This window comes from Nonomuraea glycinis (genome assembly GCF_014646515.1).
GTDB lineage: Bacteria > Actinomycetota > Actinomycetes > Streptosporangiales > Streptosporangiaceae > Nonomuraea > Nonomuraea glycinis.
In genome coordinates this window covers 56,609-112,342 of record NZ_BMNK01000001.1, presented here as the reverse complement: position 1 = coordinate 112,342, position 55,734 = coordinate 56,609, and the positions used below count along the sequence as shown (strand labels likewise).

Here is a 55,734-nt window from a genome sequence, read left to right as displayed (position 1 = left end):
CAGCTCCAGCAGGTGGCGCCCAGCCTCGACGACCGGCCGCAGCCGCTGACCCAGGAGCAGCAGGTCCAGCTCGACCGCTACATGAAGGCGTTCGAGAGCTATGACGTGCGCGCCATCACCACGCTGCTCACCTGGGACGCGATCTGGGAGATGCCGCCCTTCGACGGCTGGTATCAGGGCGCGGAGGCGATCGCGGCGCTCATCAGGACCAACTGCCCGGCGAGCGGCCCTGGCGATCTGCTGCTGGTGCCCACCCAGGCCAACGGCCAGCCCGCGTTCGGCATGTATCTGCGCGAGGGTGACGGTTATCGGGCGTTCGGGCTGCCCGTGCTCACCTTCACCGGCTCGCTGGTCAGCCACGTGTCCATGTTCTTCGACCTGAGCTTGTTCGACTTCTTCGGCCTGCCCCGCACGCTGGAGCGGGCTTCCGCGTCAAAGTAGAACGAGTTACAGTCACCACCAGAGCATCATTCTGGAGGCGACTGTGGGCACACCGGTGATCGTCGAGGCCATCCGCACCCCCATCGGCAAGCGCGGCGGCCTGCTGGCCGACCTCAAGCCGCAGCAGGTGCTGGCCACCGCGCTGAACGGCCTCATCGACCGGGCGGGGATCGACCCCGCGCTGGTCGAGCAGGTGTTCGCCGGCTGTGTCACCCAGGCCGGCGAGCAGGGCGGGCACATCGGGCGGCACGCCTGGCTGTACGCCGGCCTGCCCTACCAGGCGGGGGTCACCACCGTCGACGCGCAGTGCGGGTCCTCGCAGCAGGCGGTGCACCTGGCTGCGGCGCTGATCCGGGCCGGGGTGATCGACGTGGGCGTGGGCTGCGGGGTCGAGGTGATGAGCCGGGCGCCGCTCGGCAGCAACGTGATCCCGGCCAAGCCGCGGCCGGACGACTGGAGCATCGACCTGCCCGACCAGTTCACCGCCGCCGAACGCATCGCGCGGCGGCGCGGGCTCACCCGCGAGCGGCTCGACGCCTTCGGCGCCCGGTCTCAGCAACTCGCCGCCAAGGCCTGGTCGGACGGGCGGTTCGAGCGCGAGATCGTCCCTGTGGGGCAGGTCACCCGCGACCAGGGGCTGCGCGAGACCACCGCCGAGAGCCTCGCCGGGCTCAAGCCCGTCCGGGAGGGCACGCTGCACACCGCCGGCACCTCCTCGCAGATCTCCGACGGCGCCGCCGCCGTGCTGGTCATGAGCGAGGAGGCCGCCGCCAAGCACGGGCTGCGCCCCCGGGCGCGGATCCTGGCCCAGGCGCTCGTCGGCGCGGAGCCGTACTACCACCTGGACGGGCCGGTGGACGCGACGGCGAAGGTGCTCACGGCGACCGGGATGTCGATGAGCGACATCGACCGGTTCGAGGTGAACGAGGCGTTCGCCTCGGTGGTGCTGTCCTGGGCGAGTGTGCACCAGCCGGACTTCGACCGGGTCAACGTCAACGGCGGCGCGATCGCGCTCGGCCACCCGGTCGGCGCCACCGGCGCGCGCCTGCTCACCACGGCACTGCACGAGCTGGAACGGTCGGACTCGGGCACGGCGCTGGTGACGATGTGCGCGGGCGGCGCGCTGGCCACGGCCACGATCATCGAGCGCATCGGCTGAGCCGGGCGGCAGGCTTGCGGGAAGGACAGGTCGGATATTTCGTATCCGATCCGGGTGTCTCTCCCCCACAATCTACGGAAGACGCACGACGGGGGACCCTGGATGAGCAGATCACGGCGCAGGCCGTACACGGAGCAGCGCCCGCAGGACCTCGGTGGTGGGGTGTGCAGCGTGCCGGTGCCGATTCCCGGCAGCCCGCTGGGCTACACACTGGTGTACGCCCTGGAATCGCCTGCGGGGCCCGTACTGGTGGATGCCGGGTGGAATCACCCGGACGCCTGGGCGGCGCTCAGCGGCGGACTGGCCACCCTCGGGATCGACGTGGCCTCGGTCAGGGGCGTGGTCGTCACCCACTTCCACCCCGACCACGCCGGGCTGGCCGGGCAGATACGGCAGGAGTCGGGCGCCTGGATCGCGATGCACGAGGCGGACGCGGCGCTGGTCGAGTACATGCACGGCATGTCCGACGACGCCCACACTGACTTCCAGGCGGAGATGCTGAAACTGGCGGGCGCGGGCGCCGACGAGATCGCGGCGGTGAACGCGGGTCCGAGCGACAGCCCGCGTGCGGCGAAAGCCGATGGGGCAAGCCCGCATGCGGCGCAAGCTGAAGGCCCCAGTGGCGGCTCGCGTGCGGCTAAGGCAGAAGGGGCGGGGTCGCGAGGGCGGCAGGTGCCGGCGATTCCCGATCGGCGGCTGCGGGACGGGGATCTGATCGATCTGCCGGGCAGGAAGCTGCGGGCGGTGCACACGCCCGGACACACCCCCGGACACATCTGCCTGCACCTGGAGGACGCCGACCGGCTGTTCACCGGTGACCATGTGCTCCCCGACATCACCCCACACGTCGGCATCTATCCCTATGACCGGACCGACGTCAATCCCTTGGGTGATTTCCTGGAGTCGCTCGGCCGGGTGGGTGAGCTCGGCATGCTCGACGCCCTCCCCGCCCATGAGTGGATATTTCCCGATGTAGCAGCACGGACGGCAGAGATCCGCCACCATCACGAGGAGAAGCTCGAACGGCTGCACGCCCAACTGTCCGAGTGTGCCGATCCGCCGACCATTTGGGAGACCGCCGCCATGATGACCTGGAACAGGCCTTGGGCAGATCTGCCGCCCGCGCTGCGCGGCATGGCGGCCGGCGAGGCCGCGGCCCATCTGCGCGCGCTGGAGGCTCGCGGCGCGGTCCGCCGCCTGTCAGACACCGGCCCGGTGCGCTTCCAGGCCATAGAATCCTAGACGTCCGATGTCTAGGGAGAAGAGCGTGGCGGTCACCGACGCGGCCATCGACAAGATCAAGCAGATGATCCTCTCCGGCGAGCTGGCCCCCGGCGACAGGCTGCCGAAGGAGTCCGACCTCGCCGAGCGGCTCGGCCTGTCACGCAACTCACTGCGCGAGGCCGTACGCGCCCTCGCCCTGATCAATGTGCTCGACGTACGCCAGGGCGACGGCACGTACGTCACCAGCCTGGAGCCGCGACTGCTGCTCGACACCATGTCGTTCGTGCTGGACCTGCACCGCGACGACACCGTTCTGCAGTTCTTCGAGGTGCGCCGCATCCTTGAGCCCGCCGCTACCGCGATGGCCGCCGAGCAGATGACCGAGCCGGAGATCGAGGAGCTACGCGCGATCCTGGAGGCGCTGCCCCCCAACCCCACGATCGAGCAGCTCGTCGCCAACGACCTGGAGTTCCACCGGCGGATCGCGGTGGGGTCGGGCAACAGCGTGCTCTGCTCGTTCATCGAGAGCCTGTCCGGCCCGACCACCCGGGCCCGCATCTGGCGCGGCCTGACCCAGGCGGGCGCGATGGACAAGACCCGGGAGCAGCACGCCGCGATCTACGAGGCCATCGCCACCCGTCAGTCCGACGTGGCCCGGTCCTGGGCCACGGTGCACATCGCGGGCGTGGAGTCGTGGCTGCGCAAGGTGCTGCCCTAGGGCGTGCCGAGGTCGATGGCGTTCGGGTCGGGCAGGTCGCGGGGCAGCTTCTTGGCGTCGGCGTAGTCGATGACCTCGCCGGCGGCCGGCGGCGCGATGATCTGCCAGCGCCCCCAGTCGGAGTAGCGGGTGTCGACCCGTTCGAGCACCTTGCCCGTGGTCGAGAGCGTCTTGGTCGACAGGCGCTGGATCAGGCCGTCGCCGTCGGTCCAGAGCCGCCATTCGATCTTGGTCTTGGCGTTGGCCTTGCGGGTCACGCCCTCCGGGTCGAGGACGTAGTAATTCTTGTTCACCTTGCTCAGCTCGGCGTAGGTCACGTCACCCTGGTAGAAGTATCCGCCGGAGACGGGCTTGGCCTTCGCGCCCTTCAGCGTGACCTTCAGAACCGCCGGGTCGAACACGTTGATCGTCTGGTCGGTGGTGAAGTAGGCGGGCTCGGCCTTGAGCTTGGCGCCGTACTTCAGCCCCACCCAGTTCTTGTCCTTGACCAGCGTGGAATCGCTCAGATAGAGCGTGTGGCCGGCCACGATGAGCCCTGCCTCGGACTCGAGGTCCTTGTACCGGCTGTCGTCGATGACGCCGCGTCCGATGACGTACGCCGCCACGGGTCCGCCGGGCCCGAACTGCACCTGCGCATGACGCCGCAGTCGCTCCGTGCTGGCGCCCTGCCGGGAGATCTCGGTGAAGTCGACGCCACGCTCGGCGCGGAACTGCTTCTTGAGCGCCTGCACCGGGTCCGGAGCGGCGCTGCTCTGCGCGGCCGCGGCGTTCGGCGCCCACACGAACAGTGCGGCGGTCGCCAGGACCATCCAACGTCTCATGGGAGTCTGCATCCTCATACGGGGCTGGGGGAGAGATCATTTTCGCACGGGGTTACGGGGTAGTACGCCGATATGGCTGACAAACTCTCGAAATATCGGAGCAAGCGGGACGCCAGCCGTACCCCGGAGCCCGTCCCCCAGACGCCCCCGGAGCCGCAGGGCGGCGACGCCTTCGTCATCCAGGAGCACCACGCTCGCTCCCTGCACTGGGACCTGCGCCTGGAGCACGACGGCGTGCTGGCCTCCTGGGCCGTCCCCAAGGGCCTCCCCGACGACCCCGGCGCCAACCACCTGGCCGTGCACACCGAGGACCACCCCATGGAGTACCTCACCTTCCACGGCGAGATCCCCCAGGGCGAGTACGGCGGCGGCACGATGACCATCTGGGACCAAGGCACCTACGAACTGGAGAAATGGTCCGACCGAGAGGTCAAGGTCGTCCTGCACGGCTCCCGGGCCGGCGGCCGTTTCGCGCTGTTCCAGACCGACGGCAAGAACTGGATGATCCACCGCATGGATCCCCCGGCCCACGACCCGCTGCCGGACCTGTCCCCCATGATCCCCACCGAACACGCCCGCCCACCCCGCGACCCGACGGCCTACGCCTACGAGTTCGCCTGGGGCGGACGCCGCCTCCTGGTCCCCATCGAGGGCGGCCGCACCACCGCCGCCCGCGAGCACCCCTGGCTGCGCCCGCTGGCGGAGTCGTTCGGCAGCAGGACCGCCCTGCTGGACGGCGAACTCACCACCCTCTCGGGCGCGGAGGTGCTGGTCTTCTACGACCTGCTGTACGACGACGGCCACTCCCTGGTGAACCGGCCCTACACCGTCCGCCGCGCCGCCCTGGAAGCACTGAACCTGTCGACCGCCCACTGGCAGACGGCCCCCTCCTGGCCCGGCCAAGCCCACCCGGTCCGCCAGGCGGCCAAGGACCAGGGCCTGCCCGGCGTGGTCGCCAAACGCCTCGATTCCCCGTACGAACCAGGCGAGTCAACAGCCTGGCTCTTCATCCCCTCCTGAGCGACCGATCCACCACCGACCCAGCGACCAGACCACCACGCGAGCGGCGACCAGCGCGTCAGCACTAGGGCGACCGTTGTGTCAACCAGATAGCGGCGAGCATGCCACGATTCGTCATGTGACCAAGACGCCGATGGGCAGGGCGCTCCCACGACACGCCAGGCGAATGGTGAATGAGGCGCTCGGCGACACGCGAGTGGTTCTGGTCAACGGCGCTCGCCGGGTCGGAAAGAGCACCTTGGTGAGAATGACGGCCGGCGGACGAGGGCCGACAGAGTGGCGAGATCTCGATGCCGCGATGCACAGGTGTGCAGCCCAGGAAGACCCTGACGGCTTCGTGGCCTTCGCTGAATCCATGGTGATCGACGAGGTACAGCGGGTGCCCGATCTGGTGCTCGCCATCAAATCGCAGGTCGACAACGATCCACGACCAGGTCGCTATCTTCTGACAGGTTCGTCACGGCTGCTTGCCCACCGTGACCTGCCCGACACGTTGCCCGGGCGCATGGAGACCATTGAGTTGTGGCCCCTCTCGCAAGGAGAGATCGAGGGCGCACCGGACGGCTTCGTCGACGCCGTCTTCACCGAAGGACGAGGAGCCGCGCTGCGGCACAGCTCCCAGGTCTCGCGGAACGACTACGCCGAACGACTTGTCCGAGGCGGCTTTCCTGAGGCGATTTCCCGGAAGAGCCCGCGAAGCAAAAGACGTTTCTTCGACTCCTACCTCGGCGACCTGATAGCGCGCGAGGTGCGGCAACTCGCCGAGATCGAGCGAACAGGCGAGCTTCGTGCCCTGATCCAGCTTCTCGCCGCCCGATCCGGACAGCTTCTGGTCGGTGCCGCCCTGAGCCGTGAACTGGGCATATCAGCGAGCACGGTCCACCGCTACCTTGCCCTTCTGGAAGAGGTGTTCCTGATCAAGCGGATTCCAGCCTGGTCGAGAAACCTCAGCAACCGCGCCATCGCAACGCCCAAAGTGGCGTTCGTCGACTCAGGAGTGGCGGCGAATCTCCTCGGCGTGGACGCTCGTGGCCTGATCCGGCCCAACACCGTCTTCGGCCCGCTCCTGGAGGGGTTCGTGCTCATGGAGCTGGCCCGTCAGCTCACTTGGGCCGACGAGCCGGTGGAGCTGTACCACTACAGGACCAAGGACGGGATGAAGGTCGATGCGGTGCTGGAGCACCGGCAGGGGCGGGTCGTCGGCATCGAGGTCAAAGCGTCCTCCACGGTCCGGGCGGACGACTTCAGAGGGCTGCGACATCTCGCCGATCGCCTCGGGGAGGATTTCGTCGCCGGAATCGTGCTCCACACAGGAACACTGACTCTGCCTTTCGGCGACAAGATGCGGGCCATGCCCGTGAGCGCACTGTGGGAGGTCGGGTAGGCGATAATCGGCCGGTGCGAATTACCGAAATATCCCCCGGCCAGGCCGGTCTGCTAGAGATGCAGCACGCGGCGTACGCCGTGGAAGCGGAGATCATCGGCGATGACCGGATCCCGCCCCTGCACGAGACGCTGGACGACCTGCTGGCCCTGCCGCTCGCCTGGCTGGGCGCGTTCGATGACGAGGGGCCGCTGGTCGGCGCGGTGGCCTGGGCGCAGACCTCCGATGAGGTGGACCTGGACCGGCTGATCGTGCACCCCGGCGCGCATCGGCGGGGGATCGGGCGGACGCTGGTCAAGGAGGTCGTGGCCAGGGCGGGGGCGCGCCGGATCGTGGTGTCCACGGGGCGCGACAACGTGCCCGCGCGGGCGCTGTACGAGGGGCTCGGGTTCACGCCGCAGGGTGAGGCGGAGCCGGTGCCCGGACTGTGGATCGTGCACTACGCCTCCTGAAGCAGTCCTTCCGCCCGTAGGTCGTGCCAGAGAGCGTCCGGGACCGGGCGCTGCCGCAGGGCGGCGTTCGTACGGACTTCTTCGGGGGTGCGGGCGCCCAGGACGACGGCGGCGATCGCCGGGTGGCGGAGCGGGAAGGCCATCGCCGCCTGCGGCAGCCGGACGTCGTGCCGTTCGCAGATCGCGGCGAGGCGGCGGGCGCGCTCGATGATCGGCAAGGGAGCGGGGGCGTAGTCGAAGGTGCCCGAAGGCTCCGGGGTGGCCAGCAGGCCGCTGTTGAAGACGCCCGCCGCCAGCACCCGCACGCCCCGCTCGGCGCAGGCGGCCAGCAGAGGCAGGCCCGACTGGTCGAGCAGGGTGTAGCGGCCGGCCAGCATGACCACGTCGAGGTCGGTCTCCTGGACGAACCGCAGCGGCGCCTGCCACTGGTTCATGCCGACCCCGATCGCCTTGACCACACCCTGCGCGCGCAGTTCGGCCAGCGCCGGGTAGGCCTCGGCGATCGCCTGGTCGACGTGCGCGTCCGGGTCGTGGATGAGGACGAGGTCCACCTGGGGCAGGCCGAGCCGCCCCAGTGACTCCTCCAGGGAGCGGCGTACACCGTCGCGCGAGAAGTCCCAGACGCGCTCGTACGTGGCGGGCACGTCGAAGCCCTCGTCGTCGCGGCCGCCCCGTGAGGAGGGCACGAGCAGGCGGCCGACCTTGGTGGACAGCACGTAGCCGGAGCGGCCGGCGAGCGCCGCGCCGAGGCGGCGCTCCGACAGGCCGAGCCCGTAGTGCGGCGCGGTGTCGAACAGCCGTACGCCGCCGTCCCAGGCCGCGTCGATGGTGGCCTTCGCCTGCTCGTCGGTCAGCGCCTGGAAGAGGCCGCCGATCGGCGCGGTGCCGAGCCCGTGACGGGGCAGTTGGATCACATCAGCTCCCGGAGTGGTACGCATTGCCGCGAACCGCCGCTGCGGCGCCCCGCAGTGAGGCTGGGACCGGGCGCGTCGGCGAGCTCATCCTGGATGTCACCTTCCCGGGGGCCGGAGGCGGAGGCCCTGCATGCCGCCGTCCACGGCCAGCGCGGTCCCGGTGGTGGCGCCGGCTTCCGGGCTCGCCAGATAGGCGATCGCCGCCGCCACCTCGTCGGCGCTCACCAGGCGGCCCATGGGCTGGCGGGCGCTCAGTGCCGCCCGTTCGGCCTCGGGGTCGTCGGCCGCGTCGAGGAGCCGGGCGACCCACGGGGTGTCCGCGGTGCCCGGGTTGACGCAGTTGACCCGGATGCCGTCGCGTACATGATCCGCTGCCATCGCGAGCGTGAGCGACTGCACCGCGCCCTTGGTCGCGCTGTACAGGGCGCGGCCGGGCAGGCCGGCCGTGGCGGCGACCGAGCAGGTGTTGACGATCGCCGCGTGCTCGGACCTCCTGAGGTACGGCAGCGCCGCCCGGCTCACCCGGACCATGCCGAGCACGTTGACGTCGAACACCCGGCGCCACTCGTCGTCGTCGTTGTCCTCGACGGTGCCCTGCGCGCCGATGCCGGCGTTGTTGATCAGGATGTCGAGGCCGCCGAGCCGCTCGGCCGCCTCCGCGACGGCCTGGCGTACCCGCGCGTCGTCCGTCACGTCCACTGTGATGCCGATGAACGGCTCGCCGGGCGGGTGCAGGTCGAGGCAGGCGACCCGTATCCCGCGCCCGGCGAGCAGGGTGGCGGTGGCCAGGCCGATGCCGGAGCCGCCGCCGGTAACGATGGCTTTGAGGCTCATGCCCGGGTCCAGACCTCTCCGCCGGGGTAGGTGTGGGCGGTGATCGACTCGGCGTGCATCTCGGCGCTGAACCCGGGGGCCGTGGGCGCCCGATAGCGGCCGTGCTCGATCACCACCGGGTCGGTGAAGTGCTCGTGCAGGTGGTCCACGTACTCGATCACGCGGTCGTCCATCGAGCCGCTGACGGCCACGTAGTCGAACATCGCCAGGTGCTGCACCAGCTCGCACAGCCCGACCCCGCCCGCGTGCGGGCAGACCGGGACGCCGAACTTGGCGGCGAGCAGCAGGATCGCGATGTTCTCGTTGACGCCGCCGACGCGGGCGGCGTCGAGTTGCAGGTACGACAGCGCGCCGGCCTGCAGGAGCTGCTTGAACACGATCCGGTTCTGGACGTGCTCGCCGGTGGCCACCGGGATGGGCCTGATGCCCTCGGCGATGGCGGCGTGGCCGAGCACGTCGTCGGGGCTGGTGGGCTCCTCGACCCAGTGCGGGCGGAACTCGGCGAGCGCGCTCACCCAGGCGATGGCCGAGCCGACGTCCCAGCGCTGGTTGGCGTCGATCGAGAGCGGGAAGTCGGGGCCGCACACCTCGCGGGCCACGGTGAGGCGGCGGATGTCGTCGGCCAGGTCGGCGCCGACCTTGAGCTTGATCTGGCCGAAGCCCTGATCCAGCGCCTCCTGGCAGAGGCGGCGCAGCTTGTCGTCGTCGTACCCGAGCCAGCCTGGGGAGGTGGCATAGGCGGGATACCCATCGACCATGAGCCGATTTATCCGCGCTTCCTTGCTACTTTCCGCATTTTTCAGGATCTGGAGTGCTTGGTCCGGGGTCAGCGCGTCGCTCAGATACCGGAAGTCGACCAGGCCGACGATCTCCTCCGGAGACATCTCCGCCAGCAGCCGCCACAGCGGCTTGCCCGCCCGCCTGGCCTTCAGGTCCCACAGGGCGTTGACCACGGCGGAGATCGCCATGTGCATGACGCCCTTCTCCGGCCCGAGCCACCGCAACTGCGAGTCGTGCACCAGCTCCTTGTAGAGCCCGCCCAGGTCCTCGACGTCCCGCCCGATCACGTACGGCTCCAGCGCGCCGATCGCCGCCGTCTGCACGTCGTTGCCGCGCCCGATGGTGAACGCGAACCCGTGCCCGTCGAACCCGTCGTCCGTCGTCAGCACCACGTAGGCCGCGGAGTAGTCGGGATCGGGGTTCATCGCGTCGGACCCGTCGAGCTCCCGCGAGGTGGGAAAGCGCACGTCATGCGTCCGCATCCCCACGATCCGGTACGCCCCCGCGCCGGGCGCCGTCATGCCTGGCCCATGGTCTGCCGCTGTCTGCCGAGTCCGCCGATCTCCAGCTCCACCACGTCCCCGGCCCGCAGGTAGGGCTGGCCGGGCATGCCCATGGCCACTCCGGCGGGCGTGCCGGTGTTGATCACGTCGCCCGGCTCCAGCACCATGAACCGGCTCAGATAGCGCACCACCTCGGCCACGTCGAAGATCATGTTCTTGGTGTCGCCGTTCTGGCGCAGCTCACCGTTGACCCACAGGCGCATCGGCAGCGCCTGCGGGTCGCCCACCTCGTCGGCGGTCACCAGCCAGGGGCCCATCGGGTTGAACGTCTCGCACGACTTGCCCTTGTCCCACTGGCCGCCGCGCTCAAGCTGGAATTCCCGCTCGGACACGTCGTTGGCCACCGCGTACCCGGCCACGACGCCGAGCGCCTCTTCCCTGGACTCCAGGTAGCGGGCCCGCTTGCCGATGACGACCGCGAGCTCCACCTCCCAGTCGGTCTTCACGCTGTCGCGCGGCACGAGCACCTCGTCGTACGGCCCGACCAGGGTGTTGCTCGCCTTCATGAACACCACGGGCTCGGCCGGCACGTCGGCGCCGGACTCGGCGGCATGATCGCTGTAGTTGAGCCCGATGCACACGATCTTGCCCGGCCGCGCGATCGGCGCGCCGATCCGCAGCCCCTCGGCGTCGATGACGGGCAGCGCGCCACGGTCGAGCGCCTCGCGCACCCGCGCCACCCCGCCGGAGGCGAGGAACGCCCCGTCGATCTCGGGCTCTCCGATGTCGCGCAGGTCACCGGCGTCGTCCATCACCACCGGTCGCTCCTGACCGACGGCTCCTACTCGCAGCAGCTTCACAGCAACGCATCCTTCGTCAGACATCGGATGTCTCTACCTCCAGATGCTGGTGGTGAGACGGCGGGCATGTCAAGAGGTCGCCATCCCTCCTTGACGGTCGTACAGTGCCGTAATAGAACACGTTGCAGTACCCCAAAACCAAGCGCTTGATCAAGAGGGTGAACCGGGTGCACATCGACCTCGTCGACCAGGACAACTACGCCGCAGCTGGGCCGCCGCACCAGCAACTCGCCTGGCTGCGCGCCAACGACCCCGTCCACCGGCACCCGGGTGAGCCGGACTTCTGGGCGGTCACCCGTTACGAGGACGTCGTGCACGTCTCCCGGCACTCCGAGCTGTTCTCCTCCGCCAGGAAGCTGGCGCTGTTCAACGAGATGCCCGAAGAGCAGATCGCGATGCAGCGGATGATGATGCTCAACCAGGATCCGCCGGAGCACACCCGGCGGCGCTCGCTGGTCAACCGGGGCTTCACCCCGCGCACGATCGGCGCCCTCGAACAGCACATCCGCGACATCACCGACGACCTCCTGGACAAGTGCGGCAGCGAGGCCGACTTCGTCACCGAGGTTGCGGCCCCCCTGCCGCTGTACGTGATCTGCGAGCTCCTCGGCGCCCCCGTGACCGACCGCGACAAGATCTTCGCCTGGTCCAACCGCATGATCGGCGCCCAGGACCCGGACTACGCGGACTCCCCGGAGGAGGGCAGCAACGCCGCCATGGAGGTGTACGCCTACGCCAACGAGCTCGCCGTCCAGCGCAAGGCGAACCCCCGCAACGACATCGTCAGCAAGCTCCTCCAATCCGACGAAGCGGGCCAGAGCCTCGACGAGACCGAGTTCGACCTCTTCGTCCTGCTCCTCGTCGTGGCCGGCAACGAGACCACCCGCAACGCGGCCTCAGGCGGCATGCTCGCCCTCTTCGAGCACCCCGACCAGTGGGCCCGCCTGGCGGCCGACCCCGGACTCGCCGCCACGGCAGCCGACGAGATCGTCCGCTGGGTCTCCCCCGTCAACCTCTTCCGCCGCACCTCCACCGCCGACCAGGTCCTCGGCGGGCAGCAGATCAAGGAGAACGACAAGGTCGTCGTCTTCTACTCCTCCGCCAACCGCGACACCAGCGTCTTCCCCGACGCCGAAGTCTTCGACATCGGCCGCTCCCCCAACCCGCACATCGGCTTCGGCGGCGGCGGCGCCCACTTCTGCCTCGGCAACCACCTGGCCAAGCTCGAACTCCGCGTCCTGTTCGAGCAGCTCGCCCGCCGCTACCCCAACCTCCGCCAGACCGGCGACGCCCGCCGCCTGCGCTCCCACTTCATCAACGGCATCAAGGAACTCCCGGTCAAGCTGACCTAAGACGCGTCTCGGGTGCTGGAGCCGCCGACGCCTCGCACAGCGACTCACGGACGGCTCCGGCGCCTCGCACAGCGACTTGCGGACGGCTCCGGCGCCTCGTCACGGTGACGCCGTCGCGTGGCGGCCGGGGCGATCAGCCCACCGCCCCCTCCATCTGCAACTCGATCAGACGGTTGAGCTCAAGGGCGTACTCCATCGGCAGTTCGCGGGCGATGGGCTCGATGAAGCCACGCACGATCATGGCCATCGCCTCGTCCTCGGACATGCCGCGACTCATGAGGTAGAACAGCTGCTCCTCGCTGACCCGGGACACCTTCGCCTCGTGCCCGATGGACACGTCGTCCTCGCGGATGTCCACGTACGGGTAGGTGTCGCTGCGGCTCACCCGGTCGACCAGCAAGGCGTCGCACTTCACCGTGGCAGCGCTGTGGTGCGCGCCCTTGTTGACCCGGACCAGGCCCCGGTAGGACGTACGGCCGCCGCCCCGCGACACCGACTTCGACACGATGGTCGACGCCGTGTGCGGGGCGAGGTGCAGCATCTTCGCCCCGTTGTCCTGGTGCTGCCCCTCACCGGCGAACGCGATCGAGAGCGTCTCGCCCTTGGCGTGCTCGCCCATGAGGTAGACGGCCGGGTACTTCATCGTCACCTTGGAGCCGATGTTGCCGTCGACCCACTCCATGGTCGCGGCGGCCTCGCACATCGCGCGCTTGGTGACGAGGTTGTAGACGTTGTTCGACCAGTTCTGGATGGTCGTGTACCGGCAACGGGCCCCCTTCTTCAGGATGATCTCCACGACCGCGGAGTGCAGCGAGTCGGAGGAGTAGATCGGCGCGGTGCAGCCTTCGACATAGTGCACGTAGGCGTCCTCGTCGACGACGATCAGGGTGCGCTCGAACTGGCCCATGTTCTCGGTGTTGATGCGGAAGTAGGCCTGCAGCGGAATCTCGACGTGGACCCCCTTGGGCACGTAGATGAACGAGCCGCCCGACCACACCGCGGTGTTGAGTGCCGAGAACTTGTTGTCACCTGCGGGGATCACGGAGCCGAAGTACTTCCTGAACAACTCGGGCTGCTCCCGCAACGCCGAGTCGGTGTCGAGGAACACGACGCCCCGCTCTTCCAGGTCCTCTCGGATCGAGTGGTAGACGACCTCGGACTCGTACTGGGCGGCAACGCCGGCGACGAGGCGTTGCTTCTCCGCTTCGGGGATGCCGAGCCGGTCGTAGGTGTTCTTGATGTCGTCAGGCAGGTCTTCCCAGGTGGCCGCCTGCTTCTCGGTCGACCGGACGAAGTACTTGATGGTGTCGAAGTCGATCCCTGACAGGTCGGCGCCCCAGGAGGGCATCGGCTTCCTGCCGAACAGCCCGAGTCCCTTGAGCCGGGTCTGCAGCATCCAGTCGGGCTCGCCCTTGGCCGCTGAGATGTCCCGTACGACGGCTTCGGACAGACCTCGCTGGGCGGCCTGCCCCGCCACGTCGCTGTCGGACCACCCATAAGCGTAGTGGCCCAGGGCGTCGATCTCCTCTGCCTGGGTGCGGACGTGGTCGGCGGCGGTCGTCATGAGGTGCTTCTTTCCGGTCCCCTGCTTCGGACCCATGCGGTAACGGTGGGAGAGCCCCTGAGCGCGCGTCCGGTGGCGTGGGTGCCACTCTTCGCGGACAAGTCACCAGCATGCGGACCTCACAGTGGCCGCAGCAAAGAAATGGCACGCCTCCGACAGGGGTTGGCCAGATTTCTCGACAACTGCGCCTTATTTCGTATTCCGGCTACGGACTGCCCGTTCAGGTGAACGCGGACCGTATGACCTGCCCGACCATGGGTGCGCGGTCGAGCTCCGCTCTGACGTCCGCGAGGGTCTGGGCGGCCAACGCCTCGTAGTAAGCCTGTTCCGCGCGGCGCATGGCCGTCTTGACGGGACATGGACCGTCAGGTGGCGGAGAGAGCTCGCCGATCTTGCCGCAGCAACGGATCTCGGTGCAGTGAAAGAGGTACGCGTCACCCTCGATGGCTTCGACCACATCGAGCAGAGTGATCTCACCGAGCGACCTGGCCAGGCGGAAGCCACCACGCGGCCCAGGAACAGAGGTCAGGAGTCCCGCCCTGACGAGTTGCTGCAACTGCTTGATCAGGTAAGGGGCCGGCAGCCCGTGAGCCTCGGCGAGCTGACCGCTGCCCACCGGGCCGCCACCGATCATGTCCAGGTTGAGGAGTGTGTGAAGGGCCCACTCGACGCCCTTGGCCATTCTCATGATGTGGACATCATATGTCCGGGACCCAGGTGTCGCCCAGCTGCGGCCTCTAATCTTGACATTTGATATCCAGGATATATAACGTCCAGGATGTACGGCGCGGACCGCGGTCCATGAGCCCGGGAACAGGTCCCGGCGGCGACGTCCGTACTCACGTCAAAGGGGAGAAGGCATGAAGGACATCCTGGTCATCGGTGGCGGTTTCGCCGGCGTGTGGAGCGCGGCAGGAGCTGTTCGCGCCGCGCGCGCGGCCGGAAGCGCCGGGGAGGAGCTGCGCGTGACCCTGGTCAGCGGTGGCGACGACCTGGTCATCCGCCCGCGTCTGTACGAGGACGACCCGGAGACCATGCGCGTGCCGCTGGACCGCGTCCTCGGCCCGATCGGCGTACGCCGCCTCACCGCGACCGCGACCGATATCGACACCGAAGCCCGTACTGTCCGCGCCGTCGGGCGGGAGGGCGCCGGCTTGACCCTGTCCTACGACAAGCTCGTGCTGGCGACCGGCAGTCAGCTGGTACGCCCCACCTTCCCCGGCGCGGGGGACGTCTTCGACATCGACACCCTGCCCGCGGCGGCCGCGCTCGACCACCACCTGCGGCGGCTGCCCCAGCGGGAACCCTCCGACGGTCAGTACACGGCCGTCATCGTGGGCGCCGGCTTCACCGGCCTGGAGATCGCCACCGTCCTGGGTGAGCGGCTGCGGGCGATCGCCGACGAGCAGGGCGCCGGCGAGACAGTGCGGATCGTCCTGGTCGACCGCGCAGAGGTCCTCGGCCCAGAGCTAGGCCCAGGACCTCGCCCGCACATCAACGGCGCGATCGACCAGCTGAAGATCGAACGGCGTCTGGGCTCCACCGTGTCGTCGGCGACCCCCAAGAAGGTCGTTCTCTCGGACGGCGAGATCATCCCCGCGGCGACCGTCATCTGGACGGCCGGCATGGCCGCGAGCCCCCTCACCGCCCAGATCCCGGGCGAACGCGACCAACTGGGCAGGCTGACCGTCGACAGGTACATGCGGGTGATCGGAGTCCCCGACGTGTACGCGGCCGGCGACACCGCCGTGGCCGCCGCCGAAGACGGGCACTACACGATCCAGAGCTGCCAGCACGCCCAGCCGATGGGAAAGTGCGCCGGATACAACGTGGCAGCCGGACTCCTCGGCACCGACCTCCTGCCCTTCACCGCCGACCCCTACAGCAACGCTCTGGACCTGGGGTCCGCCGGCGCCGTCACCACGAACGGCTGGGAGCGTACGGTCACGGCGACCGGCCCCGAGGCCAAGACCATGAAGCAGGACATCAACACGAAGTGGATCTACCCGGCGGTCGACGACCCGGAGCAGATCCTCGCCCAAGCGAGCCGCCTCCTCAACGGTTGACGGCCCGCACCGTCGGCATCCTCCCGGCAGGGTCATCCAGCGCGCTGACGCCCGCCGGGAGTATGCCCGTAGGTGCGGCGGAACACGCTGACGAACGTACTCGCCGCACTCCACCCACAGCGGTGCGCCACCGTACTCACCTGTGCCCCGTCGGCCAGCATGCGCAGAGCGTGGTACAGCCTCAGTTGGGTCCGCCACTGCACGTAGCTCATCCGCATTTCCTCCCGGAACAATCGGGCCAAGGTCCGCGCGCTGGAGCGACAGGCCTGAGCGAGGTCTTCAAGATCGAAGGTCGTGGACAAGTTCTCCTCGACCAGCTTGCAGGCTTCGATCAATCGAGGATCGCGCGGCGCGGGAAGCCGGATCGGTTGCTGTGACGACACGTCCAACTGATCGATGAGCACGGCCAGCAACCGTTCGCTACGCCCAGGCTCTCCCGTGCCGTCCGGTTGTTCGGTGTAGTAGATGATCAGCTCGCGCAACAACGGGCTCACCTCGACCACCGCCGGCACATCCACGTCCAAGGGGTTGCCTGTGGCAGGCAGGCCGACCCCATGGAATTTCGTCGGTCCGTAAACGCGATGTTGGTGGGTCGCTCCTGCGGGAATCCAGATCGCCCGATTCGCAGGGGCGATCCAACTCCCCGCGCTCGTGGTGACTGATATGACCCCGGTGCTGGCGTACACCACTTGATGCTCATCGTGCACGTGGTGGGCGATCACCGCACGCGATGGGAGCTCCAGGACCATGGTCGCGGAATCCCACACTTGGCTCGAATTCTGCATAACGTGGCATTATATCGCCGGAGGAATTCATCGAACTGAGAGAAGAAGCCGAGGCAGCCGGCTTTCTCGGCCTCATAGCAGGCCACTCGTTCCTCCTGGGTCGGAGCGTCATAGCAGGAAGCGGAAGAGCGGACTGGAGGCGTCGATGCGTTCGATCCGGAGCGGGGCGGCCTCCATGCGCTTCAGCAGGCTCGGCAGATCGTCGGGACTGGCCAGCTCGATACCGACCAGGGCGGGGCCGGTCTCGCGGTTATTGTGCTTGACGTACTCGAACAGGGTGATGTCCTCGTTCGGGCCGAGCACCTCGTCGAGGAATCGGCGTAGCGCGCCCGGCTCCTGGGGAAACTCGATCAGGAAATAATGCTTGCGCTCCTCGTGGATCAAGGCACGCTCGACGACCTCGGCATAGCGGCTGACGTCATTGTTCCCGCCGGAAAGCACGCAGACCACTGTGGCGGAGTCCGGGATCTCCACCATTCCGAGAGCGGAGCCGGCGAGCGCACCGGCAGGCTCGGCGATGATGCCGTCATTCTGGTAAAGGGCCAGCATCTCGCTGCACACTCGACCTTCCGGCACCGCGACGAGCTCAACATCGGAGGCGGCGATGATCGGGAAGGTGACGTCTCCGGCTCTGCGCACGGCGGCACCGTCGACGAAGGTGTCGATCTCGCTCAGGGTGACGGGCTCGCCGGCCGCGAGTGCCGCGGCGACGCCGGCCGCTCCCTCCGGCTCAACGCCGATGACGCGCGTCCGTGGGTGCCGCTCCTTCAGCCACGCGAGGGAGCCGGCCAGCAGCCCTCCTCCGCCCACAGGCAGCACCACCACATCCGGGCCGGCACCAAGTTGCTCCACCGCCTCGCGGATGACGGTCCCCTGGCCGGCGATGGTCCGCGCATCGTCGAACGCCGGCACGATCGTCGCGCCGGTGGCACGGGCATCGGCGGCCGCGGCGGCCGCCGCCTCGTCGTAGGTATCGCCGCCCAGGACGGTTTCGATCATGCTGCCGCCCAGCGCCGCGATCCGGTCGCGCTTCTGGCGCGGCGTCGTGCGCGGCAGGTACACCCGCCCGTGTACGCCGAGCGCCGAGCAGGCGTAGGCCACACCCTGGGCATGATTGCCCGCACTGGCGGCGACCACCCCAGCCGCTCGCGCGACATCGTCGAGCTGCGCGATCAGGTTGAACGCGCCACGTACCTTGTAGGAGCGTACGGTCTGTAGATCCTCGCGTTTGAGCCACACTTCGGCGCTCGTCGCATCGGAGAGACGTGTGTTGCGTTCGAGTGGCGTCGTCCGCACCACACCGGCCAAGCGGCCTGCGGCCTCATCCACGGCATCGGCGGCGACCGGAGCGCCGCTCGTCGTCATCGCCCTGTCCGCGGCTCGATCGGCGCGATAGCCCTGCGACAGCGGTAGCGAGCGTCAGGCGGCGGGTCAGAGACGAGCACAGGTTGCGGAATCACCTTCTACCTAATAGCTGATCTGGGCAGACGAGCCAACTTCAGCCCCTCCGATGGCTGGATTCCGACAGAACTTGGCCCGTCAGTCGAAAGCGGTCAAGCCCGTCGTCTTCGAGTGGGCAACGGGCCGAGTTTCCTTTTGGGACTGGTTGGCAGGTCGGGCGTTCCCCATACTTTCCGGTACGACCCGCTCGCTGCCCGGGGAGGCCTCCGTGACGACGCCTGCTACCGGAGTGACCTCCCTGGTCGGGCGTCTCCTGCTGCTGGGCCTGGCCGTCGTGCCGCCGTCAGTGGCGGCGGTCTCACTCTGGGCATGGGTCCGTGGCCATGTCATCGGCGCCGTACTGATCGTCGCCGGCTACGAGGTTCTCCTTCTCGTCGGCGGGTTCGCCGGCAAGGTCTTCGGCGATCTGCAGGACCGCTGGGTGAAAGTCACCGCGGACTGGGCGGACGAGACGCTCCGCCGTACCTCCGCCCGCTTCCAGCGCGACTATCGGCGGCAGGTACGGGAAACCGTCAGATTCGTCGACCAGAAGGGCTTCATCATCCGTGGTGACGCGCCCGAGCTCGAGCACATCTACGTTGATGTCAGTCTGGAGTCACGACCGCCTCGCGAGGACGCCGGTGGCCTGGTGACCGACCTCCCGCAGGTGTCGAACCAGCGCCGCTCCCTGCGCACCTTCATCCAGCGCGAGAACCCGGCCGTGCTGGCCCTCATCGGCGCCCCTGGCACCGGGAAGACGACGCTGCTGCGCCACACGACCCTGCGGATGTGCTCAGACAGATCATCTCGACGCTCCCTGCCTGTCCTGCTCTACCTGCGTGACCATGCGGCAGCCATCGTCGCACGGCCCGACATAGGACTGCCTGAGGTCATCGTCACCCGGCTCGGACACCTGCGTGAGCAGGAGCCGCCTGGCTGGTTCGACAGGCAGCTGAGACGAGGGCGGTTCGTCATCATGCTGGACGGCCTGGACGAAGTGCCCCGTGAGGAGCACCGGCAGCGCGTCATCGACTGGGTGGATCAGCAGATCGCCGAGTATCACCGCAACGACTTCATCATCACCAGCCGGCCCTACGGCTACCGTCAGTATCCGCTGAACAGCGCGGCCGTGCTCCAGGTGCAACGCTTCACGCCCGAACAGACCGTGGAGTTCGTACGGGCCTGGTACCGCGCGGCCGACCGGCTGACCGATCATGCGGCGCGATCGCGTGGGCGTCCCGAGGCGCTGCTGAGCCAACTGCGGCGCAACGCCCACCTTTATGAGCTCGCAGCCAACCCGCTTCTCCTCACCATGATCGTCAACGTGCACCGCATCCGCGGCGAGTTGCCCGGCACCCGGGCGGAGCTGTACGCGGAGATATGCCGGGTCGTGCTCTGGCGGCACGACTACAAGCGGTCGGCGGAGCCCGGCGACGGCTCGCTCGACGGGGAGCGTAAGGAGCGCATTCTGCGCGAGCTGGCCCTCACGATGATGCGGGAAGGGACGCGAGACCTCCCCCGGTCCCAGGCGCTGGACCTGATCGACGCGTTCCTCGCACCGCAGCCGCCGGACGGCTCCGCCGACACCTCGGCCCCGGACATGAGCGCCGGCTCACCGGCCGGTGAGCCGGCCCCGGGCACGTCGGCGAACGAGCTGCTCACGGACATGGGGACCAGTGGGCTCCTGCTCGAACGCGAGGTCGGCACCTATTCGTTCGCACACCAGACCTTCCAGGAGTATCTCGCCGCTGCCTACATACAGGACCATCCGGAGCTGGAGAGCATTCTGACCGGCGCGGTGGACGACCCCTGGTGGCGGGAGACGACCCTGCTCTACGTGACCCGGGCCGACCCCACCGGCATCGTCCAGGCCTGCCTGGCCTCCAGCTCGGTGCCGGCGCTCGCGCTCGCCTTCGACTGCGTGGACGAAGGACGCCCGGTGTCGCCGGACGCTCAGGCAGCGCTGGACCGGCTGCTGGATGACGGGTCGAACGCGAGCGACGAGCGCACCCGCCTGCTCGCCGCGATAACCGTCACGCGCCACCTACGGGAGGCCGTCAGGGTCCAGGAGCGGACGTGGGTGTGTGCCCGGCCGATCACCCCGGAGATGTACGGCAGGACCGGTCTGGCCACGCGCGCCGGAGCCCTCGTCTGGGCCGGGCCGACCGCCCGGAACCGCGGCGACGATGACCCTGTGCCTGGGCCGCTATGGCCTGCGGACGTCGCCGCCCTCATCGACTGGGTGAACGCCCTGGTCCCCGGAGGTCCCACCTATCGGCTGCCCACCGTGGAGCTGACGCGCGAGCCAGGCTTCGCGCTGGTCACCGCTGGGGATGCGCGCCCGGTCTGGGTGGCGTCCGCATCGTCGCTGCCGGACCTCCAGGTGGCCGGCGAAGTCGCGCATCCGTTCGCGGCGACCCCCGAAGAGGTGGACGACCAGGTGCACACGGACCTGCGGGACTCGAAGGTCCGGGATGCGACCCTCATCGCCTGCCTGCTCTACCGAACGCATCTGTGCAACGCGCTCAGCAACGACACGATCCCCTTCGCGGCTCCCTTTGGCGATCTGTACCAGCTCAGTGAGTTCGCCGCCCATCCACGCCGGGCCCTCGAACGCGACCTCGTCAGCCATGACCTCCGCGGCACCGATCACCTGCGCGACCGAGTGGACAGGTTTCTCACTGCTGAAAGTCACCTGCTGGCGTTCAACATCGGCCAGGTCCGGAGCCTGATGCGCCACCTCACCCGTGATCGTGACCTGGCCCGCGCCGGAGAGGTGGACCTGTCGGGCGATCGCCGCAGGTGCCTGATCAGCAGCATGTCGATCTTTCTCTGCTGCTGGCTCGCGGCCGCGACGCCTGACTCGGCCGATGAGGACCGGTCCACGCAGGCATCGATCTTGCAACCTCCCAGCAAGCAGGCGACCCTGTCACAGCTGGTCCGGCCCTTCCGCCCCAAGACCGCCGTACCACCGTCGACGCCGGACGCACTCCTCGTCAGGATCCAGGCAGCCGTCGAGAATCTCGGCCACGTCGTGGACGCTGACAAGGCGAACGCCGATCTGGGCATGGCCTACGAGGTGGCGCAGGCCATGCGGACGATCGCCTGCGACTCGCTCGGCGGATCCGGCCGGTTCGACCCGGACGCGGTGCGCTGCGTCCGGCTCGGTGCGATGGCGGTCGCCACCGCTGCCGCGCGCGTGCTCGGGACGAGCGACATCACCAGAGACTTCCGGGCGATAGCCACGGGGATCACCGCGTTGGAACGACGTGCCACGGATCCGGCACGTTGGCGCGACGCGGTCATCCTCGTCCGCTCCTGACGATCGCCCGCCGCCGCAGCACCGGCCGCGCCGCCGGCAATCGTCCGCTCCTGAGGATCGCGCGCCGCCGCGGCACCGGCCGCGCAGCCGGCACAGATCGAGCTCTGAGAAGCGCACGGGCACGTCCTAGAAGTCGAAGGACCGCAGATGACGTCGTCGTGGCCGGGAGCGGCGACGGGCGGCTCGGATGCGGGTCAGGATGCGGATCATGCCATCCGGCCCCGGCTGCCAGCCGCGCTCCATCAGAGCGTTGGCCACGTGCTCCAGGAAGTCGGCCGTCCGGGCCGGGATGACGTCACGGCCCACCGCGATGACGCGCCAGCCCAGCCGGTTGAGCTCCTGCCTGCGGAGATCGTCACGGCGCTGGTCGGCGGGCCCGGCGTGGTGGGCGCGGCCGTCGTACTCGACAGCCACCTTGTACGGCTCCCATCCCAGGTCAAGATAGGCGTTACGGTCGCCCGGCAACGGGACGCGGATCTGCGCGGTGGGTCTGGGGAGGCCGCCGTCGATGAGGATGACGCGCAGCCAGCTCTCCCGAGGCGAGGCCGCGCGGCGGTCGGCGAGCGCCAGGATGTCACGGACGCGCCGGGAGGTCGTCGGGCGGTGCAGCAGGCCGTCGAGGTCCACGCCGCGACGCAGAAACTGGTCGACCACCGTCACCGCCTCCAGCCGGGGCAGCCAGCGAGCGCAGTCGAAGGCCGTACGATCCAGCGTGGTGAGGCGTACCCCGGCGTGCTCGGTGACGTCACCGCTGGGCACGGACATCACGTGGACGAGACAGCCGGGAATCGCCAGCTCGGCGGGGACCATGATCTCGACAGGCCGGTCAGCGGCGGGGATGGCACTGGCAAGGGGATCCAGCCCCCAGACATGAGCCGCCGTCCGACGACACGCGACGGCCTGAGGAACGCAACGGGTAACGCAGCGGGCACGATCGACCAGCGGCAGAGCAGGGGTGTTCACGCCGCCCAGCATGCGCTCCCCCCGCCACCGTCCAAGCGTCCGAACGAGATTCTGTGGAGAACATCGAGTTATCCACAGAGCAGGGGTAGGAAGAGCCGCTCCGCCCTTGCACAGCGTGGTGATGGGCTGCCAGTCACGCAGGGGGAAGGACCTACCGGACCGGTACGCCGCATCACCACGCTGGTTCAACCGAAGACCACAGCCCTGTCACCTGGCCGCGCCTCCATACCTTTCACCAGGTCCCGCACGCTGTAAGCCAGCATGATGTGCGCCCAGCCGTGCACCTGCGGCTCACGACACGGCTCACCGCAGCGCCGGACCGCGAACCACCCATCGCCCCGCCAGATCTCCCAGCCCTGGCCATAGCGCGCTAGCAGCCCGTCCAGGTCCGCCCTGGCGTCACCACGCACGAACCGCACGCCCTGGCCGGTCACCCCTGACGCCTCTCCCCGCCGACAACAAGCGACACCGCACCGACCCGTACGTCCGCAGCCCATGGACCATCAGCCCACCCCTGCTCGACACGCTCGGCAATACGCCGAACCATCGACGCTGGAAAGCATGAACAAGCGTCCCGCGCCTACCACCTCGGCATCAGCGCAGCGCACGAAGCCGGGGACCGGACTCTTGAATCCAATCTCGTCGGATCATCGGCCTATCAGGTCTCAAACGTCGGGGACCCTTCAGAAGCCATCGCGCTCGCACATGCCGCCGTAGACCTGGCCGGACCTCATGCCCCTCCACGCGCCCGCGCTCTGTGCTGGGATCGGGTGGCATGGGCGCACGCACGAGCCGGAGAAGCACAGATGACAATGCGTGCACTTGGCGAGGCTGAAACAGCACTGACGCACCATGACGATGAAGACGAGCCCGGTTACCTCTATTGGGTGGACGCCGGCGAACTACAGATCATGGAAGCGCGCTCCTACACCGAGCTTCGCCGCCCACTTCGCGCCGTTCCTCTCTTGACTGACGTCCTTGCTCACTACGACGTCACCCATACCCGTGAGCTCGCGCTGTACCTGTCGTGGCTTGCGGTAGCACTTGCCGATGCCAACGAACCGGAGGACGCGGCGCAGGCCGCCACCCGCATGCTCACCATGTCCGCAGATGTGGCCAGCGACCGCACCGCCAAACGGGTGCAGGTGGTCCGCACGCGACTGGCGCCCTACTCCGACATACCGCAAGTACGGGACGTGCTCTCCGACCATCGCTGGAGCGCGTAGCCCACGAGATGACAGCGAACCTGAGTCAAAGAACTCTTTTTCACCGTTCGCATCCGGTTGCGGCCTCAGGGAAATCCTTCCGCTGTGGGTCACCGCTTCACCGCACGGGAAACGTCACCCCGGTGAGCTCCTCGGAGACGGTCCACAGGCGCTGCTGGACGGCCTGGTCGTGGGAGGCGGGGCTGGAAGTGACCAGCTTCGGGTAGCCGCGGATCTCACCCCGGCTGCCGGGGCCGTAGTACTGCCCACCGACGACCGCGGAATCGGTGGCGGCGCGCAGGGTGGGCAGGGCGCCCATCTCGGCCTTCTGGGTGAGCAGCGGCGCGAGCCAGGTGATGGGCACGCGAAGCGCGGCGGGCGCGTTGCGGACGAGCTCGGTGTTGGACACGCCGGGATGGGCGGCCACCGCGACCGTGGTGCCGTGTGACGCGAGCCGGCGCTGCAGTTCGTACGTGAACATCAGGTTGGCGAGTTTGGCCTGGCCGTAGGCGGCGACACGGCTGTACGAGCGCTCCCACTGGAGGTCGTCGAAGTGGATGGCGGCCCGGATGCGGTGACCGGTGCTGCTGACCGTCACGACGCGGGAGCCGGGGACGGGCAGGAGCCGGTCCAGCAGCAGGCCGGTCAGGGCGAAGTGGCCGAGGTGGTTGGTGCCGAACTGCAGCTCGAAGCCGTCGGCGGTGGTCTGCCGCGGGGTGTACATCACGCCGGCGTTGTTGATCAGAAGGTCGATGCGCGGGTGGGCGGCGCGCAGGTCGGCCGCCGCGGCCCGGATCGAGTCCAGGGAGGTCAGGTCGAGGGCCTGGACGGTGACGTCGCCGGTGATGCGGGCGGCCGCCTGCTTGCCCTTCTCGATGTCGCGGACGGCCAGGACCACTGTCGCCCCGCGTGCCGCGAGCATCCGGGCGGTCTCGAAGCCCAGCCCGGTGTTGGCGCCGGTCACGATCGCCACCCGGCCGTGCTGGTCGGGGATGTGCTGCTCGGTCCAGTTGCTGCTCATGGCGTACTCCTAAAAACCTAAAGAACCATCGGTCTGTTAGGAGCAACATAAAAGACCGCCGGTCTCCTGTCAAGAGACCGGCGGTCTCTAAGATAGGCTGAGTACGTGACCTTTCAGCGAGCGCGCAGCGAGGAGCAGCGGGGGATCCGCCGCCGGGCGATCCTGGACACGGCGGCGGCGATGCTCGACGAGATGCCCGTGGCCGACGTGAGCCTCAACGAGCTCAGCCGGCGGGTGGGCCTGGCCAAGTCGAACGTCCTGCGGTATTTCGAGTCACGCGAGGCGGTGCTGCTCGAACTGCTGGACGTCTTCCTGGAGAGCTGGCTCGCCGAGCTGGCGGACGAGCTGGCCGCGGGCATCGAGGCGCACGCCGAGCCGGAAGTGCGGGCGGGCCGGCTGGCCGAGATCCTCAGCCGGTCACTGGCGGACCGCGTGGTGCTGTGCGACCTCTTCGGCGCGCAGGGCGGCGTCCTTGAGCACAACGTCTCGGTCGAGGTGGTCAAGCGGCACAAGCGCTCCTCCCTCGCCAGGCTCGCGGCCATGGCCGAGCTGATGCGCCGCCACGTGCCCGAGCTCGGCGACAGCGCGCAGCTGTTCTGCCTGATGACCCTGGTCTCGGCGGGCGCGCTTTCGGCGTACGTCCCGCCGCCGCCCAGCCTCCTCGCCGCCTACGCGGACGAGCCCGCCCTCAGCGTGCATAACCTGGAGTTGCGTGACGCGCTGCGGATCTCCATCACCTCGACGCTCCTGGGCGTGCTGCCGCGCGCCTGAACCTTTCTCGCGGGCCAGGCGCAGCGGGATCACGTACGGCTACGCCGTGCTCGAAGTCAGACCAGCTTCCGCAGCTCAGGAAGGACCTCCAGGGCCAGCCGCTCGGCCTGCCCACGAGGGTCCGGGCCGGCGGGCATGAAGTTCATCGAGGTGAACCCCAGCGCCGCCAGCGACCCGAGCCGATCCAGCACCGCCTGCGGCGGCCCCGCCACCACCGACGCCGAGTCGGAGTCCGCGCCGATCTGGAACGGCACGTTGTAGACGCACCGCACCGGCCGCCCCTGCGCGGCGTCGAGGACCCGCTCGCGCATGGCGGCGGCCTGCTCCGGCGGCGCGAACCCGAGTGACGGGATCCAGCCGTCCGCCAACTGCCCGGTCGCCGCCAGCGCCCGGTTGCCGTACGTGCCGAGCCAGATCGGGATGGGAGTGTCCGGCTTGGGCTCCATGGCGGCCTGCTCGGTGCGATAGCGGCTCCCCGTATAGGTCAGCTCCGCCTGCGACCACAGCCCGCGCATGATGTGGATGGCGTCCACCATCCCGTCGACCTTCTCCCGAGGCGTCGGCACCCCGAGCCCGAACGCGCGGAACTCCTCGTCGGAGTAGCCGCCGCCGAGCCCCAGGATGAGCCGGCCGCCGGAGAGCCGGTGCAGGCTCTCGGCCATCTTGGCCACCATCGCGGGCGGCCGGTACGGCACTCCCAGCACCCGGGTCGCGATCTTGACGCGGGAGGTGGCGGCGGCCACCCAGGTGAGCATCGTCCAGACCTCGTAGGTCGGCTCGGTGCCCGACGGGTGGTCGGAGGTGGAGACGAAGTCGTACCCGAGCTCTTCTGCGGCCCGCGCGTCACCCACCGGATCGGCCCCCTGAGCGGCCGAAGCCGAGATGCCGAGCCCGAACAGCGGCGTGGTCATGGCAGCCCTCCCTTTGACGGTTTACATGTAAACCTATGGCCGCAGTTGGTTACACGTCAACCAAACCGGACTAGGGTGGGGAGCATGGACGAGCCACGCTGGCTGGACGATGCCGAGTTCCGCGCGTGGATCGGCTACCGCCGGATGAGGTTGCTGCTCGACGCCCAGGTCAACCGCGACCTGCTGCACGACTCGGGACTGTCCGCGCCCGACTACGACGTGCTGACGGCGCTCACCTCGAGCGAGGAGCGGCGCTGGCGGCTGACCGCGCTCGCCGAGTGGATGCTCTGGTCCAAGAGCCGGCTGTCCCGGCACATCTCACGGATGGAGCAGCGCGGGCTGGTCACCCGCGAGGAGTGCGCGTCCGACGCCCGGGGTGCCATGGTCGTGCTGACCGAGGGCGGGCTGCGGGCCATCGAGGCGGCGGCGCCGGACCACGTGGAGTCCGTGCGCCGCCATTTCATCGACCTGTTGACCAGGGAGCAGATCGAGGTGCTCGGCACGGTCGCGGAGACCGTACTCACTCATCTGTCGGAGCCGGTTGAATCTGCGCCGCCGCGTCGTTCTGAGCGGTGACGGCGCGCGGCCGGCCGGGTGAGGGCTATGGCCTGGGACGTTCGGTCAGCAGTTTGAGGCACAGCGCGGCGGCCCAGGTCCAGATGATGCCACCGCCGGCCAGCATCAGACGGTAGTCCTGGGCGGGGAACGCGGCGAACCCCAGGACAAGGTAGGCGGCCGGGGCGAGAACGCTGTAGAGCACCCAGCCGCGCTGACCGTCGCGGGCGAAGCGGCGGGCGAACACCAGACAGGCCACGCTCAACGCGAGCCCCATCCCGAGGGGTGCGAGGTTGTGGAGCAGGCCGTGCCAGCTGACCTGGGCGGGGAGGCCGCCGGGGGTTCCGGGCGGGTACCCGTCGGCGGGGTCGGTGGGAAAGACGCCCGCCCAGATCAGGCTGGCACCGTAGACGCCCAGGAGCCAGGTGCCCCAGGCGCGGCCCGGGGTCTTGGGCTCCAGCGTGCGACGCAGGCCGACGACGGAAGCCAGGATCAACAACCCGCAGACCAGGAAGTTGGCGGTCTGGATCCAGCCGTACTCGCCCAGGCTCAACATGCTGAGGGGGTGGCGGCGGGCGTCGAATCCGTCGCGGCTCATCGCCTGGCCGACGATCAGCAGAAGGAACAGCGGGCCGGCGACCACGCCGCAGAGGAGAAGTGCACGGGCCGGGGCGTTGACCGGCCGGTCCACGCCTCGGGCGACAGGTGCGGGGGTGTGTCGGGGGGCATGGGTGACTCCTGTGTCTGTCATAACGGGACAAGCAGATGCTTGGCCCATGGTGCTCGGCACGGTCGCGAAGGCACCGAGGTCAGCTGAGCCAGATCGGGCTCCAGTCGGCCATCTCGTTGAAGCGGCGCAGCTCGGCCAGTCCGGAGATGCTGCCGAGCCAGCCCGCGTAGGGCGTGCGGTCGAAGCCGCTCTGGACCATGGTCAGCCGGGTCTTGCCGCCGCTCCCCTCCAGCTCCCAGGTGCCGACGCCGTTGTGCCCCCAGTCGATGGAGACCTTGCTGTCGGGCTCCAGCTCCAGGATCCTCGCCGGCTCGCCCTCGGCGTCGAACCCGCCCATGGAGTAGCGCCCGCCGACGCGCGGCTCGATCTCGATCGGGTAGCCGAACCAGCGGCTGACCTTCTCCGAGTCGATCAGGGATGCGTACACCTTCGCCGGCGAGGCGTCGATCAGGACCTCCGCGCGCAGCTCGGCGGAGGTGAAGTCGGGCTTGGGGGTGAGGTCGCGGCCCTCGAAGTGCTCGACCAGGTTGGCCACCGCGAGGTACCAGTAGGTCTGCAGGACACCGCGGATGTTGGTGTCCTCGAGCGCCTCCTGCATGTCGAAGTGGCTCTGCGACACCGAGACGATCGCCGCGTCGGGACCGTCCTCCTCCACGGCGAACTCCGTCGTCGTCTCGACGCCGTCCAGCGTCCAGGCGAAGCGCACCGTACGGTCGTCGGCGTGCAGGAGCCGCTGGTGCGGCGCGTCGCCCTCGGGCGTGGAGCGGCCCCAGAACGCGTAAATCCCGGGCAGCTCCACCTCGGCATGCTCGGCCAGCCACACGCGCAGGGTGTCCGGGTCGGTCAGGGCGTGCCGCACCTGCTTGACGGAGGCGGGGACGCGGGCGCGGATGATCATCGGGTCACTCATGGACTTCTCCCTTGGGATAGCAGGCGACGGCGAGCTTGAAGGCGTCGCCTTCGGCTCCGCCATAGCGGGTGAACAGCTCCCGCATCATGGTCTGCAGGTCGTTCAGGAACTCCTGCCGCTTTTCCGGCCGTACGTGAATCTCGCCGGACAGGCCGATCGACGGCAGCTCCGGCGCGGTCTTGTCCAGCGCCGCGATGTCGGCCTGGACGTCCTCCATCAGGTCGAGCAGGTAGCCGAGGCTGAGCTCGTCACGCGCCTTCGTCAGCCCGATCCGGCCGACCAGCCGCGGCGACAGCCAGTAGGAGCGGGCGGCGGCCTGATAGATGCCCTCGTTGATGCCGCGCACCCGGCGCTCGGACACCAGGTCGACCAGACCGGCGTCCACCAGCCTTTTGACGTGGTAGTAGACCCGCTGCGAGGTCTGGCCGAGCCGGGCCGCGACCTCGCCGCAGGTGGCCGGCTCGGCGAGTTGCCGCAGCACCTCGACGCGCTGCGGCTTGAGCAGCGCCTCGGCCTGCTCGATCTCTTCTAGGTACAGGACGTCTCTCATCGCAAAAATGAGTCTTTACGTAAAAACCATTTTTGTCAATGGCCCATGCGAAAGCCGCGGCGGGGCCGCGGTCAGATCAGGGCCAGGAGCCTTCCTGGTCGGGGTCGCCGCCGTTGGCCAGCAGCTGCAGGTCGGACTCGACCATCATGGCGACCAGCTCCTCGAAGGACACCGAGGGCTCCCAGCCGAGCTGGACGCGGGCCTTCTTCGGGTCGGCGCACAGCAGGTCCACCTCGGCCGGGCGGTGCAGGCTCTGGTCGGTGACGACGTAGCGCTCCCAGTCCAGATCGACCGCCGCGAACGCGGCCTGCACCAGCTCCTTGACCGACTTCATCCGCCCGGTGCCGATGACGTAGTCCTCCGGCGTCCCGGCCTGGAGCATCAGGTGCATGGCGCGGACGTAGTCACCCGCGTAACCCCAGTCACGCCTGGCGTCCAGGTTGCCGAGACGGAGGTCGGCGGCCAGGCCGAGCTTGATGCGCGCCACGCCGAGCGTGACCTTGCGGGTGACGAACTCGGCCCCCCGCCGCGGCGACTCGTGGTTGAACAGGATGCCGGAGACGGCGAACATGCCGTACGACTCGCGGTAGTTCTGGGTGAGAAAGTGGCCGTACGCCTTGGCGACGCCGTAGGGCGAGCGCGGATGGAACCCGGTCGTCTCCGTCTGGGGCGTCTCGCTGACCTGCCCGAACATCTCCGACGACGAAGCCTGATAAAAGCGGATCTGGCCGGAGGGGCGGCCGCCGCGCGACGCGCCCGAGCAGACCCGGATCGCCTCCAGCATCCGCAGCACGCCCATCCCGGTGACCTCGGCGGTCAACTCGGCCTGCTCCCAGGACATCGGCACGAAGGAGATCGCGCCGAGGTTGTAGACCTCGTCGGGCTGAACCCGTTCCACCGCGGAGATCAGCGACCCCTGGTCCAGCAGGTCGCCCCGGATCACCTGGACGTCGGCCAGCAGCCTGCGCATCCGCGACAGCCGCGGGTTGGCCTGACCTCGGGCCAGCCCCCACACCTCATATCCCTGACCGAGCAGGTGCTCCGCCAGATAAGAACCGTCCTGGCCGGTGATGCCGGTGATCAGAGCGCGCCTGGCCAACGGGGTCCTCCAACTATCGCTGCCGCGTCCGTTGCGACGGAAATGTACGCCATGCCCTCGGATCCATCTAGAACACGTTCTACCGAACCACGCTCGGTCACGGCAACGTCGCAGTTCGCACGGCGTGTGGCTGCCGCTGTGAACAATTCCAGATGACCTACCGAATGGTAGCCTTCTCGGACTAAGGTCATCTTTCACGGTACACGCCCTTCTCGGGGCCTACCGGGCGGAGAAAGGGGTGTCCGTGAGTGACACGCTGCGGATCGCGCTGTTGTCCTACCGCAGCAAACCCACCTGCGGCGGCCAGGGCGTCTACCTCCGTCATCTGACCCGCGAGCTGGTCGCCCTCGGGCACCACGTCGAGGTGTTCTCCGGTCAGCCCTACCCTGAGCTCGACGAGGGCGTGATCCTGCGCAAGGTGCCGAGCCTCGACCTCTACCGCGACGAGGACCCCTTCAGGACCCCCAAGCTCGCCGAATACCGCGACTGGATCGACCTGCTCGAAGTCGGCACCATGTGGACCGCCGGCTTTCCCGAGCCGCTGACCTTCACCCTGCGCGCCCGCCGCGAGCTGAGCAAGCGCGCCGGCGACTTCGACGTCGTGCAGGACAACCAGACGCTCGGCTACGGACTGCTCGGCATCCAGAAGCTGTTCCCGGTGGTCGGCACCATCCACCACCCGATCAGCGTGGACCGGCGGATCGAGCTCGAAGCCGCCAAGGGCGTCAAGAAGCTGACCATGCGCCGCTGGTACGGATTCGTCCGGATGCAGGCCAAGGTCGCTCCCCAGCTCAGCCCGATCCTGACGGTCAGCGAGTCGTCGCTGGCCGACATCCACCGCGACTTCAACGTCCCCCAGGCGAACATGCGCCTGATCCCGCTCGGCGTGGACACCCGCTACTTCCACCCACGCCCGGACAAGCCCCGGCGCAAGGGCTCGATCGTGGCCGTGGCCAGCGCCGACTCCCCCATGAAGGGCGTCGCCACGCTGCTGCGCGCCGTCGCCAAGCTCGCCACCGAGCGCGACGTCAACCTCACCGTGGTCAGCAAGCCCACCCCCGGCGGCCCCACCGAGAAGCTGGTACGGGAGCTGTCGCTGGAGGACCGGGTCCGCTTCGTGCACGGCATCTCCGACGACGAGCTGGGCGAGCTCATCGCCACCTCCGAGATCTCGGTGGTGCCGTCCCTGTACGAAGGCTTCTCCCTGCCCGCGGTCGAGCACATGGCCTGCGCCACGCCCCTGGTCGCCAGCCGTACGGGCGCGTTGCCCGAGGTCGTCGGCGACGCCGCCGTCCAGGTCGCGCCCGGCGACCCGGAGGAGCTCGCCGCCGTGCTGCGCCGCCTGCACGACTCGCCCGAGGAGCGCGAGCGGGTGGGCCAGGCCGGATACGACCGGGTCATGGAGCGCTACACCTGGCACGTCGTCGCCAAGAAGACCGTCGAGGCCTATCGCGAGGCCATCGCGGCCCGCCGTACCCGCTGATCAGAGGAGAGCGTCCTGTGCTGACCGTCGACTTCGACCGGCTGCCCGTCGGCCCCGGCACGCGCGTGCTCGACCTGGGGTGCGGCGGCGGCCGGCACGCCTTCGAGGTGCTCCGCCGAGGCGCGGACGTCGTCGCGTTCGACATGGACCAGACCGAGCTCGACAACGTGGCCGCCATGTTCGCCGCGATGGACAAGGCGGGCGAGGTGCCGCCCGGCGGCACCGGGGAGACCGTCCAGGGCACGGCGCTGGACATGCCGTTCGACGAGGGCGGCTTCGACCGCGTCATCGCCGCCGAGGTGCTGGAGCACATCCCCGACGACATGGCGGCGATGGCCGAGATCTTCCGCGTGCTCAGGCCCGGCGGCACGGCCGCGATCACCGTGCCGAGCTTTCTGCCCGAGCGGATCTGCTGGGCGCTCGACGAGGACTACCACACCGCTCCGGGCGGGCATGTGCGCATCTACACGCTGGCCGAGCTGTCGGCCAAGCTGAAGGCCACCGGGTTCGTCGTCGGCCCGCACCACCACGCGCACGGCCTGCACGCGCCGTACTGGTGGATCAAGTGCGCCGTCGGCGTCAACAACGACGACCACCCCATCGCGAAGGCGTACCACGAGCTGCTCGTCTGGGACATCATGAAGCGCCCCGCCGCGACCAGGATCGCCGAGGCCCTGCTCAACCCCGTCATCGGCAAGAGCGTCGTGCTCTACGTCAGGAAGCCCGAGGCGTGATCTCCCGCGAGCAGGTCGTCCGGACGGCCGAGAGCATCGCGGCCATCCAGCGGGAAGACGGCGGAGTGCCCTGGCCGGAAGGGCACGTCGACGCGTGGAACCACATCGAGTGCCTGATGGCCATGACGGTCGCCGGGCTGGACGAGCCGGTACGCAAGGGCTACGACTGGCTCGCCGGGCACCAGCGCGACGACGGCTCGTGGCCGATGAAGCTGCTCGACGGGGTCGCCATCGAGGCGGGCGGCGAGTCCAACCACGCCGCCTACGTCGCCGTCGGGCTCTGGCACCACTTTCTCGTCACCGGTGAGCGGTCCTTCGCCGAGCGGCGGTGGCCGATGGCCAAGGCCGCTCTGGACTACGTGGCCGGGCTGCAGACCGAGCGCGGGGAGATCGTCTGGGAGCGGGACGCGCACGGGCAGGCGGCCGCGTACGCGCTGCTGACCGGCTGCTCCTCCATCCACCAAGGGCTGCGGTGCGGCGTGCTGCTCGCCGACGAGCTCGGCGACCCGCAGCCGCACTGGGAGCTGGCCGCCGACCGGCTGGCGCACGTGCTGGCCGCCCATCCCGAGGCGTTCGCCGACAAGAGCCGCTTCTCGATGGACTGGTACTACCCCGTCCTGGGCGGCGCGGTGCGCGGGGCGCAGGCGTGGGAGTCGCTGGAGCGCGAGTGGGCCACGTTCGTGGTGCCGGGGCTCGGCATCCGGTGCGTGTCGGACCAGCCGTGGGTGACGGGCGCGGAGACGTGCGAGCTGGCGCTGGCGCTGGACGCGCTGGGCGACCGCGGGCGCGCGGCGACGCTCTTCGGCGACATGCAGCACCTGCGGCACGAGGACGGCTCCTACTGGACCGGCTGGCAGTTCGCCAACCGCAAGCACTTCCCGCACGAGCGGTCCGGCTACACCGCGGCCGCCGTGATCCTGGCCGCCGACGCCCTCGACGGCCTGACAGGCGCCTCCGGCATCTTCCGCGACGCCGCCGCCCTGACCGCCGTACAGCCGGAAGGGTGCGGCTGCGCCCCGGCCCACCGCTGAGCAGGTGCGCCCCGGCTCGTCGCTGAGCGGGCGCGCACCGGCTCAGCGCTGACTCCGCAAGGGGTTTTGCCGCTTCTTTGCCGCCAGGAGCGTGGCGGCTCGATGGGTGCCCGCATGGGGGTCACTAGGTTCGACAGTGGCCGTACGAGGCGTCTTCGGGGGAAGCGTGGGCGACACGGGCACAACATCGTTCTTGGAGCAGGTCGGGATCCAGCCGACGCTGGCCCCGGCCCGGGGCTGGCGGAGATTTCTGGTCAAGGATCCTCGCGAGTCCGATCTGAGCAGACGGAGGTTCCGGCTCACCCGAGGACCTTCTCGGGCGGTCATTGAGAATGCGGAAAAGTCGTATCTGTATGGCTTCAACGCAGTGATGTCACGGGAAGTTGTGAGGATCGATGAGATTTCCCGTGAGCAGCAGGCCTTCGCCTTCGAAGGGGCGGGGGCGGCGTGCGCGGTGCTCGACCTGATCACCGCGACTCGGGGCCGGCGCCTTCGCGAGCTACTGACCGGCCCCGGGACACGTCACCAGTTCGCCGTCCATCTCGGCGCCGGCCGGGGTTACGCGATGCTGCGCCTGCGGCCGATCCGGCCGCCCCGGCGGGCCCATCCGCTGCTGCGGTGGCTGGCCCTCGACGGGTTCGGCTTCGGCTGGAGCATGGCGCGGGCGGACCGGATGGTGGGCGAGCGGGCCATGCCCGACCTGCTCACCAGGTCGCACTGCGCGCTCTTCGACCAGGGCCTGGGCCGGCTGCTGTGGTACCACGACTGCGCCTCGCCCGACGACGTGGCCGCCAGGATCGCCGCGTACCCGGTCAGCAGGCGGGCCGCGCTGTGGAGCGGGGTCGGGTTCGCCGCCGCCTACACCGGCGGGGCGGAGGCCGACGAGCTGTGGTGGCTGACCGAGCACGCGGGCGCCGACGGGTTCCGGGCGCATCTGGCCCAGGGCTGCGCATTCGCGGTCGCGGCCAGGACGCAGGCCGGGCCACTGCCCGACCACGTCGCGCAGGCGGTGCCGATCCTCGCGGGCGACACCCCCGCGCAGGCGGCCGGCTGGGCGGACAGCGCGCTCGTCATGCTCGGCCACGACCCGCGCGGCCACGAGGACTTCCAGAGCTGGCAGGCGCACACCCGCAGGCTGTGGGCCCGCCGCCACCAGAACGCCTGAGCCTCCGGCGCCACCCGCTCCAGAACGCCTAGATCCCCGGAGCCACCCGCTCCAGGACGCGCAGCGAGCCCTCGGCGCGCACCTCGGCGAACGCGCCGGACTCCAGCGCGCGCAGGTAGATCCGGTAGGGCGCCTGCCCGCCGTCGGCCGGGTCGGGGTAGATGTCGTGGAAGACCAGTGCCCCGCCCGTCATGACGTGCGGCGCCCAGCCCTCGTAGTCGCGGGTGACCGGCTCGTCGGAGTGGCCGCCGTCGATGAACAGCATGCCGAGCGGAGTGCGCCAGAGCGCGGCCACCCGCTCGGACCTGCCGACGATCGCGATCACCTCGTCCTCCAGGCCCGCCGCGGCGATCGTGGCGCGGAAGACGGGCAGTGAGTCCATCTGGCCGAAGCGCGGGTCGACCAGCTCCGGGTCGTGGTGCTCCCAGCCGGGCTGGATCTCCTCCGAGCCCCGGTGGTGATCGACGGTGACGACCACGGACCCGGTCCGCCTGGCCGCCGCGCCGAGGTAAATGGCGGACTTGCCGCAGTAGGTGCCGATCTCGCAGACGGGCCCGCGCGCGCCGTAGTCGCAGGCCACCTCGAACAGGGCCAGGCCCTCCTTCTGCGGCATGAAACCCTTGGCTTCCTCGGCGGCTCGCAGCAGCTCAGGCGGCATCGTCATAGCCCTGAACCCTAGTAGAACCGAACAACATTCCGGGGTCCCCTTGCCCGCTATAATGGAACCTGTTCTACTAGCAGCGTGAATCAGCGTACTCGGATCGCCATGTCGGAAGACGAGGTCACCGCACTGCTGGAGGGGGCACGCAAGCTGCAGCTCGCGACCATCAACCCCGACGGCACACCGCACCTGGTGACCATGTTCTACGGGCTCGACAAGGGCAGGATCACCTTCTGGACCTACGGCAAGGCTCAGAAGGCCCGCAACCTGGCGCGCGACCCCCGGGTGAGCTGTCTCATCGAGGCCGGCGAGGACTACGCCGAGCTGCGCGGCGTCCTGGTGTACGGCCGCGTCACGCCGATGGACGACGCCGAGTCCGTCCTTGCCGTCGGCATGGCCGTCGCGCGCCGGATGACGCCCGGGGTGGCGGACGAGCTCCTGCGCCCCTACGTCGAACAGACAGGTCGCAAGCGGGTCGCTTACGTGGTCGAGCCCACCAAGATGGTCTCATGGGATCACAGGAGGCTCTCGTGAAGGTCAAGGTGGACGAGCTGGTCTGCGAGGCCAATGCCGTGTGCATGGGGCTCGCGCCCGAGGTGTTCGAGCTGGACGAGGACGACCAACTGCACATCCTCCTCCCCGAGCCACCGCCAGAAATGCTGGATCGCGTCCGCCACGCGGTGCGATCCTGTCCCAAAGCCGCACTTTCCGTAGAGGAATAGCCGGAGAGGATCCCCCATGCGCGCCGCCCTTCTGCACGCCGTAGGCGACGACAAGCTCGACATCCGCGACGACGTCACACTGGCCCCCGTCGGGCCCACCGACGTCCGGGTCCGGATCAAGGCCACCGGCGTCTGCCACTCCGACCTGTCGGCCATGACCGGCGTGCTGCCGCAGCCCGTGCCGCTCATCCCCGGCCACGAGGGCGCGGGCGAGGTGGTGGAGGTCGGCGAGCACGTCTCCACGGTCAAACCCGGCGACCATGTGGTGATCAGCTGGCGCCCGGCCTGCCAGGAGTGCGACCTGTGCCTGGGCGGCCAGCCTTACCTGTGCCTGAAGTACGTGATCGAGTCGTTCACCAAGGGCAATTTCCGCTACGGCGGCGACACCACGGCCTTCGGCATGGCCGGCTGCGGCACCTGGGCCGAGGAGATCGTGGTCCCGTGGCAGGGCGCGATCAAGCTCGACCCCGAGGTGCCGTGGGAGGTCGGTGCGCTGATCGGCTGCGGCATCACCACCGGCGTCGGCGCCGCGATCAACACCGCGAAGGTACGGCCGGGCTCCACGGTCGCGGTCATCGGCTGTGGCGGCGTCGGCCTGTCGGTGATCCAGGGCGCCCGCGTCTCCGGCGCCCGCACGATCCTCGCCGTGGACCCGCTGGAGTCCAAGCACGCGATGGCCAAGAAGGTCGGCGCCACCCACGCGGTCACCCCCGACCAGGTCCCCACCGCACTGAACGAGCTCACCGGCGGCAACGGCTTCGACTACGGCTTCGAGGTCGTCGGCAAGGCGGCCACCATCCAGAACGCCTGGCAGATCACCCGCGCCGGAGGCGACGTCATCGTCGTCGGCGCCGGCGCGGTCGACGACATGGTCTCCTTCCCCGCCTTCAACCTCCTCTTCGAGGGCAAGAACCTGCTGTCCAGCCTGTACGGCGAGTCCGACGTACGGCACGACTTCCCCTACTTCGCCAACCTCTACAAGGCGGGCCAGCTCGACCTGGAGTCGATGATCAGCGCCCGCATCAGGCTGGCCGACCTGAACGACGCGGTGGCCGCCCTGAAGAGCGGCGAGGTCCTGCGCCAGATCGTGGTGATGGACTGACCCGGGCGTGAGAAAGCCCGGGCCGCACGGGCCCGGGCTTCCTGCCCTGCGTCACTCGGCGTCAGTCGGTGGAGAAGGCCGCGTCGAAGGAGGTGGTGGGCGGGGTGATGGAGTTGAGGCCACGGATGTAGGACAGGGCCTCACGGCCGCCGTCCAGGCGGTCCATGCCCGCGTCCTCCCACTCGATGGAGATCGGCCCGGTGTAGCCGATCGAGTTGAGCGCGCGGAAGCAGTCCTCCCACGGCACGTCGCCCCGGCCCGTCGAGACGAAGTCCCAGCCGCGCCGCATGTCGGCCCACGGCAGGTGCGAGGACAGGCGGCCGCGCCGGCCGTCGCCCACCCGCATCCGGGTGTCCTTGCAGTCCACGTGGTAGATCCGGTCGGCGAAGTCCAGGATGAACCCCACCGGGTCCAGGTCCTGCCACACCATGTGGGAGGGGTCCCAGTTGAGTCCGAAGGCGGGGCGGTGGCCGATCGCCTCCAGGGTGCGGACGGTGGTGTGGTAGTCGTAGGCGATCTCGCTGGGGTGCACCTCGTGCGCGAAGCGGACCCCGACCTCGTCGAAGACGTCCAGGATGGGGTTCCAGCGGTCGGCGAAGTCCTGGTAGCCGGCGTCCACCATCGAGGCCGGCACCGGCGGGAACATCGCGACCGTGTGCCAGATGGAGGAGCCGGTGAAGCCCACCACCGTGTCCACGCCCAGCAGCGCCGCCGCCCTGGCGGTGTTCTTCAGGTCCTCGGCGGCGGCCTGCCGTACGGACTCGGGGTCGCCCGAGCCCCAGATCCGGGCCGGCAGGATGGCCTTGTGCCGCGCGTCGATGGGGTGGTCGCAGACGGCCTGGCCGACCAGATGGTTGGAGATGGTCCACACCTTCAGGCCGTGCTTGTCGAGCTGGGCGCGCTTCTGCTCGACGTAGGACGGGTCGGTCACCGCCTGCTCGACGTCGAAGTGGTCGCCCGAGCAGGCGATCTCCAGGCCGTCGTAGCCCCACTCGGCCGCCAGCCTGCAGACCTCTTCGAACGGCAGGTCGGCCCACTGGCCGGTGAACAGCGTGATGGGTCTCATGTGTCCTCCACGGTGGTGAAGCGGCTGCCGTCAGCCGCGCTCTGCTCGACCGCGGCCAGCACACGCTGCACCCGGAGCCCGTCGGCGAACGACGGCGTCGGGTCGGTCCCCTGGCCGATCGCCTCCAGGAAGTCCCTGATCTCGTGGGTGAAGGTGTGCTCGTAGCCCAGGCCGTGTCCCGGTGGCCACCACGCGCCGACGTACGGGTGGTCCGGTTCGGTGACGAGGATGCGCTCGAAGCCCTTGCCGCCCTCGCTGAACCACAGCTCGTTCATCGACTCGAAATCGAAGGCGAGGCTGCCCAGCGAGCCGTTGAGCTCGATCCGCATCGCGTTCTTGCGGCCGGTGGCGAACCTGGTGGCCTCGAACGAGCCGACCGCCCCGCCGGACAGCCGGGCGGTGAACAGCGCGGCGTCGTCGACGGTCACCGTGCCCCGGCCGGAACCGCCCGCGGCGGCCAGGCCGGACGACCCCTCCGACAGCGGGCGTTCCTTGATGAACGTCTCGGTCAGCGCCGAGACGCCGGTGATCAGCTGGCCGCTGATGAACTCGGCGGCGTCGATGATGTGCGCGCCGATGTCGCCGAGCGCGCCGGACCCGGCCTTGTCCTTCTGCAGCCGCCAGACCAGCGGGAACTCCGGATCGACGATCCAGTCCTGCAAATACTGGGCGCGTACGTGCCGGATCTCGCCGAGCCTGCCCTGCGCGACCAGGTCACGGGCGAGCGCCACGGCGGGCACCCGCCGGTAGTTGAAGGCGACCATGCTCCTGCCGGTGGCCGAAGCCGCCGCCTGGACCATGGCTTCAGCCTCGGCGACGGTGTTGGCCAGCGGTTTCTCGCAGATGACGTGCTTGCCGGCGCGCAGGGCGGCGATGGCGATCTCGGCGTGGGTGTCACCGGGCGTACAGATGTCGACGATGTCGACGTCCGGCCGCCCGATCACCTCCCGCCAGTCAGTCACCGCCTCCTCCCAGCCCATCTGTTCGGCCGCGGCCTTCGTGGCCTCCCTCGAGCGTCCGGAGATCACCCGCATCCGCGGGATCACCGGTACGTCGAAGAAGGCGGCGACGCTACGCCAGGCCTGGGAGTGGACGCGTCCCATGAAGGCATAGCCGATCATGCCGACGCCGACGGTTCTGTCTGACATGCAGCCCCCGATCAGGATTCGAAGCCAAGTGGCAGATACTTATCTACGTTCTCCTTGGTGATGGTCTCGGAGGCCAGGGTGATCGACTGCGGAACCTGGTTCTCCAGCAGGTCACTCATTCCCTTGCCCTGGGCGATCAGACGTGCGAGTTTGATCGCCGAGGCGGCCATCGTGGGGCTGTAGGTGACCGTGGCCTTCAGCACCGAGGTGCCCGCCTGGATCTCCTTCATGGCGTTCGCCGAGCCGGCGCCGCCCACCATGATGAACTCGTCGCGGCCGGCCTCCTTGATCGCGGCGAGCACGCCGATGCCCTGGTCGTCGTCGTGGTTCCAGAGCGCGTCGATCTTCTTGTGCGCCTGGAGCAGCGAGGCGGCCACCTCGTTGCCGGTCTCCACGGTGAACTGGGCGTCCTGCTTCGCGGCGACCTTGAACCCGTACGTCTTCAGCGCGTCCTCGAAGCCCTTGCTGCGGTCCTGGGTGAGCGGCAGCGTGGCGATGCCCTGGATCTCCACGATCACCGGGTCGGCGACACCCTTGTCCTTCAGCGACTTGCCGATGAAGTGGCCGGCCGCGACGCCCATGCCGTAGTTGTCGCCGCCGATCCAGGTGCGGTAGGCGAGCTTGTCGGGGAAGACGCGGTCGAGGTTGATCACCGGGATGCCGGCCGCGGTGGCCTGCAGGGCGACCTGGTTGAGCTGCTGGCCGTCGTTCGGCAGGATCACCAGCGCGTTCACCTTGGCCGCGATGAGCGACTCGACGGCGGAGATCTGCTGGTTGATGTCGTTGGTGGGCTCGACCGGCTTGAACTCGACGTCGGTGTACTGCTTGGCGGCGGCTTCGGCGTTCTTGGCGATGGCGGCGATCCAGCCGTGGTCGGCCGCCGGCGCGGAGAAGCCGATGACCACCTTGGTGCCGGGCTCGTCGTTTCCGCTGGCCGCCGGGGCGGGCGCGGGGGCCGCGCTGGAGGCGGGCTCGGCCGGCTCGTTGCTGGTGCAGCCCGCTGCCAGCAGGACGGCGCCACCGACGAGGAATCCTCTGCGCGCGACTTTGTTGCTCATGGTGCTCTCTCCTTCAGATTCCGCCGCTGGAGAAGGACGGCGACGACGATGATCAGGCCCTTGGCGATCAGCTGGTCACTGGTGTTGAGCCCGTTGAGGATGAACAGGTTGGTGATGAGCGTGAAGATCAACAGGCCCAGGATCGAGCCGATGATGGTGCCACGGCCACCGGTCAGCAGGGTGCCGCCGATGATGACGGCCGCGATGGCGTCGAGTTCGTACAGGTCGCCGTGGGTGGACGAGCCTGTGGTCGTCCGGGCCATGATCAGGACGGCGGCGATGCCGCAGGTCAGCCCGGACAGCGCGTACAGCAGCATGGTGTGCCTGCGGACGTCGATGCCGGCCAGCCGGGCCGCCTCCGGGTTGCCGCCGACCGCGTAGGTGCGGCGGCCGAAGGTGGTGCGGTTGAGCAGGATCCAGCCGAGCACCACGACCAGGGCGAAGATGTAGACCAGCAGCGGGATGCCGAGCACCCGCGTGGTCGACAAATCGACGAGGGCCGTGTTGCCGCTCTGGATGAGCTGGGTCTTGCGGTCGGACATGCGCTGGGCCAGGCCGCGCGCCGCCACCAGCATGGCGAGGGTGGCGATGAAGGGCACCAGCCGCCCGTAGGCGATGAGCAGCCCGTTGACCAGCCCCGCGCCGGTGCCGACGAGCAGCGCGCAGATCACCATGACGAACGGCCCGTACTCCTGCGTGGCCAGCGTCGTCGCCCAGACCGAGGCCAGCGCCATGAGGGCGCCGACGGACAGGTCGATGCCACCACCGATGATCACGAACGTCGCGCCGACGGTGATGACGCCGATGGTCGCGGCCAGCGACAGGATGCTGACCAGGTTGGAGGTGGTCGCGAAGTTCTCCGGCCTGGTGACCAGGCCGACGATGATCAGCAGGCCGAGCGCCACCAGCAGGCCGAGGTGGCGGGCCTCGCCCAGTGCGCTCAGCGGGTTGCGTGTCGCCGCGCCCGGCGGCGCGGATCCGCCTGTCTCCGGGACCGCCGCCGGCGGTATCTTGGGCTCGCTCATCAGGCCGCTCTCCCATCCATGATCATGTCGAGCACGCGGTGCTCGTCGAGTTCGCCGGCGTCCGCCTGGTGGATGACCGTGCCCTCGCGCAGCACCAGGACACGGTCGGCGAGGCCGAGCACCTCGGGCACCTCGCTGGAGACCAGCAACACCCCGATGCCCCGGTCGGCGAGGTCGCGGATGACCGCGTAGAGCTCGGCCCTGGCGCCCACGTCCACGCCCCGGGTCGGCTCGTCGAGCAGGAGCAGCTTGCGGCTGCCGAGCAGCCAGCGGGCCAGCACGGCCTTCTGCTGGTTTCCGCCCGACAGGTTCTTGATCGGCCGTTCCGGGTCGGGCGGCCGGATGTCCAGCGCCTTCACCAGCCGGTGCGCCTCGGCCCGCTCGCGGGCGCGGTTCATCCAGCCGAGTTTGGCGAAGCTCGGCAGGCTGCCCAGGGTGATGTTGGCGGTGATGCTCTGGTCCAGCAGGAGCGCCTGGGCCTTGCGCTCTTCGGGGGCCAGGCCCATGCCGCGCCTGACGTTGCCGACGACGCTGTGCCGTACCTGCTTGCCGGCCAGCTCCACCCTGCCGGAGGCGGGGCGGGCGCCGTACACCGCTTCGAGGATCTCCGAGCGGCCGGAGCCGACGAGGCCGGCCAGTCCGACGATCTCGCCGGCGCGTACGGAGAAGGACACGTCGGCGAACGCGCCCGGCGAGGTGAGGCCCTCGACCTTCAGCACCTCCTCGCCGGGCGGGTTCGCCGCCCGGGGCGGGAAGACGTACTCGACGTTCCTGCCGGTCATCAGCGAGACGACGTGCGAGGTGGCGGTCTCACGGGCGGGCAGGCCGACGGCGACGGTACGGCCGTCCTTCAGCACGGTGACCCGGTCGCCGATCTCGCGGATCTCCTCCAGCCGGTGGGAGATGTAGACGACGGCCACGCCCTGCGCGGTGAGCTCGCGGATGATCCGGAAGAGGTTGTCCACCTCGTCGTGGGCCAGCGCGGCCGACGGCTCGTCCATGATGATCAGGCGGGCGTCGTGGGAGAGCGCCCGCGCCATCGACACGACCTGCTTGGCCGCGGCGGGCAGCCGGCCCACCTCGGTGGACGGGCGGATCTCCCCGTGGCCGAGCCGCTCCAGCACCTGGCGGGCGGCGCGGTTGGCGGCCGACATGTTGACGAAGCCGAGCTTGGCGTGCTCGTGACCGAGGAAGATGTTCTCCGCCACGCTGAGCCCGTCCACCAGGTCGAGCTCCTGGTAGATGGTGGCGAAGCCGAGCCTGATGGCGTCGTTGGGGCTCGACGGGCGCACCTGCTCGCCGTTGAACTCGATGGTGCCCTCGTCCGGCTGGTGGACCCCGGCCAGCACCTTGATCAGCGTGGACTTGCCGGCGCCGTTCTGGCCGAGCAGGCAGTGCACCTCGCCCGCTCGCACGTCCAGGTCCACCCCGTCCAGCGCGCGCACGCCAGGGAACTGCTTGACGATCCCTCTCATGACGAGCATCGGATCCCCTCTCAGGCGTTGACGATGCGGTTGACGTTCTCGGGTGACAGGTAGTGCTCGATGGCGAGCATCCCGGCGCCCAGCGCCGCGGCGTTGATCCCCATCCGGCTGGGCACGATCGACAGGTGGTGCGTGGCCAGCGGCAGCGACCTGCGGTAGACCGTCTCCCTGATGCCCGCGAGCAGATGCTCGTGGACGCGGGACAGCGCGCCGCCGATCACGATGACCTCGGGGTTGAAGAAGTTGACCAGGCTCGCCAGCACCTCGCCGATGAGCCGGCCCGCCTCTCTGACCAGCCGCAGCGCCTGGGTGTTGCCCGCCTGTACGAGTGCCACGACGTCGGCTCCGGTCTCGGCGGCGATGCCGAGCTCGGTCAGCCTGCGCGCCACGGCCGCCCCGCCGGCCACGGCCTCCAGGCAGGCGCTGTTGCCGCAGCGGCAGCCGGCGTCGTCGTGGCCGTTGACCCGGATGTGGCCGATGTCGCCGGCCGAGCCCTGCGCGCCCCGGTGCAGCCTGCCCTCGGCCACGATGCCGCAGCCGATGCCGGTGCCGACCTTGACGAAGAGCAGGTGGTGCGTGTCGGCGAAGGCGTTGCGCTGCTCGCCCAGGGCCATCACGTTGACGTCGTTGTCGACCAGGACGGCGGCGCCGTCGAAGTATTCGGGGATCGGGTAGTCGTTCCAGCCGGGCATGATCGGCGGGTTGTTGGGCCGGCCGGTGGCGTACTCGACCGGGCCGGGCACGCCCATCCCGATGGCCCGCAGCGCGGCGCGGGGGCGGCCGGCCTCGGTGAGCAGCCGGTCGAGCCGCCCGTCCACGTGCGCAAGGACCGTCTCCGGGCCGTCGCCGATGAGCAGCTGGTCCTCGCAGGAGGCCAGCACCTCACCGGACATGTCCATCAGCGTGATCCGGCAGTGCGTGGCGCCGAGGTCGACCCCGGCGAAGGCGTGCTGCTCGGTGTGCAGGCGGAGCTGGCGAGGCGGCCGGCCGCCGGTGGACTCGCCGCTCTCGGTCTCCTCGACCAGGCCACGCTCGATCAGCGCGTCGACTCGCTGGGCGATCGTGGACCTGGCGAGGCCGGTGAGGCGGGCGAGGTCGGAGCGAGTCGTCGCGAAGCCTGCGCTGATGAGCGTCAGCACGTCGCCGGGCGAGCCCGGAGCGGAGGTCATGCCGAGACAATAAGATCGCACAACTGGCAATACAAGAGTCCAGGGCGATCAAACTAGGCTGACTTCTGTCGATAATCGAACAAACCCCGATTTGTCAGGATTCTGGGCCTGAAAAAAAGCGGTGGTCCGCAGGGGGACCACCGCCTCATCGGACCGCCGGAGCCCGCAGGACCACCGCCGTCATCCGGCCGCAGGACCACCGCCGTCATCCGGCCGCCGGAGCATCGCCGTCATCCGGCCGCCGGAGCCCGCCGGAGCATCGCGCCGCTAGAGCATCGCCTTCATCGAGTCGGCCGCCGTGAGCACGTAGGGCTGCTCGGCCATGACCGACGCCCAGTTGTCCGCCACCGCCTCCGGCGTGAGGTCGTCGCTCTGCCAGCCCGGCCCCTCGGCCACGAACACCCGCGCCACCCGGCCGCCGCCGACGCTGAACACCTCGCCGGTGACCTCGCACGAGTCGTGCACGAGGTAGGCGACCAGCGCGCTGACCCGCTCGGCCGAGAACTTGGCCTCGAACTCGGCCGGCAGGATCGCCTCGGTCATCCGCGTCCAGGCGATGGGCGCGATGGCGTTGGCCCTGATGCCATTGCGCGCGCCCTCGATGCCGATCGTCTTGGTGAGCCCGACCAGCCCCATCTTGGCGGTGGAGTAGTTGGCCTGGCCGAAGTTGCCGAACAACCCCGCCGGACTGGAGGTGTTGACGACGCGGCCGTAACCGGCCTCCTTCATGTACGGGTAAGCGGCCCGGCTGACCAGGTAGGAGCCGCGGACGTGCACGGCCAGCACGTTGTCGAAGTCCTCGACCGTCATCTTGCCGAACGACTTGTCGCGCAGGATGCCGGCGTTGTTGACGACGATGTCGATCTTGCCGAACGCCTCGACGGCGGCGGCCACGATCGCGGCGGCGCCCTCGGGGGTGGCGACGTTGTCGGTGCTGGCGACGGCCTGGCCGCCGTTCTTGGTGATGAGCTCCACCACGTCGGCGGCCGGTCCCGTCGAGGCCCCGGTGCCGTCGAGCGCGCCGCCGAGGTCGTTGACGACGACCTTGGCGCCCCGGTCGGCCAGCAGCAGCGCGTGCGAGCGGCCGAGACCGTGCCCGGCACCCGTGACGATCGCGACCCTGTCATCGAAGCGAAGCATCGAACCTCCCACCAGGCGAACAACATTCTAGTACGAGCACCATAACCCGGCCGGGCGGCAAGGTGACTGATCGTCGCGGATAGTGATCGATCGGGTCTTCTTCTGCTAGTGTTCTGGGCTCGCACGGGCGGCGTTCCGCACCATCCTGCCGCCCTCCACACCGGGCCAGGAGGCCGGACATGCCCGCACCTCGCCCAGATCGCGGCCCTCTTCGCGTGGTCCAGTGGGCCACCGGCGCCGTCGGGCGCTACGCGCTGCGCAGCGTCATCGGCAGGCCGTCGCTGGAGCTGGCGGGGGTCCTCGTGCACGACCCGGACAAGATCGGCAAGGACGCGGGCGAGGTGGCCGGCCTGTCCCGCACGGGAGTCGTCTGCACCGGCGACACCGGCCGGATCATGGCCATGGACGCCGACTGCGTGCTGCACATGCCGCTGCCCGCCGCCTACTTCAGCTCCGACCACACCGCCGACCTGAAGACCATCTGCGCCCTGCTGGCCTCGGGCAAGAACGTCATCACCACCACCGGCTTCGTCTATCCCAAGTCCTACGGCCCCGCCGTCGTCGCCAGCATCGAGGCCGCCTGCGACCAGGGCGGCACCACCCTGCACGGCACCGGGATCAACCCCGGTTTCATGTGCGACTTCCTGCCGCTGGCGCTCACCGGCCTGTCCGACCGGGTGGACCACATCTACGTACGCGAGTCGTCCGACCTGCGCGGGCACCCCTCCCGCCAGGTCGTCGTGGACCTGATCGGGTTCACCCGCCCGGCCGGGGACTACGCCACCATGGTCCGGCCCTTCCGGGCGTTCCAGCGCATGCTCTTCGCCGAGAGCGTGCACCTGGTCGCCGACGCGCTGGACGTACGGCTGGACGAGGTGGCGGAGACCGACGAGTTCGAGGTCGCCGCCCGCGCGTTCGAGATCGCCGCCGGGCCGGTCCGCGAAGGGACGGTCTGCGCCTCCCGCTGGGTCTTCTCCGGGCTGGTGCGCGGCCGGCCCTTCATGACCGTCGAGGTGGTCTACAAGGCCGACTCCGCCCAGACCGCCCGCTGGCCGGAGCCCGGCTTCGCGCTGCACATCGAGGGCGTGCCGCAGCTGTCGGTGCGGGTGGAGGACGTCAGCCACGGGCTCACCGCCGCGGCGGCGCACGCGGTCAACACCATCCCCGCCGTCTGCGCCGCCCCGCCCGGCATCCGCACCCTGCTGGACCTCCCCCTCCCGACCGGCCGCGGCCTGATCCGCCTGGCCTGAGCCGGCCGGGAATCGGCCGGCCCTGGTCCGCCTGGCCTGAGAACCGGCCGGGGCCGGTGAGGGATCCTCAGGTCAGGGCTCTGTCCCAGGCGGCCAGTTGCGGGCTGACCTGGTCCGCCCACTGGGTGAGGCGCTCACCGCCGGGGAGCTCCGACTCCAGCAGGGCCAGGCCGGGGGTGGGCACGAACGCGCCGAGCTCGACCAGCAGCGGCCGGAAGTGCACCTCCACCGCCAGCGCGTGCCGGGCGTCGCCCATGACCAGGATCGGCAGCGCGGCCGTGGCGGAGAGCGCGCCCGGCGGGAGCCGGTCGAGGAACACCTTCAGCAGCCCCGTGTACGTGGCCTTGTAGGTGGGGCTGGCCAGCACCACCACCCGGGCCGCCGCCAACTGCTCGAACGCGAGCTCCAGCGCCGCGTGCGCGCCGGGGTGCAGGAGCACCGGCGCGAGGGCGGACAGGTCGACGACCTCCCGGGTGCCGGAGTGCCCCAGCCGGGCCGCGACGGCGTCGGTGGCGGCCACGGCCGCGTCCAGGGTGCGCGAGCCCGCGCGCGGGTTGCCCACCACGGTCACGATGCTCACGAGGCCACCGCCAGTCCGAGTCCGTAGCGCTCGCGCAAGGTCCGTTCCCCGTACTCCTTGCGGAACAGCCCGCGCACCTGCAGCTCCGGCACCACCTGCTCGACGAAGTCGGTCAGGCCGCCGGGCAGGTACGGGGGCATCACGTTGAATCCGTCGGCCGCGCCGTTCTCGTACCACTCCTGGAGCTGGTCGGCGATCTGCTCGGGCGTGCCGACGACCACCCAGTGGCCGCGCCCGCCCGCGAGCTTGGCGATCACCTGGCGGATCGTGAGCCCGTCGCGCCCGGCCAGGTCCTTGATCAGCTTGACCCGGCTCTGCTGCCCGTCCGGGTCGGCTTCCACATCGGGCAGCGGCCCGTCCAGCGGGAGTCCGGTGAGGTCCACGCCGAGCATGGTGGACAGCTGTCCCAGCCCGTAGGCGGGCACGATGAGCTCTTCGAGCTCCTTCTCCAGGCGGCGCGCCTCGCGCTCGGTGCCGCCGATGACGGGTGAGATGCCGGGCAGGATCTTCAGCTCGTGCGGCTGCCGCCCGTACGCCGGCAGCCGTCCCTTGAGGTCGGCGTAGAACTCCTGGGCGTCCCCCAGGGTCTGCTGCGCGGTGAACACCGCCTCGGCCCACTTCGCGGCGAACTCCTTGCCGTCCTGCGAGGAGCCCGCCTGGACGAGCAGCGGCCGGCCCTGCGGCGAGCGCTGGATGTTCAACGGCCCCTGGACCCTGAAGTGGTCGCCGACGTGCTCGATGGGCCTGATGTGCGAGGTGTCGGCGTAGACGCCGCTCCCCCGGTCGGTCAGCACCGCGCCGGGCTCCCAGCTGTCCCACAGCGCCGTGGCCACGTGCAGGAACTCCTCCGCCCGCTGGTAGCGCTCGCCGTGCGCGGGGCGCTCCCGGCCGAAGTTGCGCGCCTCGGCCGCGCCCGAGGAGGTCACGATGTTCCAGCCGGCCCGGCCGCCGCTGATGTGGTCCAGCGAGGCGAACTTGCGCGCCACGTGGAAGGGCTCGTTGTACGTCGTGGACACGGTGGCGATCAGCCCGATGTGGTCGGTGACCGCGGCCAGGGCGGCCAGCAGCGTGAGCGGCTCGAACCCGCCGAGCGCGTTGTGCCGGACGTTGCCCAGCAGGGCCAGGCCGTCGGCGAGGAACACCGAGTCGAGCTTGCCGCGCTCGGCGATCGTGGCGAGCTCCTGGAAGTGGCGCAGGTCGGTGACGTGGCGCGGCTCGGTCAGGGGATGCCGCCAGGCCGCCTCGTGGTGGCCGACCCCCATGAGGAAGGCGTTCAGATGCATGGTCACGTGGTCCTCCAGGTGGAGAAGCGCCGCTCCAGGCGCACGAGAAGCAGGTTGAACAGCAGGCCGAGCGCCGAGATCGTGATGATCCCCGCATACATGTCGGGCACCCGGAAGTTGAACTGCGCGTAGTTGATGAGGTAACCGAGCCCCGCCTTGGCCCCCACCATCTCGGCGGCGACGAGGACGAGGATGGAGTAGGCGCCGGCCAGCCTGACGCCGGTGAAGATGGTGGGCACCGCCGCGGGCAGGATCACCTTCTGAAAGAGCCTGTACGGCTTGAGCCCCATGGACGTCGCCGACTTGATCAGCAACGGGTCGACGCCCTTCACCCCCGCGACGGTGTTGAGCAGGATCGGCCAGGCGCAGGCGTACAGGATGATCGACACCTTCGACGTCTCGCCCAGCCCGAGGATGAGCACGAAGACCGGCAGCAGGGCCAGCGCGGCGGTGTTGCGGAAGAGCTCCAGCACCGGGCCGAGGAACTGCGCGACGGGCCGGTACCAGCCGATGAGCAGCCCGAGCGGGACGGCCAGCGCGATGGCCAGCCCGAATCCGGCCAGCGACCTGGCCAGCGAGGCGCCGGCGTGGTCGGCCAGCTCCCCGGACCTGAGCAGCTCGGCCCAGGCGAGGAGCACCTCGCTCAGCGGCGGCAGGAAGGTCGGGTCGACGACTTCGAGCCTGGGCAGGATCTCCCAGACGGCGGCCAGCAGGAGCAGGGCCGCCACCGCCCGGACGGCGCGCCGCCCGGCGAGCAGCGCCCGGCGGCCGCGTCCCGGCCGCTCCGGCGGTCGTGGCCGAGTGACCGATGGGGCGGCCGGTCCGGGTGCCCCGCGCGGCGGGTCGTCGTCGTCCTGCCCCGAGTCGCCCTGTGCCGAGTCGTCCTGCCCCGAGTCGCCCTGTGCCGAGTCGTCCTGTGCCGAGTCGTCCTGCACCCCGTAGTCCGGCACCGAATAGTCCAGCACGGAGTCGTCCAGCGCTGAGAGGGCCAGGCCGCCCGCGCCCTGCGATGGCCTAGGCAACGGGGACCGCCTCCTCGCGCAGCAGCGACCAGATGGCGTGCCGGTACTCGCCGAACCGCGCGGTGCCGCGCAGGTCGCCCTCTCGGGAGTCGAACGACACCTCGACCACCTCACGGATGCGGCCGGGCGCCGGTGTCATGACGGCGACCCGCTGCCCCAGGTAGACGGCCTCGTCGATGCCGTGTGTGATGAAGACGACGGTCTTGCCGGTGGCCTGCCAGATGCGCAGGAGCTCCTCCTGCAGCGACTCCCTCGTCTGGGCGTCCAGCGCGGCGAACGGCTCGTCCATGAGCAGCACGGCCGGGTCGTAGGCGAGGCTCCTGGCGATGGCGACCCGCTGCCGCATGCCGCCCGACAGCTCGTGCGGGTAGCGCTCGGCGAAGCCGGTCAGGCCCACCAGGTCCAGGTAGTGCCCGGCCAGCTCGCGGCGTTCACGCCGGGGGACGGCCTTGGCCTCCAGGCCGAACTCCACGTTCGCCAGCGCGGTACGCCACGGGAACAGGGCGTACTGCTGGAAGACGATGCCCCGGTCGAGTCCGGGACCGGTGACGGGGACGCCGTCCAGCCTGATCTCGCCCCGGGTGGGGGTGGCCAGGCCGGTCAGGAGGTCGAGGAGGGTGGACTTGCCGCAGCCGCTCGGCCCGACGAGGGTGAGGAACTCGCCGCTCGCGACGGAGAGCGAGACGCCGGACAGGGCGGTGAAGGGTGTGCCGGAGTCGCGGACCGGGAACTCCTTCGTGACGTCCAAGAGCTCGATCTTCATCGGGTGCCTTCCTCGGCGAAGGGGTTGTCGGCGTTGGTGTAGACGTCGGCGGCCTTGACCTGGCCGGGCTCGATGTCACCGGCGCGTTCCAGCCAGTCGATCCACCGCTGGAACTCCTCCGGCGCGATCACCCCGCCGGTGCCGGCCACGCCGCCGCTCTTCCAGTAGCCGACCGTCTTGGTGTCCTCGTTCCTGGCGCGCTTGGCGATGATCTGCCGGAACCTGGCCACGACCTCCGCCCGGTCGTGGGTCTGCGCCCAGTGGATGGCCTTGGCGGTGGCCTCGACGAACTTCCTGGCGGTGCCGGGATTGCGCTCGATGAAGCGCTCGGTGAGCACGTACGTGCCCGCGGAGAAGTCGCCGAACAGGTCGACGTCGTTGAACAGCGGCCTGATGCCGCCGCGCTCCACCGCCTTGTCACGCAGCACCCCGCTGAGCACGGCGACGTCGAGCTGCCCCTGGCGGAGGCCCTGCTCCAGGTTGACCGGGGGCACGACGACCGGCTCCACCTGCTGGATCTGCGCGGGGGTCAGGCCGCCGCGGGTGAGGTACTCCTTCAGCACGGCCTCGGCGTGGGCGCCGAGGGTGTTCATGCCGACCTTCTTGCCGATCAGGTCCCGGGGTTCGCGGATCGGGCTGTCGTCCGGCACGTAGAAGCCCTGGTTGACGTCCTTGTCGCTGCCGTAGAAGCTGATCACCGCCTTGATCGGGGCCTTGGCGGCGATCAGCTTGACGACGGCGCCGTTGAAGGCGCCGCCGAAGTCGGTCTGCCCGGTGGCGGCGGCCTGGATGTCCTGGGGTCCGCTGGTGGTGTTGCCGATCCACTTGAGCTTGACGGGAGCGAGGTAGCCGAGATCTTCGGCCAGCTCAGGGAAGGTGACGGCGCCGACGCTGCCCTGGTATCGCAGCTCCTGCGTCTCCGCGGAGCCCTGGGCGGTGCCGCAGGCCGTGACAGCGAGTAGTGAGACGAGGGAAATGGCATGTTTGATCACGAGAATGTCCTCAAACGGTGATGGGACAGGACCGGGTCGTGATCAGTGACACTGTGCGCTGATGACGCGGCAGTTATCGACATGCGCGCGCCGGGTGAGAACCGGGCTCATGCGTTCGACGCTACGCAGCCCGATCCACAAAGTCAACATTTCCTACAGGATTTACATGGAATGCCAGAGCTCCGGATCGCCCGGCTCCCGGCGCACCCGCCCTTGCGCCTCCAGCCACACCAGGTGCGCCAGCGTCTCGTTGTTGGCCGCGCGCCGCATGAACGGCGGGATCGTCTCCCAGGGCCGTGACCACGTCAGCCTGGTGGCCGCCTCCCAGCAGGTCACCCCGTTCGCCTCGGCGACCACCTGCTCGATCTCGCCCAGCCGCTCGCCGTGGTGCGCGATCACGTAGTCGACCCGCCCCCGCAGCTCCAGGAACCGGTACTCGTGCGCGGGCAGCACCTCCTCCACGTCCAGCTCACGTACGGCGGTCAGCGCGTCGAGGTAGTCGGCCAGCGGGTTCGGCGCGGACTGCGGGTGCACCGCCACCATCGGCGTGATCTTCGCCAGGACGTGGTCCCCGGAGAACAGCAGCTTCCTGGAGGGCGAGACGAAGCACAGGTGGCCCGGCGAGTGGCCGGGCGTCCAGATGGCCCGCAGGTCCCAGCCGGACAGGTCGAGCCGGTCGCCGTCCTCGATCAGCCGGTCCGGCTTGGCCATCGACACCATGTGCCGGATCATCATCGACGAGCTCGCCAGCTCCTCCGCGGTCTGCGGCGGCACCCCGCACCGGTCGAGCATCGCCCGCTGCTTGTCCACCATCGACTCGATGGTGCTGTCGTCATAACGCTCGTGCACAAGGCTCGCGTCGGCGGGGTGCAGCCCGATCCACGCGCCGGACATCTCCCGGACCCGCCCGGCGAGGCCGTAATGGTCGGGATGGATGTGGGTGACCAGGACGGCCTGCACGTCGGTGATCGCATAACCGGCCACCGCGAGCCCCGCGACCAGCGCGTCGTAGGCCTCGTCGGTGTTCCACCCGGCGTCCACGATCGCCACGCCGTCGTCCACCTCCAGCGCGTAGACCAGGACGTACCTCAGCGGGTTCACCGGAATCGGCACCGGGATCGACCACAGGCCGGGCCGCACCCGCTCGACCTCCGGCACCTTCCCGCCGATCCAGGCGGCACGCTGGTCTTCATTGGACGGGGTCACCACGAACTTAGCCATGCGGAAGATTCTGCCTGCTGTTCTGGAACGATGTTCTACTGGGGTCGGGCAACGGGCCCGGAAGCCGGGCGTCCGGACCCCTCCTGGACCATGGCAGGTCGCGGGCGCGACGCCACCGGCATCCGGACGAACACCAGCGCGGAGGCGAGGATCATGACCGCGGCCGTCCACCAGGCGGCGGCCGTCCCGGCTCCGGTGGCCAGTGCGCCGAAGACCAGGTTGGACAGGGCCCCGCCCGACTGGATCGCCAGCGAGCCGGTCGAGGTGATCGTGGTGCGCTGGGCGGCGCCGACCGCGTTGTGGGTCATCTCCAGGCAGAGCAGTCCGGCCACCGAGAGCCCGGCGAACAGCACGACGTAGGCCACGCCGGCGCTGACGAGCCCCGCCGAGCCGGTGAGCCCCGCCGTCGCGGCCAGCGCCCCGACCGAGAGCGCGGTCAGAAGGGTCCCCGCGACCGCGCCCCGTACCGAACCGCCCGCCGGACCACCCGCCATGCGGGCCACACCGGGCGCCAGCGCGCTGCCCGCCGCACTGCCCGCGAACCCGAGGGCCGCGACCACGGCATAGGCCGTGCTCCCCTGCTCCGCCGTACCGGCCAGCTCGGCGAGCCGTCCGGGGGTGAGCAGCTCGACGGCGGTCAGCGCGACGCCCGCCCCCGCTGTCGCCAGCATCAGGCGGCGCAGCACCGGACCCGCCACGGCCAGCCGCACGCCCTCGCCGATCGTGGCGGGCACGTCCCGCAGCACCGAGCCGAGCGAGCGGTGCCGATGAGCCGGCTCGGGCAGCGCGACCAGCGCCACGACCAGCAGGACACCGGCGGCGACCGCGCCCATGAGGGGTGGCGCGGACAGCGGCACCAGCACACCTGACGCCACGACGCCGCCCGGCGGGATCAGGAGCGGCGCGAACCCCCCCACCAGCACGCCGGCGGCGAGGGCCACCGACTCCATCACGCCTCCCCTGGCCAGTCCCGGCCTGAGGTCGGCGTCGCGGCCTTCGAGCTCGTGCAGTGTGTCGACGTACCAGGCGGTGGCGGGGCCGCTGGACAACGCCCTGGCCACACCCTTGATCACGCCGGTCACCAGGAACATCCAGAGCGTGGTCGACACCGCCAGGAGGATCAGCGCGGCGAGGGTGAACACGGCGGAGGCGGCCAGCAGCACCCGTCGCCCGAGCACGTCGGCCAGGCCACCCGTGGGCAGCTCCAGGCCGATGGTGACGAGCGAGAACACCGTCACGCACAGGCCGATCTGAGCCAGGCTGAGACCTCGCTCGGTCATGAGCAGGACCATGACGGGCAGCATCAGGCCCATCGGGAGCCAGGTCAGGAAGGTGACGAGCATGTAGCGGCGCACCGCCGACCGGGCGGTCATCGACCGTCCTCCCGACTCTCACCGGACGCGCTTTCCTCGGTCGTACGGCCGCGAGGGAAGCCCGCGACCCAGAGGTGGACCTGCTCGGCGTCCGGCGAGCCGGCGTGGCGGGCCTCGAGGTCGTGGATCAGCTCCTCCAGCCGGTCCATGAGCTCCTTCAGCGCCGAGGCCGGCAGCGTGACCCAGTAGTCGCTCATGCCCGCGGCCTGAAGCCACTCCGCCGACCGGCCCGCGATGTCGTAGGACTGGACCACCTGCTCCAGCACCGCCACCTGGCGCAGCTGCATGATCTTGACGGCCTCTCGCCCCTCGGCCGTCGCCGACATCTCGTCGGTGTCCCAGGAGGTGTAGCGGTGCCGGGCCCGCCAGCGGCGCTCACGGCCGTCGCGACGCTCCGGATCCTCCTCGATGAAACCGAACTTGGCCAGTTCACGCAGGTGATAGCTGGTCGAGCCGGAGCTCTCGCCCACCGTACGGCCGAGCTCACTGGCCGTCGCGGGGCCGTCGGCGCGCAGCAGGCCGAGCAGGCGCACCCGTAGCGGGTGCGCCACCACCTTGAGCACCCGGGGATCACTGATCTTGAAGGCTTCCTCCATACACCTCACGGTAGACCGCAAAGACAATTTTGCAAAGGGAATTCTGCGATTTCTCCGGGCTCCTAAACTGGAGGCATGCTTGACGACATCTGGGTGGACGAAGCCGTCTTCGCGCTCCGTCCCGACTTCGCCGTGCTCGCGATGACCGCGCGCGGCCTGCGTAACGGCCCCACCGACGACTGGTCGCGCGCCCTGCTGACCGAGGCCGCCGAGCGGGCCCCGCAGCCCGAGAAGATCGACGCCTGGAAGGAGGCCTATCGCGCCTTCGGCGCCAAGCCGCAGCGGACCCGGCCGTCCGTCGACGCGCTGACCCGCCGGCTGCCGCTGCCGGAGATCAACCAGGTGGTCGACGCCTACAACGCGGTCAGCGTGAAGCACGCGCTGCCCATCGGTGGCGAGGACCTCGACCGCTACGCGGGCCCGGCGCGGCTGATCAGGGCCGTGGGCGACGAGGCGTCGGAGGAGGCGCTCGGGCAGCCGGAGCCGGGCGAAGTGATCTGGCGCGACGACACGGGCGTCACCTGCCGCAGGTGGAATTGGCGCCAGGTGGCCCGCACCCGGCTCGTCGAGGAGACGACCAACGCCCTGTTCCTCCTGGAGCGGCTGGAGCCGATGTCGCTGGAGGAGCTGAAGGAGGCGGGCGAGGAGCTGGCGGACCTACTGACACGGCTCTCCCCGGAGGCTCGCATCGCCACCAGGCTCGTGGTCAGAGGGAACTAAACCTCCCGCCCTACTGTTGATACCGAACAGTGACCTTGCCGGGCACACCAGCGTTGACTAGGGGGGCGTGACCTCTTTGAACAGTCCTGAGAGGATCAGGCGAGGCGGCATAGCCTCCCGGGCGCGCGCCGCCAATCCATGCGAGTAGCCTTGGACAGGTTCTCTAACATCAAAACCGATCTGCGGAAGAGGGCGATTTCCGCCGTGTCGTCTGAGTCGTCGCGGACAAACCCGCTGGCAAGCTTTGGTCAGAACGAGTGGCTTGTCGACGAGCTGTACCAGAAATACCTCCAGGACCCCGAGTCTGTTGACAAGGCCTGGTGGAATTTCTTCGCTGACTACAACCCCGACTACGGACCGGGCCGCACCCCGGCCAGGGAGGCGGCGAACGGCACGGCAACCGCGCCCGCACCCGCCAAGGCACCGCCCAAGGCGGCGCCTGCTCCCCCTAAGCCTGCGACCGCCAAAGTGCCTGCCGACAAGCCCAAGCAGCCCTCTACACCGGTGCCCAAGGGCGCCGAAGAGATCAAGCTGCGCGGGGCGGCGGCTCGCACAGCCGCCAACATGGACCTCTCGCTGTCGGTTCCGACCG

56 protein-coding genes (2 of these 56 only partly in view) are annotated in these 55,734 nt (G+C 69.6%); 23 read left to right on the top strand and 33 right to left on the bottom strand.

Annotated features, from left to right (window positions below; translation table 11 throughout):
* The 4 genes from IEY87_RS00555 to IEY87_RS00540 all read left to right on the top strand — a co-directional run.
* Window positions 1-441, top strand: the 3' portion of a protein-coding gene (locus IEY87_RS00555) for a sigma-70 family RNA polymerase sigma factor (protein ID WP_189136461.1). The gene continues 552 nt to the left of window position 1, outside the view; the window shows 441 of its 993 coding nt (coding positions 553-993); its start codon lies off the left edge, out of view; its stop codon occupies window positions 439-441.
* A 43-nt stretch (window positions 442-484) separates the two neighbouring features.
* The gene (locus tag IEY87_RS00550; protein WP_189136460.1) at window positions 485-1,600 is read left to right on the top strand and encodes a steroid 3-ketoacyl-CoA thiolase; all 1,116 of its coding nucleotides are present in this window, start codon (window positions 485-487) and stop codon (window positions 1,598-1,600) included.
* Between the two features lie 102 nt (window positions 1,601-1,702).
* Window positions 1,703-2,842, top strand: coding sequence for an MBL fold metallo-hydrolase (locus tag IEY87_RS00545; RefSeq protein WP_189136459.1), 1,140 nt, complete (start codon window positions 1,703-1,705; stop codon window positions 2,840-2,842).
* Window positions 2,843-2,867: 25 nt separating this feature from the next.
* Window positions 2,868-3,542, top strand: a complete 675-nt coding sequence (locus tag IEY87_RS00540) for a FadR/GntR family transcriptional regulator (protein ID WP_189136458.1) — start codon at window positions 2,868-2,870, stop codon at window positions 3,540-3,542.
* Here IEY87_RS00540 and IEY87_RS00535 read toward each other — a convergent pair.
* Window positions 3,539-4,363: a hypothetical protein gene (locus IEY87_RS00535; RefSeq protein WP_189136457.1), complete on the bottom strand. Its 825-nt coding sequence runs from the start codon at window positions 4,361-4,363 to the stop codon at window positions 3,539-3,541. The genes IEY87_RS00540 and IEY87_RS00535 overlap by 4 nt on opposite strands.
* Window positions 4,364-4,435: 72 nt before the next feature.
* On the opposite strand from IEY87_RS00535, the gene IEY87_RS00530 reads away from it, so the two are divergent.
* The 3 genes from IEY87_RS00530 (at window position 4,436) to IEY87_RS00520 (ending at window position 7,219) form a co-directional block, all read left to right on the top strand.
* Window positions 4,436-5,383, top strand: a complete 948-nt coding sequence (locus IEY87_RS00530) for a DNA polymerase ligase N-terminal domain-containing protein (RefSeq protein WP_189136456.1) — start codon at window positions 4,436-4,438, stop codon at window positions 5,381-5,383.
* Between the two features lie 118 nt (window positions 5,384-5,501).
* A complete protein-coding gene (locus IEY87_RS00525; protein WP_225276868.1) occupies window positions 5,502-6,767 on the top strand; it encodes an ATP-binding protein in 1,266 nt (421 codons plus the stop codon).
* A gap of 14 nt (window positions 6,768-6,781) precedes the next feature.
* A complete protein-coding gene (locus IEY87_RS00520) occupies window positions 6,782-7,219 on the top strand; it encodes a GNAT family N-acetyltransferase (RefSeq protein WP_189136455.1) in 438 nt (145 codons plus the stop codon).
* On the opposite strand, the gene IEY87_RS00515 is transcribed toward IEY87_RS00520, so the two are convergent.
* The 4 genes from IEY87_RS00515 to IEY87_RS00500 form a co-directional block, all read right to left on the bottom strand.
* Window positions 7,207-8,133, bottom strand: a complete 927-nt coding sequence (locus tag IEY87_RS00515) for an aldo/keto reductase (RefSeq protein ID WP_225276869.1) — start codon at window positions 8,131-8,133, stop codon at window positions 7,207-7,209. The two genes, IEY87_RS00520 and IEY87_RS00515, sit on opposite strands and share 13 nt — an antisense overlap.
* A gap of 96 nt (window positions 8,134-8,229) precedes the next feature.
* Window positions 8,230-8,967, bottom strand: coding sequence for an SDR family NAD(P)-dependent oxidoreductase (locus tag IEY87_RS00510; RefSeq protein WP_189136453.1), 738 nt, complete (start codon window positions 8,965-8,967; stop codon window positions 8,230-8,232).
* Window positions 8,964-10,268: an L-fuconate dehydratase gene (locus tag IEY87_RS00505; RefSeq protein WP_189136452.1), complete on the bottom strand. Its 1,305-nt coding sequence runs from the start codon at window positions 10,266-10,268 to the stop codon at window positions 8,964-8,966. Before IEY87_RS00505 ends, IEY87_RS00510 begins: the two co-directional genes overlap by 4 nt.
* A complete protein-coding gene (locus IEY87_RS00500; protein WP_189136451.1) occupies window positions 10,265-11,110 on the bottom strand; it encodes a fumarylacetoacetate hydrolase family protein in 846 nt (281 codons plus the stop codon). The genes IEY87_RS00505 and IEY87_RS00500 overlap by 4 nt, the downstream gene beginning before the upstream one ends.
* 146 nt (window positions 11,111-11,256) lie before the next feature.
* Between IEY87_RS00500 and IEY87_RS00495 the strand changes: the two genes are divergently transcribed.
* Window positions 11,257-12,462, top strand: coding sequence for a cytochrome P450 (locus tag IEY87_RS00495; RefSeq protein WP_225276870.1), 1,206 nt, complete (start codon window positions 11,257-11,259; stop codon window positions 12,460-12,462).
* Between the two features lie 133 nt (window positions 12,463-12,595).
* Here IEY87_RS00495 and sufB read toward each other — a convergent pair whose 3' ends face one another.
* On the bottom strand, window positions 12,596-14,026 hold the full coding sequence (sufB, locus tag IEY87_RS00490; protein WP_189137250.1) for a Fe-S cluster assembly protein SufB: 1,431 nt from the start codon (window positions 14,024-14,026) through the stop codon (window positions 12,596-12,598).
* Window positions 14,027-14,246: 220 nt separating this feature from the next.
* On the bottom strand, window positions 14,247-14,714 hold the full coding sequence (locus IEY87_RS00485; RefSeq protein ID WP_189136450.1) for an RrF2 family transcriptional regulator: 468 nt from the start codon (window positions 14,712-14,714) through the stop codon (window positions 14,247-14,249).
* 172 nt (window positions 14,715-14,886) lie between these two features.
* Between IEY87_RS00485 and IEY87_RS00480 the strand changes: the two genes are divergently transcribed.
* Window positions 14,887-16,092, top strand: coding sequence for an NAD(P)/FAD-dependent oxidoreductase (locus IEY87_RS00480; RefSeq protein ID WP_189136449.1), 1,206 nt, complete (start codon window positions 14,887-14,889; stop codon window positions 16,090-16,092).
* A gap of 32 nt (window positions 16,093-16,124) precedes the next feature.
* Here IEY87_RS00480 and IEY87_RS00475 read toward each other — a convergent pair whose 3' ends face one another.
* The gene (locus tag IEY87_RS00475; protein ID WP_189136448.1) at window positions 16,125-16,877 is read right to left on the bottom strand and encodes an AraC family transcriptional regulator; all 753 of its coding nucleotides are present in this window, start codon (window positions 16,875-16,877) and stop codon (window positions 16,125-16,127) included.
* Between the two features lie 108 nt (window positions 16,878-16,985).
* Window positions 16,986-18,242, bottom strand: a complete 1,257-nt coding sequence (ilvA, locus tag IEY87_RS00470) for a threonine ammonia-lyase IlvA (RefSeq protein WP_189136447.1) — start codon at window positions 18,240-18,242, stop codon at window positions 16,986-16,988.
* A 304-nt stretch (window positions 18,243-18,546) separates the two neighbouring features.
* Here ilvA and IEY87_RS00465 point away from each other — a divergent pair, with 304 nt between their 5' ends.
* Window positions 18,547-21,639, top strand: coding sequence for an NACHT domain-containing protein (locus tag IEY87_RS00465; RefSeq protein WP_189136446.1), 3,093 nt, complete (start codon window positions 18,547-18,549; stop codon window positions 21,637-21,639).
* A 126-nt stretch (window positions 21,640-21,765) separates the two neighbouring features.
* Here the strand turns inward: IEY87_RS00465 and IEY87_RS00460 are convergent, their stop codons facing one another.
* Window positions 21,766-22,449 (bottom strand): putative endonuclease domain-containing protein, encoded by a 684-nt coding sequence (locus IEY87_RS00460; RefSeq protein WP_189136445.1) that lies wholly within the window; start codon window positions 22,447-22,449, stop codon window positions 21,766-21,768.
* Window positions 22,450-22,787: 338 nt separating this feature from the next.
* Window positions 22,788-23,036 carry a hypothetical protein gene (locus tag IEY87_RS00455; RefSeq protein WP_189136444.1) on the bottom strand — a complete coding sequence of 83 codons (249 nt, stop codon included), beginning with the start codon at window positions 23,034-23,036 and terminating at the stop codon, window positions 22,788-22,790.
* 99 nt (window positions 23,037-23,135) lie between these two features.
* Here IEY87_RS00455 and IEY87_RS47430 point away from each other — a divergent pair, with 99 nt between their 5' ends.
* Window positions 23,136-23,828, top strand: a complete 693-nt coding sequence (locus tag IEY87_RS47430) for an NsdA family TPR-like regulatory protein (protein ID WP_189137249.1) — start codon at window positions 23,136-23,138, stop codon at window positions 23,826-23,828.
* A 97-nt stretch (window positions 23,829-23,925) separates the two neighbouring features.
* Here IEY87_RS47430 and IEY87_RS00445 read toward each other — a convergent pair whose 3' ends face one another.
* A complete protein-coding gene (locus tag IEY87_RS00445) occupies window positions 23,926-24,828 on the bottom strand; it encodes an SDR family NAD(P)-dependent oxidoreductase (protein WP_189136443.1) in 903 nt (300 codons plus the stop codon).
* A 105-nt stretch (window positions 24,829-24,933) separates the two neighbouring features.
* Here IEY87_RS00445 and IEY87_RS00440 point away from each other — a divergent pair, with 105 nt between their 5' ends.
* Window positions 24,934-25,599 carry a TetR/AcrR family transcriptional regulator gene (locus IEY87_RS00440; protein ID WP_189136442.1) on the top strand — a complete coding sequence of 222 codons (666 nt, stop codon included), beginning with the start codon at window positions 24,934-24,936 and terminating at the stop codon, window positions 25,597-25,599.
* Between the two features lie 56 nt (window positions 25,600-25,655).
* Here the strand turns inward: IEY87_RS00440 and IEY87_RS00435 are convergent, their stop codons facing one another.
* Window positions 25,656-26,510, bottom strand: coding sequence for an LLM class flavin-dependent oxidoreductase (locus IEY87_RS00435; protein WP_189136441.1), 855 nt, complete (start codon window positions 26,508-26,510; stop codon window positions 25,656-25,658).
* An 84-nt stretch (window positions 26,511-26,594) separates the two neighbouring features.
* On the opposite strand from IEY87_RS00435, the gene IEY87_RS00430 reads away from it, so the two are divergent.
* Entirely contained in the window at window positions 26,595-27,086 is a 492-nt protein-coding gene (locus IEY87_RS00430) for a MarR family winged helix-turn-helix transcriptional regulator (protein ID WP_189136440.1), read from the top strand.
* Between the two features lie 25 nt (window positions 27,087-27,111).
* Here the strand turns inward: IEY87_RS00430 and IEY87_RS00425 are convergent, their stop codons facing one another.
* From IEY87_RS00425 to IEY87_RS00410, 4 genes are all read right to left on the bottom strand, one after another.
* Window positions 27,112-27,816, bottom strand: a complete 705-nt coding sequence (locus IEY87_RS00425; protein WP_189136439.1) for a DUF998 domain-containing protein — start codon at window positions 27,814-27,816, stop codon at window positions 27,112-27,114.
* Window positions 27,817-27,874: 58 nt separating this feature from the next.
* Window positions 27,875-28,705: an SRPBCC family protein gene (locus IEY87_RS00420; RefSeq protein ID WP_189136438.1), complete on the bottom strand. Its 831-nt coding sequence runs from the start codon at window positions 28,703-28,705 to the stop codon at window positions 27,875-27,877.
* The gene (locus IEY87_RS00415) at window positions 28,698-29,255 is read right to left on the bottom strand and encodes a winged helix-turn-helix domain-containing protein (protein ID WP_189136437.1); all 558 of its coding nucleotides are present in this window, start codon (window positions 29,253-29,255) and stop codon (window positions 28,698-28,700) included. The genes IEY87_RS00420 and IEY87_RS00415 overlap by 8 nt, the downstream gene beginning before the upstream one ends.
* Window positions 29,256-29,331: 76 nt before the next feature.
* The gene (locus tag IEY87_RS00410; protein WP_189136436.1) at window positions 29,332-30,354 is read right to left on the bottom strand and encodes a GDP-mannose 4,6-dehydratase; all 1,023 of its coding nucleotides are present in this window, start codon (window positions 30,352-30,354) and stop codon (window positions 29,332-29,334) included.
* Between the two features lie 238 nt (window positions 30,355-30,592).
* Between IEY87_RS00410 and IEY87_RS00405 the strand changes: the two genes are divergently transcribed.
* From IEY87_RS00405 to IEY87_RS00390, 4 genes are all read left to right on the top strand, one after another.
* Window positions 30,593-31,837, top strand: a complete 1,245-nt coding sequence (locus tag IEY87_RS00405; RefSeq protein WP_189136435.1) for a glycosyltransferase family 4 protein — start codon at window positions 30,593-30,595, stop codon at window positions 31,835-31,837.
* A gap of 17 nt (window positions 31,838-31,854) precedes the next feature.
* Window positions 31,855-32,571, top strand: a complete 717-nt coding sequence (locus tag IEY87_RS00400) for a class I SAM-dependent methyltransferase (RefSeq protein WP_189136434.1) — start codon at window positions 31,855-31,857, stop codon at window positions 32,569-32,571.
* A complete protein-coding gene (locus tag IEY87_RS00395) occupies window positions 32,568-33,602 on the top strand; it encodes a prenyltransferase/squalene oxidase repeat-containing protein (RefSeq protein WP_189136433.1) in 1,035 nt (344 codons plus the stop codon). The genes IEY87_RS00400 and IEY87_RS00395 overlap by 4 nt, the downstream gene beginning before the upstream one ends.
* 91 nt (window positions 33,603-33,693) lie before the next feature.
* Window positions 33,694-34,767 carry a DUF1702 family protein gene (locus IEY87_RS00390; RefSeq protein WP_308426442.1) on the top strand — a complete coding sequence of 358 codons (1,074 nt, stop codon included), beginning with the start codon at window positions 33,694-33,696 and terminating at the stop codon, window positions 34,765-34,767.
* 28 nt (window positions 34,768-34,795) lie between these two features.
* Here IEY87_RS00390 and IEY87_RS00385 read toward each other — a convergent pair whose 3' ends face one another.
* Window positions 34,796-35,425: a class I SAM-dependent methyltransferase gene (locus IEY87_RS00385; RefSeq protein ID WP_189137248.1), complete on the bottom strand. Its 630-nt coding sequence runs from the start codon at window positions 35,423-35,425 to the stop codon at window positions 34,796-34,798.
* An 84-nt stretch (window positions 35,426-35,509) separates the two neighbouring features.
* Between IEY87_RS00385 and IEY87_RS00380 the strand changes: the two genes are divergently transcribed.
* The 3 genes from IEY87_RS00380 to IEY87_RS00370 are packed head-to-tail and all read left to right on the top strand — an operon-like array spanning window position 35,510 to window position 37,252.
* Complete coding sequence (locus tag IEY87_RS00380; RefSeq protein ID WP_189136431.1) at window positions 35,510-35,962, top strand: pyridoxamine 5'-phosphate oxidase family protein; 453 nt, start codon at window positions 35,510-35,512, stop codon at window positions 35,960-35,962.
* Window positions 35,959-36,150 carry a ferredoxin gene (locus tag IEY87_RS00375; RefSeq protein ID WP_189136430.1) on the top strand — a complete coding sequence of 64 codons (192 nt, stop codon included), beginning with the start codon at window positions 35,959-35,961 and terminating at the stop codon, window positions 36,148-36,150. The genes IEY87_RS00380 and IEY87_RS00375 overlap by 4 nt, the downstream gene beginning before the upstream one ends.
* Window positions 36,151-36,166: 16 nt before the next feature.
* Window positions 36,167-37,252, top strand: coding sequence for a Zn-dependent alcohol dehydrogenase (locus tag IEY87_RS00370; protein WP_189136429.1), 1,086 nt, complete (start codon window positions 36,167-36,169; stop codon window positions 37,250-37,252).
* A gap of 61 nt (window positions 37,253-37,313) precedes the next feature.
* Here the strand turns inward: IEY87_RS00370 and IEY87_RS00365 are convergent, their stop codons facing one another.
* The 7 genes from IEY87_RS00365 to IEY87_RS00335 form a co-directional block, all read right to left on the bottom strand.
* On the bottom strand, window positions 37,314-38,318 hold the full coding sequence (locus IEY87_RS00365) for a sugar phosphate isomerase/epimerase family protein (RefSeq protein WP_189136428.1): 1,005 nt from the start codon (window positions 38,316-38,318) through the stop codon (window positions 37,314-37,316).
* The gene (locus IEY87_RS00360) at window positions 38,315-39,466 is read right to left on the bottom strand and encodes a Gfo/Idh/MocA family protein (RefSeq protein ID WP_189136427.1); all 1,152 of its coding nucleotides are present in this window, start codon (window positions 39,464-39,466) and stop codon (window positions 38,315-38,317) included. Before IEY87_RS00360 ends, IEY87_RS00365 begins: the two co-directional genes overlap by 4 nt.
* An 11-nt stretch (window positions 39,467-39,477) precedes the next feature.
* Complete coding sequence (locus IEY87_RS00355; RefSeq protein WP_189136426.1) at window positions 39,478-40,524, bottom strand: substrate-binding domain-containing protein; 1,047 nt, start codon at window positions 40,522-40,524, stop codon at window positions 39,478-39,480.
* Entirely contained in the window at window positions 40,521-41,549 is a 1,029-nt protein-coding gene (locus tag IEY87_RS00350; RefSeq protein ID WP_189136425.1) for an ABC transporter permease, read from the bottom strand. The genes IEY87_RS00355 and IEY87_RS00350 overlap by 4 nt, the downstream gene beginning before the upstream one ends.
* Entirely contained in the window at window positions 41,549-43,033 is a 1,485-nt protein-coding gene (locus tag IEY87_RS00345) for a sugar ABC transporter ATP-binding protein (RefSeq protein ID WP_189136424.1), read from the bottom strand. The genes IEY87_RS00350 and IEY87_RS00345 overlap by 1 nt, the downstream gene beginning before the upstream one ends.
* Window positions 43,034-43,044: 11 nt before the next feature.
* Window positions 43,045-44,202, bottom strand: coding sequence for an ROK family transcriptional regulator (locus IEY87_RS00340; RefSeq protein ID WP_189136423.1), 1,158 nt, complete (start codon window positions 44,200-44,202; stop codon window positions 43,045-43,047).
* Between the two features lie 267 nt (window positions 44,203-44,469).
* On the bottom strand, window positions 44,470-45,342 hold the full coding sequence (locus IEY87_RS00335; RefSeq protein WP_189136422.1) for an SDR family NAD(P)-dependent oxidoreductase: 873 nt from the start codon (window positions 45,340-45,342) through the stop codon (window positions 44,470-44,472).
* Window positions 45,343-45,521: 179 nt separating this feature from the next.
* Here IEY87_RS00335 and IEY87_RS00330 point away from each other — a divergent pair, with 179 nt between their 5' ends.
* The gene (locus IEY87_RS00330; RefSeq protein ID WP_189136421.1) at window positions 45,522-46,592 is read left to right on the top strand and encodes an NAD(P)H-dependent amine dehydrogenase family protein; all 1,071 of its coding nucleotides are present in this window, start codon (window positions 45,522-45,524) and stop codon (window positions 46,590-46,592) included.
* A gap of 67 nt (window positions 46,593-46,659) precedes the next feature.
* On the opposite strand, the gene IEY87_RS00325 is transcribed toward IEY87_RS00330, so the two are convergent.
* The 8 genes from IEY87_RS00325 to IEY87_RS00290 all read right to left on the bottom strand — a co-directional run bounded on the left by IEY87_RS00325 (window position 46,660) and on the right by IEY87_RS00290 (window position 54,422).
* A complete protein-coding gene (locus IEY87_RS00325; RefSeq protein ID WP_189136420.1) occupies window positions 46,660-47,172 on the bottom strand; it encodes an NADPH-dependent FMN reductase in 513 nt (170 codons plus the stop codon).
* Entirely contained in the window at window positions 47,169-48,455 is a 1,287-nt protein-coding gene (locus tag IEY87_RS00320) for an LLM class flavin-dependent oxidoreductase (RefSeq protein WP_189137246.1), read from the bottom strand. The genes IEY87_RS00325 and IEY87_RS00320 overlap by 4 nt, the downstream gene beginning before the upstream one ends.
* 2 nt (window positions 48,456-48,457) lie before the next feature.
* The gene (locus IEY87_RS00315) at window positions 48,458-49,477 is read right to left on the bottom strand and encodes an ABC transporter permease (RefSeq protein ID WP_225276872.1); all 1,020 of its coding nucleotides are present in this window, start codon (window positions 49,475-49,477) and stop codon (window positions 48,458-48,460) included.
* Window positions 49,470-50,240, bottom strand: coding sequence for an ABC transporter ATP-binding protein (locus tag IEY87_RS00310; RefSeq protein ID WP_189136419.1), 771 nt, complete (start codon window positions 50,238-50,240; stop codon window positions 49,470-49,472). The genes IEY87_RS00315 and IEY87_RS00310 overlap by 8 nt, the downstream gene beginning before the upstream one ends.
* Window positions 50,237-51,232 (bottom strand): ABC transporter substrate-binding protein, encoded by a 996-nt coding sequence (locus IEY87_RS00305; protein ID WP_225276873.1) that lies wholly within the window; start codon window positions 51,230-51,232, stop codon window positions 50,237-50,239. The genes IEY87_RS00310 and IEY87_RS00305 overlap by 4 nt, the downstream gene beginning before the upstream one ends.
* A gap of 162 nt (window positions 51,233-51,394) precedes the next feature.
* Window positions 51,395-52,453, bottom strand: coding sequence for an MBL fold metallo-hydrolase (locus tag IEY87_RS00300; RefSeq protein ID WP_189136418.1), 1,059 nt, complete (start codon window positions 52,451-52,453; stop codon window positions 51,395-51,397).
* A gap of 35 nt (window positions 52,454-52,488) precedes the next feature.
* Window positions 52,489-53,826 (bottom strand): MFS transporter, encoded by a 1,338-nt coding sequence (locus IEY87_RS00295; RefSeq protein ID WP_189136417.1) that lies wholly within the window; start codon window positions 53,824-53,826, stop codon window positions 52,489-52,491.
* Window positions 53,823-54,422 (bottom strand): winged helix-turn-helix domain-containing protein, encoded by a 600-nt coding sequence (locus tag IEY87_RS00290; protein WP_189136416.1) that lies wholly within the window; start codon window positions 54,420-54,422, stop codon window positions 53,823-53,825. Before IEY87_RS00290 ends, IEY87_RS00295 begins: the two co-directional genes overlap by 4 nt.
* A 75-nt stretch (window positions 54,423-54,497) precedes the next feature.
* On the opposite strand from IEY87_RS00290, the gene IEY87_RS00285 reads away from it, so the two are divergent.
* The gene (locus IEY87_RS00285) at window positions 54,498-55,142 is read left to right on the top strand and encodes a B3/B4 domain-containing protein (RefSeq protein WP_189136415.1); all 645 of its coding nucleotides are present in this window, start codon (window positions 54,498-54,500) and stop codon (window positions 55,140-55,142) included.
* 204 nt (window positions 55,143-55,346) lie between these two features.
* Window positions 55,347-55,734 carry the beginning of a multifunctional oxoglutarate decarboxylase/oxoglutarate dehydrogenase thiamine pyrophosphate-binding subunit/dihydrolipoyllysine-residue succinyltransferase subunit gene (locus IEY87_RS00280; protein WP_189136414.1) on the top strand. Its footprint extends 3,281 nt past the window's final position, so 388 of the gene's 3,669 nt are visible here — the first part of the coding sequence; the start codon lies at window positions 55,347-55,349; its stop codon lies beyond the right edge, outside the window.

Bases quoted from the DNA above. Each gene is read 5' to 3' on its own strand.
- IEY87_RS00345 (WP_189136424.1), bottom strand. From the start codon at position 43,033: ATGCTCGTCATGAGAGGGATCGTCAAGCAGTTCCCTGGCGTGCGCGCG.
- IEY87_RS00530 (WP_189136456.1), top strand. From the start codon at position 4,436: ATGGCTGACAAACTCTCGAAATATCGGAGCAAGCGGGACGCCAGCCGT.
- IEY87_RS00445 (WP_189136443.1), bottom strand. From the start codon at position 24,828: ATGAGCAGCAACTGGACCGAGCAGCACATCCCCGACCAGCACGGCCGG.
- IEY87_RS00295 (WP_189136417.1), bottom strand. From the start codon at position 53,826: ATGACCGCCCGGTCGGCGGTGCGCCGCTACATGCTCGTCACCTTCCTG.
- IEY87_RS00330 (WP_189136421.1), top strand. From the start codon at position 45,522: ATGCCCGCACCTCGCCCAGATCGCGGCCCTCTTCGCGTGGTCCAGTGG.
- IEY87_RS00485 (WP_189136450.1), bottom strand. From the start codon at position 14,714: ATGAGAATGGCCAAGGGCGTCGAGTGGGCCCTTCACACACTCCTCAAC.
- ilvA (WP_189136447.1), bottom strand. From the start codon at position 18,242: ATGACGACGAGCGGCGCTCCGGTCGCCGCCGATGCCGTGGATGAGGCC.
- IEY87_RS00310 (WP_189136419.1), bottom strand. From the start codon at position 50,240: ATGAAGATCGAGCTCTTGGACGTCACGAAGGAGTTCCCGGTCCGCGAC.
- IEY87_RS00435 (WP_189136441.1), bottom strand. From the start codon at position 26,510: ATGACCACGCCGCTGTTCGGGCTCGGCATCTCGGCTTCGGCCGCTCAG.
- IEY87_RS00480 (WP_189136449.1), top strand. From the start codon at position 14,887: ATGAAGGACATCCTGGTCATCGGTGGCGGTTTCGCCGGCGTGTGGAGC.
- IEY87_RS00290 (WP_189136416.1), bottom strand. From the start codon at position 54,422: ATGGAGGAAGCCTTCAAGATCAGTGATCCCCGGGTGCTCAAGGTGGTG.
- IEY87_RS00510 (WP_189136453.1), bottom strand. From the start codon at position 8,967: ATGAGCCTCAAAGCCATCGTTACCGGCGGCGGCTCCGGCATCGGCCTG.
- IEY87_RS00475 (WP_189136448.1), bottom strand. From the start codon at position 16,877: ATGCAGAATTCGAGCCAAGTGTGGGATTCCGCGACCATGGTCCTGGAG.
- IEY87_RS00300 (WP_189136418.1), bottom strand. From the start codon at position 52,453: ATGGCTAAGTTCGTGGTGACCCCGTCCAATGAAGACCAGCGTGCCGCC.
- IEY87_RS00285 (WP_189136415.1), top strand. From the start codon at position 54,498: ATGCTTGACGACATCTGGGTGGACGAAGCCGTCTTCGCGCTCCGTCCC.
- IEY87_RS00430 (WP_189136440.1), top strand. From the start codon at position 26,595: ATGGACGAGCCACGCTGGCTGGACGATGCCGAGTTCCGCGCGTGGATC.
- IEY87_RS00370 (WP_189136429.1), top strand. From the start codon at position 36,167: ATGCGCGCCGCCCTTCTGCACGCCGTAGGCGACGACAAGCTCGACATC.
- IEY87_RS00535 (WP_189136457.1), bottom strand. From the start codon at position 4,363: ATGAGACGTTGGATGGTCCTGGCGACCGCCGCACTGTTCGTGTGGGCG.
- IEY87_RS00335 (WP_189136422.1), bottom strand. From the start codon at position 45,342: ATGCTTCGCTTCGATGACAGGGTCGCGATCGTCACGGGTGCCGGGCAC.
- IEY87_RS00545 (WP_189136459.1), top strand. From the start codon at position 1,703: ATGAGCAGATCACGGCGCAGGCCGTACACGGAGCAGCGCCCGCAGGAC.
- IEY87_RS00320 (WP_189137246.1), bottom strand. From the start codon at position 48,455: ATGCATCTGAACGCCTTCCTCATGGGGGTCGGCCACCACGAGGCGGCC.
- IEY87_RS00415 (WP_189136437.1), bottom strand. From the start codon at position 29,255: ATGAGAGACGTCCTGTACCTAGAAGAGATCGAGCAGGCCGAGGCGCTG.
- IEY87_RS00385 (WP_189137248.1), bottom strand. From the start codon at position 35,425: ATGCCGCCTGAGCTGCTGCGAGCCGCCGAGGAAGCCAAGGGTTTCATG.
- IEY87_RS00420 (WP_189136438.1), bottom strand. From the start codon at position 28,705: ATGAGTGACCCGATGATCATCCGCGCCCGCGTCCCCGCCTCCGTCAAG.
- IEY87_RS00365 (WP_189136428.1), bottom strand. From the start codon at position 38,318: ATGAGACCCATCACGCTGTTCACCGGCCAGTGGGCCGACCTGCCGTTC.
- sufB (WP_189137250.1), bottom strand. From the start codon at position 14,026: ATGACGACCGCCGCCGACCACGTCCGCACCCAGGCAGAGGAGATCGAC.
- IEY87_RS00360 (WP_189136427.1), bottom strand. From the start codon at position 39,466: ATGTCAGACAGAACCGTCGGCGTCGGCATGATCGGCTATGCCTTCATG.
- IEY87_RS00355 (WP_189136426.1), bottom strand. From the start codon at position 40,524: ATGAGCAACAAAGTCGCGCGCAGAGGATTCCTCGTCGGTGGCGCCGTC.
- IEY87_RS00350 (WP_189136425.1), bottom strand. From the start codon at position 41,549: ATGAGCGAGCCCAAGATACCGCCGGCGGCGGTCCCGGAGACAGGCGGA.
- IEY87_RS00460 (WP_189136445.1), bottom strand. From the start codon at position 22,449: ATGGTCCCCGCCGAGCTGGCGATTCCCGGCTGTCTCGTCCACGTGATG.
- IEY87_RS00340 (WP_189136423.1), bottom strand. From the start codon at position 44,202: ATGACCTCCGCTCCGGGCTCGCCCGGCGACGTGCTGACGCTCATCAGC.
- IEY87_RS00505 (WP_189136452.1), bottom strand. From the start codon at position 10,268: ATGACGGCGCCCGGCGCGGGGGCGTACCGGATCGTGGGGATGCGGACG.
- IEY87_RS00425 (WP_189136439.1), bottom strand. From the start codon at position 27,816: ATGACAGACACAGGAGTCACCCATGCCCCCCGACACACCCCCGCACCT.